The sequence below is a fragment of the Clostridium sp. AN503 genome (assembly GCF_040719375.1).
Lineage (GTDB): Bacteria > Bacillota > Clostridia > Lachnospirales > Lachnospiraceae > Brotaphodocola.
The window spans coordinates 2,306,222-2,362,352 of sequence record NZ_JBFDTP010000002.1; the positions used below are offsets into that span (position 1 = coordinate 2,306,222).

Sequence of the window (56,131 nt, forward strand, 5' to 3'; positions counted from 1 at the left end):
CCATACAGTTTACAGACCCTGGCCGGGTTAAAGTTTGCCGTATCCACGCTGACCTGCTCATCCGAAAAGAACAGGGCCAGGACCGCCAGGCAATCCTTGACCAGTTTCTTATTCTCCTCATTCACCACAAGGCCGATACTGTACAGCAGATGGACCCCGTTTCCGCTGAACCCCACAACCGGCTCCTCAAAGCCATTCTGTTTCATGAACGCGTACACCTCATTGCCCTTTTTCTTCGCAAGCATGATCTGATTATCGCTGGAGGAAGTCCCTGCTGCACGAACCGGGTCAATATCCACAAGCAGCCAGGTATATCCCTCTATGTCCGTATCTGTTGTTGTCGGGGACACGTTGTTCATGAAGCGGTTTCTCTGCTGTCTGGAATAGCACTCATCCTTGATTCCGTTCAGCGTGATATAAACATTACAGCTGTCATCCATGCGGATCCCCTTCATCGCATTGATGCAGGCCTCAACATCCCGGAAATACCCGCTCACGTTTTTCTTGCTGGAGGCAATAATGCGCACCTCAAACAGATCATTCTGCGGTTTCAGTATGGAGATAGCTTTCCTGATTTCATTTTCATCAAATCTCACTGCATGTTCCTCCCAAATTTCTTCTCGGGCTGATTCTGATTTCCATCATGATCAAGCCCACGTTTTGACTGGCTCTGTGTAAAGAGCGTCTCAAACTTTTCCCGGAACTTCTTTGTGCTCCGTATGTTAGTTTTCCAGAAACTATCGGATATGGCAAACTGGAGAGCTTGTCTTATCTCCTCCTCACGCAATCCATCCAGCCTTTTCATCTTCTCAATCTCCGCTGCCCACTTTATCTTCTTTTCCAGTGTGTCTGGCACCTTTGATTTCGGGTACGTCTCCAGGCACGATTCAATCAGCATTGCTACACACTGCATTTCAAAGCTATCAGGATCTGAGAAACCAGAAGGAAGAGGAGGCGTTGACCCACCAGGGGCAACGATATCTTTTTCTTCTTTCTCTAACTCTAACTCTTTCTCTTTCTCTAACTCTTTCTCTTGTCGGACAACGTCCACCACGGTGAGGACATTGTCCCCAGCCTGTCCTATTTTAGCCCTATAATTTCTCTTTTTTTCCGCCCATTTAGTCTCACATCCAGTCATATTTTCAACCTCAACCATGAAGATTGTTTTATCGTCCATGACCTCGATCATCCGCAGTTTTGTAAATACACCGACCGCCGCCCTTACAACGTCGATATTGGTATTTGTGACTGTGGATAACATGCTTTCGTCGTATGGAATGGCATCAGAAAAACGCAACATCCCATTATGTGAAACACTTTCAACCAGCAGTTTTAAATAAAACAGGATATAATCTTTTCCATTTGGCATTGCCTCTATAATCCGGATATCATGCCTTTTAAAAAAGTTCTTATCCAGTTTCAACCAGTAATATTTTTTCGCCTGCTCCGCCAAGTTTCTACGCCTCCATATTCGTATTTTCAGCCTGATGTTTAGTAGATTCTTTTCCCCTCCGCCAACAATTAAAGTCAGCGGAGGCAGTCCTTTGGCATTGTCGTGACACAATAAGCTCTGGACAAATACTATGTAATGCCGGACACGCCGGACGCATTACCCTTTTCCCTATGTTGTGGTCTTACATGCATACTTGCAGACAGCCTATATCACTGCTGTTTTCACCAATGCCACAAATGCTAAATTTCAGTTTACCAAATTAATGCCTGTCCACATCTACTACAAAAAACTTGTGAACCAGTAACAACAGATAAACATTCAGGACAATGATGAACCTTTGTACCTGCTTTAAAAATCACCCTACCAACGTCCACATCTTCCTCAAATATTTTGATTATGGTTTTTTGTGGAATCTGTTTTTTCAATGCCTCAACCGCCGTATGTCTTATCGCAAGACATTCCAGCACGTTGTCTATCTTCCCTTCCATATGGTATTTAGATTCCAACAATTCAACAGCTTCTTTTGGCGTTACCTCTTTCATTTTCTCCATTTCAACAATCTCCAAATCTTGTTTTTCCATCTTTATGAAAGGAGCCAGGATATCCTGTCACGGTGGCCACCGCTCCGGCCTCCTCTCTGGCTTTTATACCACTCTACATAACATCATCACAGTTAAGGAATAAAGCCCATTAACCACTAACCCAACAATTACCTGGATAACAAATTCTTTTACACTCATGCGATTGCCTCCTTTAATAATTCTCGAGCGCTCGCATATATTATCTCATTGTTGCTTTCCATTTGTACAATTTAAAAACCCAGCGGATAAGGTTTTTGATGTGATTATCAATAAAATGCTAATTTCCCTCAACTATTTTTTTAAAAAAGAAACTGTTAAATTTTCACTTTACAGTCATCTTACATCCCATAGAATTTATAGTACAGCCAGGCTGCCCACTGGTAATCATAGATCAGTGCCGTCACTATGGCCTCCCATGCATTTGTATAACCTCTGCTCTCAATGGCACGGCCCTGTCTGATCATCCTGTAAATGTCAGCCCGCGTCGTATATCTCACGCAGGCTCTCTGGCGCCCTGACCGGACCGCGATAATGACATGCCACTTTTTCTTCATCCTGCGCCCCCCGCACCGGTCCTGCTGCCCATCTGGAAGACCGCCGGCAGCCAGTGATCTGTCTTGTACGGGATAAACCGCTTTACTACAGGCAGCCGCAGGCCTTTGCCATCGATCAGGTATACCAGGGGATCTGCCGGTACCCGATGGATCAGGCCATCCCCGATCAGCTCCCCCAACAGGTCAAAAGCTTCCTGGCTCCATCCGGACCATAACACAACATGCTCATTCTGATCGGAACAGGCCATCAGATCTCCCTTATAGTCATAACCTTTCTGCTCAAATAGCCACTCCAGTTCCGCATAGCTGACGGAATCATTCCTGTTTATGTAATCCAGCACCGTCTGCTTTATCTCCTTTTTCTCCACATTTCCCTCCTTGTTGCGACGTCGCAACATTCCTCCGCACTTTCTCCAGCAGCTCCATCCGCTCCTGACGCTTCGCTTCCCAGTCCATCACCTGGAATGCGGCCCGCTCCGTGCTGCTTGTCCAGGTCTGTTGAAACCGGTCCACACCGCTCCCGGCCAAGACCATACCATAGATCTCTGTTTCATCCAAAAACGGCCGGATCTTACTGCAGTGCTTCGTCTTTCTCAACTCCCGCAGCGCTTTGGTATGGATCTGCCGGACTGCCTCCGGGCTTATGCCATTCTGCCGTCCGATTTCTGCCAGTGTCATGCCCTCCTGGTATCTCTGACGGATCACCTCAGCCTGGCGGTCCTGTAGGGCGTCCACACAGCCCCACAGAGCCGTTTTTAACTGATCACCCTGTATCTGTTCCACCAGCTTGTCTTCCAGGCTTTCCGGGCACGCTACGAGGTCTCCCATGGTGGTATCCTCACCGCCATCAATCCCCGTTACCGGAGCATCAAGACTTCCCAGCTGCGTCATAGAGGCATTTTCCTGTATCTCCCTGACCTGTTCCAGGGTAAGCCCCATAAGGGCCGCTGTCTCCCGTTCTGAGGGCTCCCTGCCATGCTCTAATTGAAAGGCATTGCAGAACTTTTTATATTTCTTGATCTTCTCATCCTGTCCCATAGGGATCCTCAGGACGCTGCCGCTTTGCTGGAGGTAGCGCCTCATCCGCTGCCGTATATGATATTCAGCGTATGTAAGAAACTTCGTCCCCTGCTCCGGGTCATAACCGGCAATCGCAGGATAAAGGGCCAGATACCCCTCCTGCTCCAGATCCTCCATCTCACCGCTTTCCCGGTACCGAAGCGCCATGGAATGGATGAACAGGCGCACCTGCTTATACAGTGCCTCCATGTTTTCTTCTACTTTCTCACCTGCCTTGATCTGAGAAACAAGCTGTTCGTTTGTCATAACCTCCTGCCTCCATTATCTGTCCTGCAGCGTTGATCCCCTGCCCCTGTCTGTGCTGAGATCAACTGTTTGCCCACTCAGTTCCGATAGCTGCTTTCTAAGTTCCGCAAGCTCTGTCATGGCTTCATCGTAGCTTTTCATCATCTTGTTATAGCGATCCTCGGGGATCATGATTACTTTTTGCATTCTGCTGTCTCCTTTCGGCCATCTTCCAAGCCTTTATAGTATGCCTGGTTCAATTTTGCGGCTATTGCATGTGCCCATTCTATGTCACCGTCATCATATTCACCCAGCGCCTTCAAACAACGTTCTACAAACTTATCTTCTTCAACCGGAAATCTCATTTTATAAAATCCTCCTTTTGCTTTTCTCGCCGGATTATGCTATCATCAAGATGGAATCCTTTATTTGATTTAGCGGCCTCTGGCTGCTCTGGCCCTGTAGGAAGTTCCAGCTTCCCATGGGGCCTGTTTTTAATAGTTCCCACCAATGCACCCGGTGTTTGTCTGGATCCCTGCCAGATAGTACGCTTTCAGCATCTCAACAGCTTGTTCCTCGGTGTATCCTTCCTGTGCCGCGATCACGATCAGCTCTGACTGGTAGCGCAGCCAGGAACGGAACTGTTCTTTGGGATCCGGTCTCTGGTATCCGTATGCCATGTTATTCACCTGCCTTTCTACCCACCTCATAACCCCAGTAGAATGCACTTTTCTGTATCTCCTCAATGTACTCATCCAGTGCTCTGCCAAGATTCCGATATGCAACTTTTAACTCCTCGTGTGCCATTGGTTGATCTTCCAGTGAATCCTCATAAACCTGCAATATTTTCTTATCCATAGCTTGACATTTTCTCCAATTTCCCTGTACAATACAGGTATGATTATTTATTAGTTACCTTGATTCCCTGGGAGTTGCCGCTCCTGGGGAATCGTCGTCTTTAAGATAGATATTCCCATCCTCATACTTCACAATCGCCGAATTACCACTGCTATCCACAATCAGTACATCCGTGTCACCAATCGGATTAACGGTCAGGCTTCCGGCATAGAAATTGACTTCCAACCATTTCTTGATGTTATACTGTGCAATCGTTCTTGCCCTGAATATCCTGTTCATCCTCCCTTCCTAAGCGTCCGGCTCCTGCCAGTTCCTTTGCTCACCAGCCGCAGTTCCTCCGGCGTTAGCCGGATGACCAGCCAGTTCCGTGCAATCAGCCCTGCCCTATCCATATGTATTTTCTGCTCCCTGGTCGGTCTCTTCGCCCTACTCTTTCCCATACCTTCACCACCTTCCATATAAATATAAAAGCGCTATTTCCGTTGCTATCCAACAAACGAAGCATAATGCAGTCGTTGCCTTCCAGAATCTTATATCATTCATCAGCAGGCTCCTCCTCTCCAGCTTCTTCCACTCCCGCCTCCGGGTACTTTATGATGAACTGCTCCAGGTCGCTGCCGCGTATCTTCTTCTGCCCCAGCAGTAAATATGGCAGCTTCTTGGTGTTAATCAGCTCATACACCTTACTCGGATTGACCTTCAAAACTTTCGCGGCCTCTTTTACTGTGTAAATTGGCTTGTAAGGCTCTACCATATGTTTTCCCCTCCTATAACTCTTTTTCGGTCATGATTCTTCCATCGAGAAAGACATACAAGCTTTTCACAGCAAAATCATCAGTTCCTTCAAGGTTAATGTTATTGCAGTACATATGATTAACCCCTATTTTTTTATCAGAGTCTGCACAATCATAAACATCGATATCATAATAGCCTTCCATTTTCAAGATTTCTTTTAAGTCCGCTTCAGTGACCTCACGTAACAAAGATTGTGACACTCCCCCTGAATGATCCACGGTTTTAATATGCTCCCCGTCAAAGCACAGGTCATCAAAATATATCGCTATGCTTCTCTCTTCATCTTCCAGCCACATAACGACATTCGAGTCTATATCATCCGATGTGATATCCCTGATGCTCATACCTATAAAATCCCTTAAGTCCTGCCCGCAGTAAACATTTGCTCCATGCTTCATTCCACGTTCATAATTCGTTTTTCTTACCGACTTATTAATTTCCATTCTCTGAATCCTCCATTCTGTTAATTCGTCCGATTTCCAGTTCCATATTGATGGGTGGCTGCCAATTGTTCAGGTATTTTAATGCCTCATCAAGTCGCTTCACCGGAGTGTTCTTGTATGAGTTCACGCTAAAAAAATCCTGGTAATCATGCCATAGCCTTGAGATGACCATCCCATACATTTTGGGTTGCTTATCATTCTCGTCTGCCGGCGGGTACTGGTATGTATATGCCCTGGCTTTCTTCCCTCCGACAGTATTCACAGCAACGGCTTTTGCCAGCGACTGAAGTTCCTGCTGCTGGCCATAGTCAATGGTCATGGTATTCTCCAGCTTGTCCACTCGGCTCTCTACACCTCCCAGACGCTCCCCCTGCTCATCCAGCATCCCCAGCTGGATTCTCATCATTTCCTCCGGAGACATTTTTGTTATCTGATAAGAACCAGTTCTTCGGATTGACGGCAGCACATCCGCAGCCAACCATTGTTGATATTTTAATGCCCGGTCATTCCCCGCCTTAAAGCCCAACATGTAAAATAGGCTTTCAGGAAGATACTCTTCTTTCGACCACTCGTGGGCGAAACCACACTCAGCACTAAAACTGTTCATTCTCTCCCACCTAACACTGGTATAAATCCGACCGTTCTTTGTTTCGGTCTTTGTCCAACCATATCCGATAGCCGTGTCTTCGGCATTAACAGAAATACTTCCATCTGAGTTCAGAATAGTTCTTACCTTAAAGCCTAATTCTTCGTTTGCGAAAACCTTAACCTCGTTCATACATCCTCCTTACGCTGTTCGTGTTTCTGAACTTTTTTGTTAAAAAAATACTCCGGAATCAATTCTTTAGGCATATCAAGAAGATCTACCGCCCTTGCAATCTCGTCTTGGGTAAACTCGAGCTTATTATTTAGCCTTTTGCTTAATGAAACCCGCCCAATGCCAAGTGCTTTCGCAAAATTATCTTGCGTTCCAAACTTGTATTTAATTAATCGAATTAGTTCTAAATATTCAAACGCCACTCCCTATCCACCTCCTTTGTTCGTGTTTCTGAACCCAAGTATACTCTAGCTGCCACTATTTGTCAATCCTATTTTCTGAACTTTTTTGTTGCTTTTTCTGAACTTCCATGTTATAGTTAATATACGGAGGTAAAAATCATGGCAACAATTTCTGAAAGAATAAAAGAAGCATTGGAAATACGACAATTAAAGCAAGCAGACCTAGTTGAAAAAACAAAAATAGGAAAATCTTCTATCAGCACGTATATTTCAGGGGCGTATGAGCCCAAACAAAAAAACATATACCTGCTTGCAAAAGCTTTGGATGTAAATGAAGCTTGGCTTATGGGGTATGATGTCCCAATGGAACGTAAAGCATCTCCTAATTCCGAACAGGCATTTATGGCCTATCTTAATAGTTTAGGATATCGCATATACAGAGATGACCCGGAACACAAACCGTTTATGTCAACAGATGAACTTACATGTAGACTTAAGTATAACACACTAGATACTTTAAAATTACGCATAGATAGTTATGCTAAAGCAATTGTAGATTCGGAATTATTATCTTTAAAAGAAGACGAAATCAAACAGCAACGTCTCGAAAAGGAGCGCTTACTACAGTCTTTGCAAGATAAAAACAATAAATTGCCAGAATCAGAAATAGAAGATTCTGCGAACCAAACTTCTTGTACAATTACTCCTATAAGTTATTTTAACGACGTAAATAAAGCAAAAGATTTTCTTAAATCACGCAAGTTATTAGCAGCATGGGAAATAGATAAGTTAACTGATGCAGACATAATTTCAATGGCTAATGTAATATGGACGGAAGGAAAATAATATAGTGTATGGAAATTTCACCCACAAGATATCAAAAAATCAAATCCACTATTGCTAATTGTAAAACACTTTTTAGAACAACTGATCCTTTTAAAATTTGTGAATTACTAGGCTTTAAAGTTTATTCCGTTAAGTTGGGGTCTAATTTACATGGATTTGCAGATGTGAAGCAGACTTTAGCTAGTTCAATAAATCAACGTAAGGAAAAACTATATACTGTTAAAGCAAATATTTATCTTTCGGATTCTTTGGACTCATACAGTAAAAAAATCGTTTGCGCTCACGAATTGGGACACGTTTTATTACAGTACAAAGAAGAATTAAATTTATTTGAAAGTACCAATGAAACAAAAGATATTAAAGAATACGAGGCTAATTTGTTTGCCATTGAGTTATTACCACAAATTTATAATAACTTTTCCATTGACTATCACGATTTAAACAAAGAAGAAATGCAGGCGTTTATGAACAAGAAAATATCTCATATTATTTATTCTTTATAGAATTAATAGATTGGATTAAATGCAAAACCGCCCCGGTGCTGGTAACACCAAAACGGTTTTCACATAGATTTCTCTTGCCGGACTGCTCCAGCATGATATAATCTGACTCACACCCAAATTATATCATCTTCAGAGCGTCCTGGCAAGAGGGCGTTCTTTTTATACCCTAAAACCAGTTGCGATATCGCAACTCACGAAATGAAAGGATGATACCATGGGACAACTCAGGACAAGAAAACGTGGATCTACCTGGCAGTACAGTTTTGAGGCAGCCAAAATTGATGGAAAACGCAAATCAATATCAAAGGGTGGATTTCGCACCAAAGCAGATGCCCTTGCCGCTGGAACCAAGGCTATGAACGAATATAACGAATCCGGCCAGGCCTTCACGCCTTCAGAAATCAGTATAGCAGATTACCTGGATTATTGGTTCGATAACTACTGCAAAATGAATTTGAAGTATAATACGCAGCTCGGTTATATTCAAATAATCGAAAAGCACCTGAAACCACAGTTTGGATCTTACAGGCTAAAAGCACTGACCGTCGCGTCCGTTCAGGAATACGTCAACAAACTTAAAATGCAAGGGCTTGCAAAAACTTCCGTGACCGGGATTATTTCTGTACTATCTACTGCCTACGAATATGCGATAGAACCGTTGGGGTACGTCCGGGATAATCCATGTTCCCGCGTCCGAATGCCCAAATTTGAGCGTCAGCCACGAGAGCGATGCGTCATATCGCCAGAGGAATTCCAGCAGATACTTACCAGATTTCCCGAAGAAAACATTTTTCATCTCCCTCTCATGATAGGATATTACACTGGCCTTAGGATCAGCGAGGCTTTCGCTCTTACTTGGGATGACATTGACCTCGAAAACCGGACAATTACAATAAATAAGACTGTCTTGAAACGCAACTATGGAGTAGATGTCCGAAGGGTCCTGGAACAGAAAGGAAAAAAAGAGGAAAAATCCTCCTGGTATTTTAGCACCACAAAAACAAAAAGTTCTGAACGCACCATAAAATTTGGCGATACACTATATCACGTCCTAAAGCGTGCTAAAACGAATCAAAAAAAGAATCGGCTCCTATATGGGGAATATTATACCGAGCACTATTTAAAATCAGAAAAAGACGAAAAAGGAAACACTATATATCGGATTATCCCCATAGAAAGATGTGTTCCGTGTGCATTCCAGCGCGTTGAAATGATATGCGTTCGGGAGAATGGTGAATACGTCAACCCTGATTCTTTCAAATACTGCAGCAGGGTAATTCACAATGAGCTAAAACTAGCATTTGACTACCATTCCCTCCGACACACCCATGCTACCTTGCTAATTGAGAACGGTGCCGACCTCAAAGACGTTCAGGCACGGCTTGGGCATTCCGATTTCAGAACCACCCTCCAGATATACACTCATGCAACCGAGGCAATGGCTACGAAGAGTGTAGAGATATTTGAAAAAGCGGCTTCCATTTGACAACCTCTCAAAATTTGGTTGTCAAATGGTTGTCACAGGCCACATTTTCATATCATGAAGCCACCACAATCCCTTATTTTATGCGGGTTAATGACACAATTGTTTCCACATTCGCCGTCCCAGGAAACATATCCACCGCGCACCCCTTCACCATCTCATACCCCCGCTCCTTAAGCACCGCTAAATCCCGCACCAGGCTGGTCGGCTTACAGGAAATATACACCATCCTGTCCACCCCAAAATCGATGATCTTATCGAGCGCCTTCGGATGGATCCCATCTCTCGGCGGATCGAGGATGATCAAGTCGGGCTTGTCCGTCACCTGGTCGATGACCTTCAACACATCCCCCGCGATGAATTCACAGTTGGAAAGCCCGTTCATGGCAGCGTTTTCTTTTGCCGCCTCCACGGCCTCCGCCACGATCTCCACGCCCACGACCTTGTCCGCTACCGGCGCTATGATCTGGGCGATGGTGCCGGTCCCGCTGTACAGGTCAAATACAACCTTATCCTTCGTTTCCCCCACATAGCTGCGGGCTGTCTCATAAAGCACCTCCGCCCCCAGCGAATTGGTCTGGAAGAAGGAAAACGGTGTGATCTGAAACTTCAGCCCCAAAAGCTCCTCATAAAAATAGCCTTTTCCGTAAAGAACCGTAGTCTCATCGCTCTGCACCACATCCGCCAGGCTGTCATTTCTGATATGCAGGATGCCGGCAAAAGCGCCGTCAAGGGGCAGCGCCAGCAGGCGCTCCTTAAAGCCTTCCAGAAGCTCCGTCTCCAGCATACCGCTTCCCAGCAGCTCCGTCTGCCCGGAGGTCACCAGAGCCACCAGGATCTCGCCCGTCTTTACAGCACGGCGCACCAGAAGGTGGCGCAGGTATCCCACATGCTGGAGTTTCTTATAATACCCAACCTGCTTCTCTGTGAAATACGTAAGGGCCGCAGTCAGGATCCGGCAGAAGTCCGGATGGACGATCCGGCAGTCCGGCGTGGTCACAATATCGTAAAAGCTGCCCCGTTTGTGCATTCCGAGGGCCAGGGGACCGTCCTTATATTCGTCCCCAAAGGAAAATTCCATCTTGTTGCGGTATCCGTCAAAGACCGGGCTGCCCTTGATCCCTTCAAACTCATAGTCCTCACAGACGCTGTCCAGCAGGTCTTTGACCTGCTTTTCTTTGATCTTCAGCTGTTCCTCATAGGGCAGGCTCTGGTACAGGCAACCGCCGCAGGTGCCAAAATGCGGACAGGCGGAACCGTCCTTCCGCTCCAATGGGGCGGATTCCAGCACCTCTAAAAGCCTTCCCTCGCATCTGCCGCCTCTCTTTTTATTTATGACAAACCGTACCTTCTGGCCCGGGATCGCATTCTTCATCACAACACGTTCGCCATCTATATGAAGAATCCCCTTATTGGGGAATTCTATATGCTCCACAACCGACTCAAAAATCTCTCCCTTTTTCACGTTCCTGTCCCTTTCTTCTCTCATGCAGTCTCTGTCTCTCATCATATGGCTTCAGGATATACAACGAAGCCATGACATAAAAATGGCGTGCCCCCATCTGCGAGACACGCCTGGTGTTTTAATTTGTAGTGGTTTCGTCCTCGTCCTCAAAGAAATCGTCGTCGAAATCGTCGTCGAAATCATCCTCGAAGTCCTCCAGGTAATCCGGAGTAAAGAAGCGGTAAACACCATATGCGATCGCCGCAATCGCTGCCACTGCGCCGATGATGGCGAGAATCCAGAGGATACAGGTTTTCTTCTTCTCCTCTTCCTCTTTTCTGTGTAAGAACTCGTTTAACTTGGTGGAGTTCATGATCTCTTCTACGCGATTTAAAGCATCCTTGCTCATAGTATCAAATCTGTTCATGTAGTCACGTCCTTTCTGTTGTTGTGGCAGAACCACATATATTACTTAGAGTATACCATTATTTCTTTGATTTTACTATCCTATTTTATTCAAAATTCAAAAAATTATCACACTTTTTGGAGTTTTGCAAAAGATGCGAACATCTTTTTTACACCGGATCTGTCAAAGTCTACCGTCACCTCAAAATCCTTGGCGCCGTCCTTCACGCTCTGTACGGTTCCTTCGCCAAACTTGACATGGCTGACCCGGTCACCCACACCATAATCCAGGGATGACGGTTTCTGCACGGTAAATGCCTTACCAAAGCCTGGATTGTGGCCTGTGCTCCCTGTTCCGGATTTCCCCTTGTCAAATGCATTAGATGACGGACCATGACCCGCAGCTCCATATCCTGCCGAACCATATCCCGCTGATCCAAAACCGCCCGAACCAAACCCCGCCGTGGGAGACGCATAGGAATTGGACTTCATCCCGAATTTGCTGACTCCGAGCTGCTTCTGGGACTGGTTCCAGGGAAGCTGTGCGTTGTCAAACTCATCCCGGCCTGCTTTCCGTCCCAGACGCGGCCCCAGCTTCTCCAGCTCGATCAGTTCCTCCGGTATCTCATCCACGAACCGGCTGACCTTGGAGTAACGGGTCTCCCCATTCACCATGCGCATACGCGCCGCCGTGATGACAAGTCGCTCTTTGGCCCGGGTGATCCCCACGTAGCAGAGCCGCCGCTCCTCCTCGATCTCCGTCCTGTCATCAGAGGTGATGGACATCATGCCTGGAAACAGCCCGTCCTCCAGGCCGCTCAAATAGACCACCGGGAACTCCAGCCCCTTGGCGCTGTGCAGCGTCATCAGGGTCACGCGGTTTTCCGAATCATCCATACGGTCCACATCCGCCACCAAAGCTACTTCCTCCAGAAATTCATTCAAATCCGGGTGCTCGCTCTCCTCACTGTAGCTGACCGCCTTGTTGATCAGCTCTTCGATATTTTCCAGGCGCGTCTGGGACTCGATCTCCCCTTCCGCCTCCAGCTCCTGCTTATAGCCGGTGTCCTCCAGGATTCCCTCGATCAGCTCTCTCAAGCTGCACTTCTCTTCCTCCAGCCTGCTGCGGAAGTCTTCAATCTGCTCTACAAAAACCGCAATCTTGCCTGCCGCCTTTCCCAGTCCCGGAACCGCCGCTGCCCTGACACAGGCATCATAAAAGCTGAAATCCTGCTCCGATGCCCATGCGGTGATCTTCCCGATGGATGCAGCGCCGATGCCGCGCTTGGGCACATTGATGATCCGCTGTACCGCCAGATCATCCTGACCGTTGGCAATGGTCTTCAAATAACTCAAAATGTCCTTGATCTCTTTTCGCTGATAGAAATTCACACCGCCTACCAGACGATATGGAACGTTGTGGGCGATACATTTTTCTTCCAGAAGGCGGGACTGGGCGTTGGTGCGGTACAGCACCGCATAATCCTGGAAATCCCTGCCGTCCGCCAGGATATCCCGCACGATCCCGTCCGCTTCCTCATAGGCCTGCTCATACTGCTTAAACACCACCGGGATACCCTCTCCATTGGCTGTCCAAAGGGTCTTGTCCTTCCTGCCCTGGTTGTTGCGGATCACTGCATTGGCCGCATCCAGGATATGGCTGGTGGAACGATAGTTCTGCTCCAGCTTGATGACCCGGGCACCGGGAAATTCACTTTCAAAATCCAGGATATTGCCAATATTGGCTCCACGGAATTTGTAGATGGACTGGTCGTCGTCTCCTACCACGCAGAGATTCTTGTATTTGCCCGCCAACAGGGAGATCAGCTGGAACTGGGCAGTATTGGTATCCTGGTACTCATCCACCATGATATATTTGAACCGCTCCTGATAATACTCGCGCACATCGCTGCTGGTCCGCAGAAGATCCACAGTCTTAAAGATCAGATCGTCGAAATCAAGAGCATTGTTCTTCTTTAGTTCCTGCTGATAATTCTGATAGATCTCCGCAACCTTGCGCTCCCGCCAGTCTCCCTGGGCGTTTACCATAAATTCATCCGGACTGATAAGCTCATTTTTCGCATTGGAGATCGCGGTGATCATAGCCCTGTCCTTAAACTGCTTCGGGTCTAAATCCATCTTTTTCAAGATCTGTTTCATCAGGGTTTTCTGGTCATCCGCATCATAAATGGTGAAATTGGTGCTGTAGCCCAGATGTTCTATAAAACGCCGGAGGATACGCACACAGGTGGAATGGAAGGTGCTGACCCAGACGCTTTCCGCCCCGAAGCTCACCAGACTGTCCACGCGCTCCCGCATCTCCCCTGCCGCCTTGTTGGTAAAGGTGATCGCCATGATATTCCACGGGTTTACCTCTTTTTCTTCTATCAGGTATGCAATCCGGTGAGTCAGCACGCGGGTTTTCCCGGACCCTGCGCCCGCCAGGATCAGAAGCGGTCCCTCCGTGTGGAAAACCGCCTCCTGCTGCATCGGATTCAATGTATCATAAGCTGCCATAAATATGTAGGATTCCTTTCTTCTGCACTTAGATGTATGCACTCACACGCAGCTCCCCAAAACCTCGCTAACCGTGTATAGTACGTTATAGTATAGCACAAAAACAGGACCGCCGCAAACCTTTCCGCCTGCGCCGGTCCTGTATGATCCTGTATGCTGTTTTATGATAACTGTTCAGAGATCCGCCGTTTACTCTGCGAATGCAACCGCCTCGATCTCAACCAGCGCACCCTTCGGGATCGCTGCCACCTCAAATGCGGCTCTTGCCGGGCAGTCGCCTTCAAAGAAGGTTGCATATACCTCGTTCATCGCTGCAAAGTCACCAATGTTCTTTAAAAGTACGGTGGTCTTAACCACATCTGCCATGGTCAGGCCGTCGCTGGCCAGAATGTTCTTTATGTTGGTCAGGGACTGTCTGGTCTGCGCTGCGATGTCATCCCCTGCAAATGCTCCGGTAGCCGGGTCGATGGGAAGCTGGCCGGATACGAATACCAGTTTGTCCACACGGACTGCCTGGGAATACGGACCGATCGCCGCCGGCGCTTCTTTTGTAGCTAATACTTTTTTCATATGAATATCCTCCTGTCATCTAAGTGTTCCTAGTATACCGTGGTCACTAAGTATTCCCAGTATACCTTCTTTTTCAGCATAATTCAACAGGAGCAAAAAAATTTATTTTATCACGCGATCTGCGCCGCACCGCCTTCTGTCTGCAGCATTTCCTTTAAATCATCCAGGGACATGTTCTGTCCTTCCAGCAGTTCGTTGACCTCTTTGAATTTTTCCAGCAGGATCTGGTTCTCAAGCTGCTCCTTTTTCTCCCGCATCGTTTCAAGACAGCTTTCGTACTGTTCTATGGTAGCGCTCACTTCCAAAAGCTCCTCCTGATATTTTTCAAGCGGCGTCTTTCTTGCCCTTCTTGCCATAATTAATACCCTCCTTTGATGTTTACAGGTTGTTCCATTGATAGAAGTATATGTATCATATGGCTTATTTATTCAAAAAATCACTTTAGTGCTTGTCATCTAGTTTTTATTACTATATAATGGGGTCAGAGGTGACAATATGAAAAGTAATGACGAAAGATTAGCCGATATTCTAAAACGGCTGGACAACTTATCCTATATCAAGCTGGAGAAGATTCCGGAGATTGACTTATACATGGACCAGGTGACTTCTTTTATGGAGGACCATTTAAAAAAGGCCAAACGGAGCCCTGAGGACAAGGCCCTGACCAAGACCATGATCAACAACTACGCCAAGAACAACCTGCTTCCTCCGCCAGTCAGGAAAAAATATACCAAAGAGCATATCCTGCTTCTGCTCTTTATCTATTATTATAAAAACCTGCTGTCCTTCAACGACATTGAGCAGCTGTTCCGCCCGATCACCGCAAAGCATTTCAGCGGCGGGGCCAATCCGCCGCTCGCCGACATTTACCAGGAGGTATTCTCTTTAGAAGATGACCAGATGGAACGCCTCAAGGAAGATGTGAAGAACAAGTTTGAGGCTTCCCGCACTACCTTTCAGGATGCGGAGGAGGCAGACCGCGAATACCTTCAGCTGTTCGCCTTTATCAGCGAACTGTCCTTTGATGTCTATTTAAAAAAACAGATGATCGAGATGATGATCGACCAGCTCCGGACAGAAGAAGAGCCCGGGCCAACCGGAAAGAAAAAGCGGTGAGCTTATGCCTCACCGCTTTCATTTTGTCCTGCCAGTCTGGTAAACACCATGTCATATCCGTCGTTTCCATAGTTAAGTGAACGGTTTACACGGCTGATCGTCGCCGTAGATGCGCCAGTCTTTTCCGCAATCTCCAAGTAAGTCTTCTTCTCCCTGAGCATCTTCGCCACCTCGTAGCGCTGAGACAGAGATAACAGTTCATTGACTGTACACACATCTTCAAAAAATGTGTAGCACTCCTCGGGTGTTTTCAGTGTAAGAATCGCCTGAAACAGATGATCCACCGCCTCTGTCTTAATCTTTTTGTTCATAAACCGTTTTCCCTTCTTCCAATTCATTTGGTCCGGCTCACACGCACAAACCCATCGTGTCTAGTTTAGCACACTAAACTCGTAAAGTCCATACCTCTACAGTAAAAACTTTTCCACCACATGGGCCACACCCTCGTCATTATTGGAATAGGTCACATAGTCCGCGGCGTTGCGCACAGGCAGCACCGCATTCTCCATAGCGACCCCGAGGCCTGCAAAACGGATCATGGAAAGATCATTGTAACCATCTCCGCAGGCGATCATCTCCTCCCGCTCCATGCCAAGAACAGTCAGGAGCTGCTCCAAACACTGCGCCTTGTCAATCCCTCTTGGAAGGATCTCCAGGAAAAACGGCTCAGAACGGTACACGCTGAAATTCTTGCCCAGCGCCGCCTTCACCCGCGCCTCTACCATGGCGAGATAATCCCCGTCGTCCATCATAAGGAATTTGGGCACTGCAAAATCCACGTATTCCGCCATGTTGTCCACCTTTTTGATCTTCAGATGGTTGATCTGTGATTCCAGCTTCGCATAAGGACAGTCCGGGTTGTTGGTGAGGATCATGGCGTCCTGATAGGTCATGATGTCAACCCGCTCCTCCATCGCCAGCTCTACGATCTTCCGGTTGGACTCCACCGGCAGTTTTTTCTGAAAGACCACCTCCCGCGTACAGCAGTCTGTAATGACGCCGCCGTTGAAAGAAAGGATGTATCCGCCATGCCTGTCCAGCTCCAGCTCTTCCGCCAGGGGCATGACCCCGTAGGTAGGCCTTCCTGAGGCCAGCACCACTTTCTTTCCCCGCCGCTGTGCCTCCATCAGCACGCGCCTGGTGTGATCCGTGATCACCTTATCCCGGTTTGTCAATGTTCCATCCAGATCCAGTACTATCATTTTGTAATTCATACGACATTCTTCTCCCCTGATATTCTATTGCTATCATAGCATGGTTTCCCATGTTTGTCATGGCATTCCTTGAAAAAATACCTTCGGAAACTGTCCCCTGCCAGGCACTTTTTTTCAGAAATGCAATAAGATGTATTATTAAGATTCTATCAGGAGGATATTCATGAAGAAAACATATAAACGTCTCATCACCGGGCTGCTTGGCCTTTCGCTGCTTGGCACTGCGGCGCTCGGCATGACCGGCTGTAATTCGCCGGGGGCTGAAAGCGGCCTTACTCCGGTGACCTTAAACGAGGTAGCCCACTCCATATTCTACGCCCCCCAGTACGCCGCGATCGAGCTGGGGTATTTTGAGGAGGAAGGCCTTGAGTTAACCCTGGTCAACGGCGCCGGAGCCGACAAGGTCATGACCGCCCTGGTCTCAGGCGATGCGGACATCGGCTTTATGGGCTCAGAAGCCAGCATTTACACATATGCACAGGGCGCTGAGGACTATGCGGTAAACTTTGCACAGCTCACACAGCGCGCAGGCAATTTCCTGGTAGGCCGTCAGCCCGACAGTTCATTTTCATGGGATAAACTGCGGGGCACCAAGGTTCTTGGCGGAAGAGCAGGCGGCCGACCTAAGCATGATGTAACATTTGAGAACATTAGGGAGATTTATGAGTGGACAAGCCGAAAAGCCTTAGATTTAGCGGTTTTCAAGTATGATGAAAAGATTATATCTGCTTCATAGCATTGATTGAATATATTTAGTTTGCTTAAAGAGGACAGGCCAGCCCTGTCCTTTTTACTATCCCAAAAGGAAGGAGGCGAAAATTATCGCAAGGAAATAACCCTTTAACCGGGCCTGACCATAATGGTTGGGCCTTTTTTCATGCAACGAAAAGGAGGTAATGCACACATGGCTGATGAAAAGCCTAAAACTTTACAGGAACAGTCCTCTCCCACCGGCCCGCCTGTCAGTCAGGAGGTCAAGGACACGGCTCCGGCTGTAGCTCAACCGGGTGAGGAAAAGGACAAGACGGATGAAACGAAAGCGGTTGAAGTGAAGGAAACAGAAGCCGCTGGCTCTAAAAAGCTAGGCGATATTGTAAAGGAAGTCAAAGAGGCCCAGCAGAAACAGACCGAGGCCAGCCCTACCGCTCCCGGCAAAAAACAGTCCGCTTCTATTACTAAAATAACTGATTTGCCAAAAACCGGGCAAAAGAAAGCCGAGAAACCGGAGCCCACAAAAAGGACTGCCGCTCCCAAAAAGGAGACAAAGGAAAAGCCCGTAAAACCGGGAAAATCAAAAAGTACAGCTCCGGTTTCCAAAGGAGCTCCCGGAGCCAGCGCCCCGGCGCAGGCGGCACCCACGCCCCCGGAGCCGCCAAAGGAGGCACCCCGCCGGGGAGAGGAACAGATTGTCTATCTGAAGCTGAATGAGCTCCACGCCTTCAAAAACCACCCCTTCGGTGTGCGTGACGATGAAGAAATGCGGGCCATGGTTTCCAGCGTCAAGGACAAGGGCGTGACACAGCCCGCTATCGTCCGGCCCTTGGAGGGCGGCGGCTATGAGATTGTATCCGGCCACCGCCGCCAGAAGGCCAGCGAACTGGCAGGCTACACGGACATGCCCTGTATTGTCCGTAACCTGACCGATGATGAAGCCATCACGCAGATGGTGGAGGACAACTTAAACCAGCGTGAGGAAATCCTTCCCAGTGAAAAGGCAAAGGCCCTGAAAATGCAGTTGGAGGCCATCAAACATCAGGGAACCCGAACTTCGGGCCATGTTGACCCGAAGGAGGCCGGGAAACGCTCCAATGAGATTGTGGCAGAGCGCAACAAGATGGCGGTCAAACAGGTTCAGCGGTTTATCCGGCTCAATGAGCTGGTTCCCGATTTAATGAAGCTGGTGGACGATAAGAAAATCGGCTTCACGACTGCCGTGGAACTCTCCTATATCAATAAGAAAAACCAGAACTATATCGCTGTCTCCATTGACAGCCAGCAGGCTTCCCCCACACAGGCACAGGCCAAACGCATGAGGGAGCTTGACGAAAAGAAATTGCTCAATGGTGACGTGATTGACGGAATCATGATGGAGGATAAGAAGGAGGTAGACAAAGTGATTTTAACAGGTGCAGAGCTGGGGAAATATTTTGGCGCGGAAGCCACCCCGAGGGAAATGAAAGACCAGATCATCAAACTGCTGGACGATTGGAAGGGACAGCAGAAGGAACAGGTCAAGCCGGAGAAAAAGGCTGACAAGGAGAAATAAGCAGGGCTTCGGGCCAGTGTGACCCGAGACTAAGACCGTGGGCGCAGCCCCACACCCCGAAGCTCGAAGGATATATAATTCCCCGTCGCCGTTTGTTGGATAGCATAGCCGGGAAAATCTGTCAAGGGCCTGCCGCCGTAGGCGGTGCTTCGCACCCTTGACAGATTTCTCTCGGTTATGCTTTAAGGCGGTCAAGCGACGGGGATATAAATTCCTTTGAGCCGTTCCCCTTCCCACGGGAAGGGGCGGAGGAGTTGGGCTCTATCCTGCTGCTACTCTTTTATAGAAGAAACGGAGGTAAAAACAGTGAAACGACCTTTAGCTTATATTACTGCGGCATGGAACGGGGAGCCGGATATTGACGCCGCCCTTGCCGTCCAATACTGCCGGATTACTTACGAAGCGGGATTCTCACCTATCTGCCCGCTGTTGTATCTGCCGCTGTTTATCAATGACGCTATCCCCGAGGAACATAAGGACGGGATTGACATGCGCCGGGATATGCTTCGGCGGGCCCGGGTGCTCGTTGTCTGCGGCGGTGCTGTGGACGAAGATGTGAAGAATGATATTGCCGTGGCCCAGCGGCTGAACATTACGGCAACCACCCTGGACGGGATTGTGACGGTCAACCAGCAGGGCCGGAACGCTGATGATGTTTGAAGCCTATCTGACGAATGTGGCCTTATATGCTATCAGAGGCGTTGAGGTCGGGGAATATTTAAAATTTCCTGCTACCACGGAGGAAATACAGTCGCTTCTTTCCCGGATAGAAATAGACGGTAAGAAATATTCAGAAATCTTCATCACAAACTTTGAGAGTGACGTGCTGGGGCTGTACGATTACCTTGATGAATATGAGGATATTGACGAGCTGAACCATCTGGCGCATGTTCTGGAGGAAGTACGGGATAAGGGCGAACTGGAAAAGTATGAAGCCGCCCTTGTTTTGGGAAAACATACGGCAAGCGTGAAAAATTTAATCAATCTCGCTCAAAATCTTGATATTTACAATTTTCAGCCGGGTATAGAGACTTGGGAGGCTTTAGGCTGTTATTATGCAGACGAACTCATGGCAATCAATATCCCTTCCGATATACGGGCCTATTTTGACTATGAGGCATACGGACGCGATATCGCCATCAACGAAGGCGGCTGTTTTGCGCCGGGCGGTTATGTGTCCGCCGCCCCCCTTGGATTCACCGAGTATTACCACGGGACAGAGGATATCCCCGCAGAGCACCGTGTATTTGCCTATCCGAACGAGACGCCACATTCCATTCTGGAAACCTTGAAACAGTTAAAAGAAGCCCCGCCTGCCCCGAAAAAGGAAAAGACGGGGCCTTCCCATGAGGAACGGTAAGACTTCGGGCCAGCATGGCCCGAAGCCGTAAAGGAGGTGCAGATAACATCAACTACTATCCAATCAACGAGACAGCGGCCCGCCGCGCCAAAGAGATGAACAGCTTTTATGATTATCAGGAGGGGAGCGCAACCACAGAATACCGCAACCTCGTAGATAAGGCCGCGGCTGTGGCAGAGAAGCAGAAAGCAAGGGTTGACCCCATGTTCCATGAAAAAATCGACCACCTGCTTGACACCTATTCCCGAAAACTGGCAGAAAACATGAACCAGCAGTTTGCGATTGACGCGCGGGTTCCGTCCGTCATGATAGCGGGGCCTGCCAACTTCCCCATCAGGCAGAAGGAAAACCAGAACCGGGCCCGCGACAGCAACATGGAGGAATGGCGGCATATTCAGAGCCTCCTTGATAAAATCCGCAGTACCGGCATGGGCGGAATCAGTGCGGACGACCCGGAGGCCGTCCCGAAGCTGAAAGAGAAGCTGGAAGGACTGGAACGCTCCCAACTGATTATGAAGGAAGTCAATGTCTATTACCGCAAACACGGAACGCTTGACGGCTGTGCCCTTCTCTCCCCTGACCAGATAGAAAAGCTAAAAGCGGATATGGCCCGGTGCAGTTGGCTGAGAAAACCCTTTGACCTTACGAACACCAGCGCGGAAATCCGCAGGGTAAAGGAACGAATCGAAGATTTAAGCAAACGGGCCGAAACGGAATTTTTCGGCTGGGAGTTTGAGGGCGGCCATGTTGAGATGAACCGGCAGAAAAACCGTCTGCAAATCTTTTTTGACGGAAAACCAGACGCCGATACCCGCACGGAGCTCAAAGGGAACGGATTCCGGTGGGCCCCCAGCGTGGGCGCATGGCAGCGACAGCTTACCGATAACGCGATCTGGGCCGCCGACCGTCTGGCTTGTATCCAGCCGCTTTCCGGTGAACGTCCTTCCCAGCTTCAAAAAAAGGCACGGGAAAAGCCGTCTATCCTGAAAACCATGCAGGAATATCCAAAGGAGCCGGGACAGGAAAAACCGTCCATGCCTACGAAGGAGGCCGAACGGTAGGCTTCGGGCCATACTGGCCCGAGGTTACGAAGGGAGTGATTGATTATCAGTAAGACCAGACAAAAGCGGCTGGCAGAGCAGAAGGAAGTGAAGGAACTGCTGGCCGTGCTGAAGGAAAACAATTTTTCCAGCGCAAAGGATCTCATGGCCGCCATCGGCCATGTATCGGACTTGGAGGAACAGCTTTCCAGTGCGGTTCAGGAACTTACCTCCATGCGGCAGGAATTGCAGGAAATGAAGCAATCGCCGTTAAAGTCCGCCCTGCAAAGGTCGGTTCAGACCTTGGAGGCGAAGGTTTCCCAGTTAAGGGAGCAGATTGACGTTCTGAGAGAAAACATCATAGAGGGCTGTAAACAGGCCCTTGCCGATTTTAAACAGCGAGGAACGGCGGCCCTGGACGGCATGGCCCGTTTCTTCCATCTGCGGGAAGGTCTGGAAGGGGTAAAGGAAACCATTCAGGCGGGGATTGCCACAGACGAAAAGGCCCTTGCGAAAATCGAAGCCGTTTCAGCCCAATACCACGAGGCAGGCAAGCACTTAAAAAATGTGGGCCGGGCCCTGATGGGGAAGGAGGCTGTATCAGAGGCAAAAGGCCCGGGCAAACTGGCAAAAACAGTAGCAGCACCCTACCGGGCGGAACGCGCCTGCCTGCTCTCCATGCGTAATAGCGTAGAAAAAGCCCTCGCCCGGATAGAACGGCTGGAACAGGCCGCAGAAAAAAAGCCGTCCATCTTAGACACCATGCGGACGCAGAATGAAAAGGTACGGGCGGAACCGGTAAAGGAGGCTCCGCCCTCCAAACATGCCGAGCGGTAGACCTCGGGCCACATTGGCCCAAGGTTTTCCGTCTCCCGCAAAGGTAAGAGGCCCCCCGGAGTTTATGGGAGCCTGGCAGGAAGGAGGTATTATGCAGGACGAAGTAAACCAAAAAACGGTTGCCCTCTCAATCCGGGCAACAAAGCTCACAGGCCGGGTGCTGGCCTTGGCTCTACGGAAGTTTTTAGAGGAAGGGAAAAAGCGCCACCAGAAGGCACTGACCCCGCAGGGCCGCCAAAGCGTGAAAAAGCTGATGAACCATTACGGGGCCAAAAACTCCATGCCCCTTGTTGGAGCGCCCCGGCAGTTTGACCGCATAGCAAAGGAATTTCATGTAGACTATGCGTTCCATAAGGTCAGCCCCGGCCACTACCTGCTGTTCTTCAAAGCAGGGCAGGCGGACGCCATGACCGCGGCGTTCCAGAAATACAGTGACAAGGTGCTGAACAAGGGGAAGGACAGAGCTTCTATCCTCGGCCAGCTACGGAACCTTTCAGAGCATATCAAATCCCGGCCAAAGGAGCGCCAGAAAACCAGAGAGGCGGTGAAGGAAGAACGGTGAGCGACAAAATCCGAAAATATGTACTTCCCAACCTCCCCTACCTTTTTGTGTTCTGGTTCTTTTCAAAGGTGGGTACGGCTTACCGCATGGCCGCCGGGGCCGATTTCGGCACAAAGCTCGTAGGCATGATGAAAACCTTTCCCATGGCCTTTGAAAACTACCTTCCAGGCCTTGGCGGGCCTGACCTTCTGGTGGGCCTTACCGGGGCCGTGGGAATGTACCTGCTTGTGCAGTCTAAAATCAGGAAGGGGAAGAAGTTCCGCCGTGAGGAAGAATATGGATCGGCCCGCTGGGGAACGGCAAAGGATATCAAGCCCTTTGTAGACCCGGTATTTAAAAACAACGTCATTCTCACGGGCACGGAGTTCCTGACACTGAACACCCGGCCCAAAATCCCGGCCAACGCCCGGAACCTAAACGCCTGTGTAATCGGCTCGTCCGGCTCTGGAAAAACAAGGTTCTGGCTTACCCCGCAGCTCCTTCAGGCTCATTCGTCTTATGTGGTCGTAGACCCCAAAGGCGGCACCCTCGAACAATGCGGGCGGTTCCTGCAACGGCAGGGCTACCGGCTCCGGGTATTCAACACCATAGGTTTTTCCAAATCCATGCACTACAACCCGCTGGCCTACATCAAGACGGAAAGTGATGTGCTGAAATTCGTGACCGCCCTGATTGCCAACACCAAAGGGGACGGCAAGGACGGGGACGAGTTCTGGACAAAAGCGGAAACCCTTCTTTACTGTGCCCTGATTGCCTATATCGTCTTTGAGGGGCCGGAGGAAGAACGGAATATGAATACCCTTGTGGAAATGATTAACAGCATGGAAGTCCGGGAAGATGACGAGAGCTTTAAAAATGCCGTTGACTACATGTTTGACGGGCTGGAAAAGAGGAACCCCAACCACTTTGCCGTGAGGCAGTATAAAAAATATAAGTTAGCCAGCGGCAAGACCGCAAAAAGCATATTGATTAGCTGTGGAGCACGTCTCGCGCCCTTCGATATTGGGGAGCTTCGGGAGATTATGAGCTATGACGAGCTGGGCCTTGATACGCTGGGAGACGAAAAGACAGCCCTGTTTTTCCTGATATCCGACACGAATACCACCTACAACTTCCTCGTTGCCCTTGCCTTCTCCACCATGTTCAACATGCTCTGTGAGCGGGCCGACAACAAGTACGGCGGGCGGCTCCCCCATCATGTACGGGTGCTGTGGGACGAGGCGGCTAACACAGGGCAGGTGCCGGGGCTGGAAAAAATCGTGGCCGTCATTCGTTCCCGGGAGATCAGCCTGACGCTGTTCTATCAGGCCATGAGCCAGTGCAAGGCGCTTTATAAGGACAACGCCGAGACAATCATGGGGAATATGGATTCCATCGTGTTCCTTGGAGGCCGTGAAGCCTCCACCCTGAAAGACATTTCCGAAAACTGGCTGGGAAAAGCCACCATCTCCATGCAGACAGAAAGCCGCACCCGGGGGCAGTCCGAAAGCTATGGGCAGAACATGCAGCGTCTGGGCCGGGAGCTTCTCACCACAAGCGAAATCACCACTATGCCCGGAAATATGTGTATCTGCCAGCTCCGGGGCCTCCCGCCTTTTTACAGCCCAAAGTACGATTTAAAAAAGCACCCCAATTATCACCAGACAGCCGAGTACGACAAAAAGAAAAACGCCTTCCGCTTGGAAACCCTGTTCCGCCACCGGCCATTGAGACTAAAGCCGGAGGACGAATACACGGTTTACGAGATAGAGGAAACAGACGCAGAAGAAGAAGCTGACATTCTCAACTTTGACGACATGGACAGTGACGACTTTGCGTGACCTCGGGCCACATTGGCCCGAAGCGCCGCCGTTATGGGCGGCTATTTTATTACCCGAAAACCGATTCAATCTAAGAAAATGGAGGAAACTACATGGAATTTTTCAACTCTGCTATCGACATTTTAAAGGTTCTCGTTATTGCCCTTGGGGCCGGGCTTGCGGTGTGGGGAGTCATCAACCTGTTAGAAGGGTACGGCTCGGACAACCCGGCGGCAAAATCACAGGGAATCAAGCAGCTCATGGCCGGAGGCGGTGTTGTGCTGATTGGCACACAGCTTATCCCCCTCTTATCCGGCCTGTTCTAAAGCGTTCCCAATTAAAGGAGTGATATATGGATACTATCATCAATGCAATCGTGGAATGGCTCAAGGGTGTGCTTGTAGATGGTATCATGGGAAATCTGGACGGCCTTTTCAATAACGTGAATGAGCAGGTCGGAGGGATTGCCTCGCAGGTTGGGACAACCCCGGCGGATTTTAACGCCGGGGTCTTTTCCATGATACGGCAGATATCTGAAACGGTCGTTCTGCCAATCGCCGGGATTATCCTCACGTTCGTCATGACCTATGAGCTCATTCAGATGCTCATAGACCGGAACAACCTCCATGACATAGACACATGGATGTTCTTCAAGTGGATATTTAAAACCTTCGTGGCCGTGACGATCCTGACGAACACCTTCAATATCGTGCTGGCTGTCTTTGACGTGAGCCAGCATGTGATACAACAGTCGGCGGGGCTTATCCAGAGCGGCACGGAAATCACGCCGGACATTATGGACAGCCTGCGCACAGACTTGGAGGCGATGGAACTGGGCCCGCTGTTCGGGCTGTTCCTCCAGTCCTTCCTCGTCCAGTTCACCATGACCGCCCTGAATATCGTGATATTTGTCATTGTCTATGGCCGCATGATTGAGATATACCTGCTGACCAGCCTTGCCCCTATCCCCTTCTCCACCATGGCGAACCGGGAAACCGGGCACATGGGACAGAACTATTTCCGGTCGCTGTGTGCGGTCGGCTTTCAGGGGCTCCTGATTATGGTATGCGTGGCAATCTATGCCGTGCTGATTCAGAGTATCGCAACGGACGGCGACCCGATGGGAGCCATCTGGCGCTGTGTCGGCTATACGGTGCTCCTGTGCTTTTCCCTGTTTAAGACCGGGAGCCTGTCAAAATCCATCTTCGGCACCGGTTAAACCGGCAGAAGGACTTCGGGCCACCCTGGCCCGAGGCGGGAAGGAGGACATATGCCGAGACGCTACAAGCTGGGGGCGGACGGGCAGGCCCACCCGTCCTACTTTGGAAAGCTCCCCGAGGAATTTACAAAAGAGGATACCCTGCGTTTCCTCGCAGACACGGATATACAGTTATACAGGCTTTTGACGGCGGACACTCGTGCCGCGCTCCGGGCAGAAGGCTATGAATATAAGGACGGGGGCCTCGCCCCCATTTCAGGAAAGGAGACAGTTATGCAGGAACAGACAGGCGGCGCACCCGCCGCTACACAGGAACCCATGAAGCTGGACGTGAGCGTGAGGCTCATTGACCCCGTAAAAAATCTGATTGGCTTTGCCAGCGTAAAATTCAACGACTGTTTCGTGGTGGAGAATTTCAAGATACTGCAAGGCGAAAAAGGGATTTATGCGGGTATGCCCAGCCAGCCGGACAGGAACGGGGGCTACCGTGACGTAGCAAAACCCATCACGAAAGAGTTCCGCAGCCAGCTTAACGAGGCGGTCGTGGAAGCCTACACGGCGGAGCTCGACCATTTGCAGGCAAGGTTAGCCGCCGCAAGGGGAGGTCAGGAACGGCCTTCCATCAAGGAACAGCTCACCGCCGGGACAAAACAGGCGGAACAAGTGCAGGCGGAGAAGCCCGCAAAGACAAAGGCCAGCCGCGGGCAGGACAGATAACCTCGGGCCATAGTGACCCGAAGTGAAGGAAGGAGGCGTATACCTGTGAAACACAGAAAACAAGCCTATGACGCCACCTGCTACTACGATGGAAAACTGTTGGGCCGCTGTACCGTGGCCGACAGTGAAGCCTATTCCCTTCTGATGAAGGAGTGCGGCGGGGAGGCCGTCCGTGTCCTGCGGGAATATCCCTACCTGTCCCCGGAGCTGAAAGCCATTCTGGAAAAGGCGGCGCTTATGCAGGCCGACCGCCAGAGGACAGGCGGCATGTTCCATGAGCCGGAAAGCTCCCCGTGGGGCAAGGTTCAGACCTGCGACACGCTCTGCCCCGGGGTGTTCCTCGTGAGCACGGCCAGCCATGGCGGGACAATGGTGGCAAAGGAAGTGGCCGCCGTCCTGTCCCCTGCGGCTAAAAAATGCGGTTTCCAGAGGAACGGCTACATCTGTTTTGAGGAGGACGCACAGGAAAGCGTGGTACTGCGGGAGCTCCTTGATAAAAAGCTGTGGAAAATCCCTGACCGTATCAAGGATAAGGAAAAATTCGAGGAAAATATCAACCAGTCCATCAGACAGTATAACCCCGACTACTGGCGGGCAAGGCAGACCGGACGAGCGACCGCCGTGGAAGGGAAACGGCCCCTGCCCGCAAAGGAGGCGGCCAGATAGCTTCGGGCCACGGTGGCCCGAAGTGCCAAAGGAGGTGAACAGCCCGTGGCATATGTACCCGTACCAAAAGACCTAAACAAAATCAAGACGAAGCTGGCCTTAAACCTAACGAAGCGCCAGCTTATCTGTTTCTCCCTCGCGGCGGCGGTGGGGATTCCGTCCTACCTGTTCAGCCGTGGAACCATCGGAAACAGCCCGGCCCTTTTCCTGATGATTGGCCTCATGCTCCCATTCTTCTTTTTCGCCATGTATGAGCGTGACGGCCTGCCGCTTGAAAAGGTGTTAAAGAATATCCTGCGCACTCGGTTCCTTTATCCGAGGGTGCGTCCCTATCAGACAGAAAATTTTTATGCTCTTTTGAGTGGTTTTAAGAAGGAGGCGAAGCCGATTGCAGAACCAGAAAAAAAGAAAAAGTCCCGCAGGAAAAAAGCCTGACCGGAAGGGCGGCCTGTTTCCCGGCGGAAAGCGGAAGGTTCCCGCAACCGCCCAGCAGACACTTCCCTACCGGGAAATGTACCGGGACGGCGTGTGCCGGGTGGCCGACCATTATTACACGAAAACCATAGAATACGAGGATATCAACTACCAGCTCGCACAGGCCGAGGATCAGGCGGCCATTTTTGACAGGTGGAGCGCCTGTTTAAATTACTTTGACAGCACCCTTCCCTTCCAGCTCTCATTTATCAACCACCGGAGCCGCCCGGAAAGCCGCTACAGCGTCAACATTTCCATGCAGGAGGACGAATATAACGGGGTGCGGCAGGAATACGTGGAAATGCTTGAAAACCAGATAGCCAAAAGCAACAACGGTATCGTGCGGACGAAACTGCTGACCTTCGGCGTGAACGTGGACGATTTATCCACGGCCCGGGCGAGGCTGGAACGGGTGGAGGCCGATATCATGAACAATTTCAAGAAGCTGGGTGTAAAATCCGCCGCCCTCTCCGGGCTGGAACGTCTGGAACTGCTCCACGGCCAGCTCCACCCGGGCGGGAATGACCCCTTCCGTTTTTCATGGGACATGATACCGAAAACCGGGCTTTCCACAAAGGACTTTATCGCGCCCACCAGCTTTGACTTCCGGTTCAGCCGTCTATTCCGGGTAGGCACCACATGGGGAGCCTCCTCCTACTTGCAGATTTTGGCTTCGGAGCTTTCCGACAAATTGCTGGCGGAGCTGTTAGAGCTGGACGCAGAAATGACCATCACCCTCCATGTGCAGACGGTCGATCAGGCCGCCGCCGTGAAAGCCGTCAAGGCCAAAGTCTCCGATATCGACAAGATGAAGGTGGAGGAACAGAAAAAGGCGGTGCGCTCCGGCTACGACATGGACATTCTGCCGCCCGACCTTGTGACCTACAGCCAGGACGCAAAGACCCTTCTGGAAGATTTACAGAGCCGGAATGAAAGAATGTTCCTTTTGACCTTCCTTGTGGTGAACATGGCGCCCACCCGGCGGGAGCTGGACAACGACCTGTTCACAGTGTCGGGAATCGTGCAGAAATACAACTGCGCCCTGAAACGGCTGGACTTCCAGCAGGAACAGGCGTTCCTTTCCAGCCTCCCCCTCGGCCACAACGCCATTGAGATACAGAGGGGCCTGACCACCAGCAGCACCGCCATTTTCGTCCCCTTCATGACCCAGGAACTCCGCATGGACGGGGAGGCGGTCTATTACGGCCTGAACGCCCTTTCCCACAACGTCATCATGGCGAACCGGAAGAAACTGAAAAATCCAAACGGCCTGTTCCTCGGCGTGCCCGGTTCCGGGAAATCCTTTGCCGCAAAACGGGAGCTTGTGAACGTGTTCCTCGCCACCCGCGACCGGATTATCGTGGTAGACCCCATGGGCGAATATTCCCCGCTAATCCGGCGGCTGGGCGGTCAGGTGATTGAGATTGCGCCGGACAGCCCGCACCACATCAACCCCATGGACATAGATTTGAGCTTTGACGAGGAAAACCCCATGGCCTTAAAGGCCGACTTTATCCTGTCGCTGATGGAGCTCATTGTCGGCGGCAAGGACGGCCTACAGCCCATTGACCGGACGGTGATTGACCGCTGTGTGCGCTTCATGTACCGGGAGCATATCCAGCACCCGGAAAAGGAACAGATGCCGACCTTGCAGGATTTATACGAACTGCTCTGCAAACAGCCGGAGGCGGAGGCTTCCCGTCTGGCAACCTCCCTTGAAATCTACGTGTCGGGCTCCTTAAACGTATTCAACCATGAAACAAACGTGGACTTGAACCGCCGCCTTGTGTGCCTCGATTTAAAGAAGCTGGGGGCGGGACTGCGCACGATTGCCATGCTCATCATGCAGGATTTAGTGAACTCACAGGTTTCCCTAAACTTCATGAACGGGCTTTCCACATGGTGCTACTTTGACGAATTTCACGTACTGCTCCGGGACGCCCTGACGGCCAGCTACTGCGTCGCCATCTGGAAAATGCTGCGGAAGAAAGGCTGCGTCCCGTCAGCTTTGACCCAGAATGTGAAGGATTTTCTGGCAAGCCCGGAGATTGAGAATATTTTTGAGAACTCGGATTTTCTCGTACTGCTTGCACAGGCACAGGGCGACCGGCAGATCATCGCAAAACAGCTCGGTATCAGCCCGCACCAGCTTTCCTATGTGACCCACACCAATTCCGGTGAGGGCCTTTTGTTTTTCGGGAACGTCACAATCCCCTTCGTAGACCACTTCCCGCAGAATACGGAGCTCTATGCAATCATGACAACCCGCCCGGAGGATAAGAAGAATGAGCCAAAACAGGAATGAAACCACTTCGGGCCAGCATGGCCCGAAGCTCACGGTACGGGAAATCCCCAAAGAGCAGGCCATCAGCTTTATCCGCCGCTACCATTATTCCAAAATCATGCCCCGGCTGAATAAGCACTATCTGGGCTTTTACACTGGAAACCGGCTTGCAGGCGTGGTGGCGCTGGGCTGGGGAACCCAGCCGCTCCAAAGCATACGCAAGATGTTCCCCCGCCACAGGCTCCAATCCGGCGACTATCTGGAAATCGGGAAGATGTGCTTTCTCCCTGAAATGAACGGGAACCAGTATTTTGGGAGCCGGGTGCTCTCCCAGCTTGTAAAATGGCTGAAAAGCAATACGGACTGCCTGTTCCTCTACACGCTGGCGGACGGCATTATGGGAAAATGCGGCTATGTATATCAGGCCGCGAACTTCCGGTACATCGGGAGCTTTCCCACCAGCGTCTACCGCTGTACGGCCACCGGGGAAAAAATCCACCCGCGGAGCGCAAGGCTCTTACTGGAAGAAAACGCCGCCCTTGACGGAGTGGAAAGACGGTTCTGGCTGACCCATGGCTACTGTGAATACAAGGGAATTGAAAAAATCAACGGCCTCATGTTCCGTTACCTCTACCCGCTGAATCGGGAGGCGGAAAGAATCCTGAACGCCTACCCGGAGTACCGGGGGCTCCCAAACCCGAAGGATAAGGATTTGAGATTTACCATGCGCACCGCCCCGGGGGTATATACTCCAATCCCGCCGCCGGTATTTAACCGTGATGTATGCCAGTTCAACACACAGAAATGTTGAGGCTGGCTTTTTTATGTCCCGGGAAAGGAGGAATGACCTATGGGAAAGGAACCAAAGAAAGGCAGGCCCAAACAGCCGCCGCCAGATACCTTCACCTCGGGCCAACATGGCCCGAAGCAGGAAACCAGCCCGCCGCCGGATTCCGCCCCTTCCGGCCGCCTGCGTTTTGATGAAGGGGACACGCCGCCGCAGGACGGGGCCACCTCGGGCCAGCATGGCCCGAAGCCCTCCGGGAAGTTCCGGCAGGATACGGAGCGGGCCCGCCCCTCCGACCATATGCGGCGGGAGGAAAATGCGGACGGCGGCGGAGGGCAGAACCCCCATGACAAAGAGGCCGGGCCTGACCGGGCCGGCAAAAAACGTGCTGACGGCAACGAACGCTCTGACGGCAGGAAACCGGACAAGACGGAGAAGGCACAGGAAAAAGCGGATAAGGCCGGACGGAAACTGGAATCGGCCCGGGAAAAGCTGGCCGCGCAGAAGCCGCCCAAACAGCCGGGACTGGCAAAGAAGGCTGTCCGGGGTGTACGGGCGGAGGTATGGTTTTACACCCACAACAAGATACACGAGATTGAGCATGAGAACGTAGGTGTGGAAGGAGCCCATAAATCCGAGCTTGTGGCGGAGGCCGGAACCCGTAAGCTCGTCCGGTTTGCCAGACGCCGCTACCGTGAGTACCCGGCCCGCCGGGTGGCGAAATGGGAACGGAAGGAGCTGGCGGCACGGGCCAATCTGGATTTTCAGAAGATGGCAAAGGAACACCCGGAGCTTGCCAGCAATCCGCTCTCCCGCATGGCACAGAAATGGAAACTGAAACGCCAGTATGCCAGACAGGCAAGACAGGCCGCAAAGCAGGGGGCGCGGGGGGCGAAGAAAACAGCCGCCACAGCCGGAACCATCACGAAACGGGCGGTTCAGGCGGCGGCCCGCCACCCGGTATTTATCCTGATTATCGTGGTGCTGTTCCTGCTGTTTTATATCCTGTCGGCGTTTTCCTCCCTTATCCCCATGCTGGGGAGCGGCCTTGCAAACGCCATATCCGGCACCTCCTATGCCTCCGCTGACAGCGACCTTTTAGGGGCGGACGAGGATTATACCGCTCTGGAAAATGACCTGAAACAAAAGATTGCCAATATCGAGCGCACCCACAGCGGCTATGACGAATACCGCTACAACGTGGACGAAATCGGCCACAACCCCTATGAGCTGGCCTCCTACCTGTCGGCCAAATACCACAGCTATACCCGGTCAGGGATACAGGGCGAGCTTGGGGAGGTCTTTGAAGCACAGTACGAGCTGACGCTGACCGAGGAAGTGGAAATCCGCTACCGCACGGAAACCAGCACGGACGCGGACGGCAACGAGACGAGCGAGGAAGTCCCTTATGAATACTATATCCTCCATGTGACCTTAAAAAACCGTACCCTCCCCGCCGTGGTGAATACCCGGCTTACCATGGAGCAGAAGGAGATTTACTCCGTCATGCAGGAATTAAAGGGCAACAAGCCCCACCTGTGGGAAGGCATTTACACAGGTGGCGGCACAGGGACGGAACCCGGCTACCAGATACCCGGGGAGGCCCTGTCCGACCCGTCCTTTGCGGCCCTGATTGGGGAGGCGGAGAAATACCTGGGCTATCCCTATGTATGGGGAGGTTCCAGCCCGTCCACCTCCTTTGACTGCTCCGGCTTCGTCTGCTGGGTATTTACCAACAGCGGCGTCCATAACCTGCCCCGCACCACGGCGCAGGGCATTTACAACCAGTGCGCCCGTGTCTCCCCCGCTGACGCAAAGCCCGGGGATATCATCTTTTTCACTGGCACCTATGACAGCGGCGTGCCAGTCTCCCACGTAGGCATTTATGCAGGCAACAATATGATGATCCACTGTGGGAACCCAATCCAATACGCCAGTATCAGCACGTCCTACTGGACGCAGCATTTCTACGCATTTGGCCGTTTATCAGGAAATTGACCGTCACGAACAGAAAGGAGATTCGCATGAACAGACTTGAAAAAATCGAGAAGGATTTGGAGAAAGCCCGGGAGAAGGCCGCCGAGTGCCAGGCCAAAGTCCGGGAACTGGAAAAGCAGAAACAGGAGGAAGAAAACAGCCAGATCGTGCAGGCGGTTCGCTCCATGAAGCTGACCCCTGCCGAGCTTTTGGCTTTCCTAAATAACCCGAAGGACACCCCTGCCGCTTCGGGCCAGACTGGCCCGAAGTCCGCTGACATAAAAGAAAAGGAGGACGAAGCCCATGAAGAAGCCTAACCTTCACCGATTGGCGGCGCTGGCCGCCTGCCTGCTGTGCGGTACTTATTTTACAATCCCCGCCTACGCCCAGAGCAGCGAACCGCAGGCCGATACCACACTGGCTGAAACCACACCGGCCGAAACCGTGGCCCCGGAGGAACCGGCAGAGCCCAACCCCTTCACCCCGGACGGAACCGGAACCGTGGTGGATAAGGCCACCGACAAGGACGGGAAGGAATTTTACACCATCACCACCCCGGACGAGAATATCTTCTTTCTGGTGATTGATAACCAGAAGTCCAGCGAAAATGTCTATTTCCTGAACGCCGTCACGGAAACAGACCTCCTTCCCCTTGCGGAAAAAGACGGCGAAAGAACGGCTGTGGAGCCGGAAACCACACCCGCGCCGAAAACGGAGCCGGAAACGCCCACGGAGGAACCGGAACAGCCGGAGCCCGCGCCCAAAGAGGATAAGGCAGACAACGGCCTGTTCTCCCTCCTTCTGGTCGCGGCGGTAGTCCTGGCTGGCGGCGGGGTCGGATATTACTTCAAAATCTATAAGCCCAAACATCAGGCCCCGGACTTGGAGGACGATTACTGCGAGTATGAGGAAGAAGCCGGGGAACCGGAGGAATCCGAAGAAGATGATACCCCGCCGTGGGACGAGGAAGAACCGGACGCAGACGGGGAGGAACAGGAGGGCCGGGAATGAATTTCACAGACAGCCCTTTTGAACAGATGATGAAGGAGGCTCCCCGTCCGGGCAGGGGAAGTTCCGGCCCCTGCGCCGGGTGCCGTTATGCCAAAGAGTGCAAAAACCAGAAAGGACGCTGCCGGAAGAAGTTCCGTGCCCTGCTCGTGGAGCCGCAGGCTTCGGGCCAACATGGCCCGAAGTCCTGATGGCCCGGGAGCTGACCCGTGACGAGAGGAAGAAAATCCGGGGGCTTGTCACGGGCATGTGCGTCAGCTATGACAGCGAAACCGGCCTGTGCCTCCCGCTGGACTGTCCCTGCTATATGCTGAATAAATGGTGGACAGGCGCTTACTGCCGCTACTTCCGGCGCTCCGTCCTGCCCCTCAATCCGGCGTTGGAAACCGCCTTATCGGAGGAAGGGCCCGCCCCCGGGCTCCGGCCCTGCACGGTCTGCGGCAGGCCCTTTTTGCCGATGGGGCGGCAAGCCTACTGCTCCGAAGCCTGCAAGGCCGAGGGGAACCGCAAAAAGAGCCGGGAACGTATGCGGAAAATGAGGAGGAAAACGGAGGACCCCTGTTACGTTTTGCCCTCCGGGAAAACCTGATTTTGCAGGATTTCTAAGAGGCCGAACCGGGGCCGTGATAATCTGATGCCTCCGTCCCCGGTTTTGCCGTTTATTTCGTAACATCATCAGACTTCGGGCCATGCTGGCCCGAGGCCGGAAAGGAGAATCTGCATGGAAGATTTAAAAGGATATCAAATCCAGAAGGAAGCCGTCTTTGAGAATGGCCGTGGCTTTGCGCTGGCCCATAACCCGGAGGCGCAGTCCCCCTTCATAATCTGGCATTTCACGGTTATGCCGGAAGGGGAACGCAATTATTATGGCTATACAGCCTGCCGTAGTATCCTGCCGCCGGAAAAAGAATTTGAGAGGTTCCTGTCCGCCTACGACTATGTTTACAAGGTGCCGCAACTGCCGGAGGGCAAAAGGCCGATGGTAACGGATTATTACCGGTATTACACCCGCTATCCCCTTGACACTAACACCTTCCCAAAATCAAAGGAGCTGGGGCTGTTGGAGATTGCCCCTTACGATAACCGGACGATGGTGGAAGGCAATTCCATACGGACGTGGGGAGAACTGATTTATACAAGGCCGCTGCCGGAAAAGCTGGTGGCTGATTATGAGCTCAAACCCTCCCGCCTGAATCCTGACGTAAGAAGGAAAATGGAGGAACAGACGCAGGCGCTTGGCAAATGGGAGGACAGCCGCCATTTCGGCGATAAGCGGCGGCTGACGTGGTTCCACCCGGATTTTGGGACTTATATCCTGAAACAGCCCCTTTCCCCGGAACAGCTTTCCGAACGGATTGAGGCCATGGAGGAATTGGAGGCAGAGCGGAAAGAAAAACGGTCGATCACCGCCCAGCTCCGCAAAGAGGCGAAACAGGAAAAGGAAAACAGGGAACCGCCCGCGAAAAAGGGCGGCCACTCCCACGAGGACAGATAGGAGGACGAACCATGCACGAAAAAGACAATTACCTAAAAAATTCAGAGCTTTCCACAGAGCAGAACTGCAACATGATTGACGGGATTCCCAATAATACGCCGCTCCCTCCGGCTCCCCCGGAACCAGACAGAAAGCCGCTGGATAAAGTAAAGGAGCCGCCCTCCCGCAAGCGGAGCCGGGAACGTGAGGACAGATGAAAGGCCGCAGGCGTGATATCCACCTTCATGTGATGGTGACAGCGGAGGAACTGGCAAGAATAAGAGAACGCATGGACGAGGCCGGTATTACCAACGCCGGGGCCTATGTGCGCAAGATGGCCTTAAACGGCTATATCCTCCATGTTGACCTCTCCCCCGTAAAAGAGCTGGTTTCCCTTCAGCGGCGGTGCGCCAACAATCTCAATCAGGTGGCCGTCCACGCCAACATGTACGGCGTATACCCGGAGGAAATCGCCGGGCTCCAGCGTGATTATGAAACGCTGTGGGGGCAGGTTTCCGATGTACTCAAAGAGCTTTCCGAGCTGGTGGCAAAGTAACAGACGGGGCGGCGGCCAAAATGGTTATGGCCTGCCGCCCTGTCTTTTTTTGAGCTTCGAGCCAATATGTCTCGAAGATATAGTCAAAATCACGTATATATGATAAAATACAAATATTATGTAGAATCGTGTTCGTTAAAATTGAGAACCAAATTATCAGAGATTGTTTGTATAAATATCGTATGCAGGAGGATACAAAAGTGAATAATTTAAGAGGCTCGGAATGGCATAAGTGGGATTTACATATTCATACAGCTTCATCATATGATAGTCCTTATCGGGGGGATGATGCTGATGAATTACTTTGTGCTACATTGCATGATAACAATATTAGTGCTGTAGCTATTACAGATCACTTTATAATTGATGCTGATAGAATTTCCCATTTAAGGTCTTTGGCTCCCGATATCGTATTTTTTCCGGGAGTAGAACTAAGAACTGATAAGGGCGCAGACAATCTTCACCTAATAATTGTATTCTCTAATGAAATAGATTTATCAACGCTATCAATGGATTTTGAAGTTATTATGTTAAGAACTAATGCAAAATCAAATAGTTCACCAGAAAAAATCTATTGGACATTTGAAGATATAGTAAGTTTTGCGAAATCACATGACGGACTTATTACAATTCATGCGGGAAAAAAGACAAATGGTATTGACAAGGAAATTTCTAATGCTCTTCCAGTAAAAGAGGCAATAAAGGCAGATATTGCAGAAAATATTGATTTCTTTGAAATCGGTAAGAAAACAGATATTAATGATTATTATAAATGGGTATTTAAGGAAGTCGAAGAAAAACCTTTAATTATATGCTCGGATTGCCACGACCCGAGAAAATATACATCTAAAGAGAACTTATGGATTAAAGCTAATCTTACATTTGAAGGTTTAAAGCAATGCCGCTATCAACCTACGGAACGCGTTTATATTGGTAGTATTCCACCAGCATTAGATAGAGCGAACAAAAATGGAAAGTCTAATATACAACGAATTTCTGTCCATAAAAATGAGAATCCTAAAAATGTAGATATAAATTGGTTTGATTTTGAATTGCCACTAAATTCAGGTCTTGTAGCAATAATCGGAAACAAGGGAAGTGGTAAAAGTGCATTATCAGATATAATTGGCCATTTATGTAAATGTAATACTATGGAAAATGCTTCGTTTTTAAATGAAACCCGTTTTCGTAAACCACCGAAGAATTTTGCAGAAGATTACATTGCTACTATACATTGGGGAGATTCTCACGTTGAATCTATATCTTTATCAGAAAGTAACTACAATACAACCATTGAAGATGCCCAATATCTCCCTCAAAAATATATTGAGGAAGTCTGTAATGATATAGGTAATGAATTCCAACGAGAAATTGATCGAGTGATTTTTTCTTACGTAGACCGTACTGAGCGTGGCACAGCAACCAATTTAGAAGAATTAGTTTTTAATAAGTCAAAAGCTATTTCTTTGTCCACGCAAAAATTAAACATTGAAATTAATGATATCAATGATACCTTGATTAAACTTGAAGAGAAGAAAACTTCCCAATATAGGATACATATAAGTGACAGCCTAAAAAAATTAAAAGATACTTTAGAACGACATGAGAATGCTAAACCACAAGAAATAAAAAAGCCCGAACCTAAGGAAGGTAAATCAGATTATCAAGATAAATTAAAAGCTTTAAATAGTTCTATTGAGAGTTTAGAAACAAAAATTGAAGAGTATCGTAATAATTTAACGCAAACAAACATTGTAATAGATGAAGCAAACCAACTTATTGCCAAACTGGATTTATTAGAATCTAATGTAAAAGAAACAGAGTTATTATTGAAAGATTTTATAAAAAAGTATTCATTAGATGTTGACGAAAGCAGCATTACGTTGGTTACGCCTAAGGAAACTATACAACAGTATATTCTTAAATTAAGTAATGATAAGATTGTATTTCAAAAATCACTTAATGGTTCTGATACAGAAGATGGTCTTTTAGATAAACTCGAAAAAGAAAGAGAAAAGAAAAGTTCGCTTATATCCACAACGGATAGCGAAGAAAAGCAATATCAAAAATATTTATCTGATCTTGATGAGTGGGAAAAACAGCGCAAATTAATTATTGGCACAAAAACTACAGAAGATACATTAACATATTTTCAAAATGAAGCCGACTATATTGAAAACGAGTTAGATACAATTTATGAAGGTACAAAAAGTAGACGAGATGAAAAAATCAGAGAATTATATCTACAAAAAAGTAATCTTGTTTCAGTGTATCACGAAATATATGCGCCAGTAGAAGTTGAAATTAAAAAGCTGTTAGGAGAATTAGAAGAAAGCATAGAATTTGCCGCAGAAATTCAACTGGAGCAAAGTGATTTTGCTGAAACCGCTTTATCCTTAATAAATCAAAAATATGCTGGCCTTTTTAAGGGAAAAAGTGAAGCATATAATAAAATGAATCAGTTGCTTAGAAGGACTGAATTTGATAACGTGGATAGCGTTATAGATTTTATTCACGATGTTCTGGTTGTAGTGGATGAAGATTTAGATAATTCAACAAAAAAAGTTCCTGATAAAAAAGCATTATATAATTTGTTATGTTGCTTGGATTATATCGGAGTTTCCTTTAAATTAAAAATGGGAGAAAGAGATTTGGAGGAGTTATCTCCTGGCGAAAGGGGCATTGTTTTACTTGTCTTTTATCTGGCATTAAGTCAAAATAATATTCCAATAATAATTGACCAGCCAGAGGATAACTTAGATAACCAGTCTGTTTATAGTAAATTAGTTCCTTGTATATGTGAAGCTAAGAAAAAACGACAAGTTATTATAGTTTCTCACAATCCAAATATAGCAATAGCATGTGATGCAGAGCAAATTGTATATTGCCATATGGATAAAAATACACATACAATTACCTATGAAGCTGGTGCTATAGAGAATTCAATAGTAAAAGGTCATGTCGTTGATGTTTTGGAAGGTACTATGCCTGCATTTAATTTACGTCAAAAGAAATATACACAGAAATAAACAGATTTTTAGGGAGAGCTACTTATGCTCTCTCTTTTCTATTCTTCGGGCCAGGATTCGCTAATCATTCGCAACATTCCTGTCCCGGAGCTCCTATGGTAAAATAGAGGTAGAAAGAATAAAAGGAGGCGTTATAAATGAGATTACTGCTAAAGCTGTTTGCCGCTCCCGTCATGCTGGCGCTGACAATCCTTGCGGCTATGTTGATGTTCCTGTTTGATATCTGTTCGTTTCTCCTGACGGCGGCTTCTGTCATAATAGCGCTTTTGGGTATCGGGCTTTTCTTTACGCCCACCCCGCACGGCGGATTCATCTTCCTGTTTCTGGCCTTCCTGCTTTCCCCCTATGGATTGCAGGCGGTTGCCGGGCTTCTGATTGAGGCGGTGGACGGGCTGGGCAGTTCTCTCCGCCAGTTCCTCGTAAGCTGATACTGCTTAGGGCCACACTGGCCCGAGGCCAATGACGGCGGCTCGCAAGGGCCGCTGTTCTGTTTGGGAAGGAGGGATTCATCTGGCTACCACCACTCTTTTGAAGCGTCACGCCAATGAAGGTGAAACCATAGCCGAGGCAATCCGTGACTGTCTCGACTATGGGAAAAATCCTGAAAAGACGGAGAATGGAAAATACGTTTCCTCATACGAGTGTGACCCGGCCACAGTGGCCGCCGAGTTCCTTTTGACAAAGGCCAGCTATAAGGCCATCACAGGCCGGGAGCAGAAAAAGGAGGACGATATCCTGTGCTATCAGATACGCCAGTCCTTCCTCCCCGGGGAGATTACGCCAAAGGAGGCGAACCGTATCGGGTATGAACTGGCTATGCGCTGGACAAAAGGCCACCATGCCTTTATCGTCACTACCCATACAGACAAGAAACACATTCACTGTCACATTTATTACAATTCAACAACCCTCGACTGCACCCGGAAATTCCGTAATTTCTGGGGCTCGTCCTTTGCCCTGCGCAGGCTCTCCGACCGGCTGTGTCTGGAAAATGGGCTGTCCATTGTGGAGAATCCGAAGCCCCGGAGCAAAGGGGATTATAAGAACTACGGCGAATGGCTCCAGAACAGGGAGAGGCCGCTTAACTTTCAGGATAAACTGCGGCTGGCAATCGACACGGCGCTGGCAAAGCGCCCCGGTGATCTGGCGGCCTTCCTCTCCCTCATGGAACAGGCTGGCTATGAAATCAAGAAGGTCAGGGGCGGCGGCTTATCTTTCCGGCTGGCCGGACAGGGGCAGGAACGGTTTACCCGCCTGCGGGCCTCCACGCTGGGGGAAGGGTATGATTTAAAAGACATACTGGCCGTCATAGACGGGAGCCGGGAACACCCCGGCCAAAGCCACCGCAAGGTCAATCTGCTGGTGGATATTCAGGCGAAGCTGGCCGAGGGAAAAGGGCCAGGATATGAGCGCTGGGCTAAAGTATTCAACTTAAAACAGATGGCCGCCGCCCTCGCCTATTTGCAGGATAACGGCCTGACGGAATACGGGGAATTGGAGAAAAAGGCCGCCGAAACAACAGACCGTTTCCATGTCCTCTCTGACCGGATAAAGCAGACAGAGAACGCCATGAACACCAACCGGGAACTGAAAGCGGCTACGGTACAGTACGCCCGCACACGGCCTGTCTTTGAGAAATACAAAGCGGCAAAATACAACCGGAAATTCCTTGCGGAGCATGAGGCGGACATTGAGCTTTACCGGGCGGCACAGGCTGACTTGAAGCGTCTGCTTGACGGGGCAAAGCTCCCGAAGATGGACGTACTAAAGGAGGAAGGCCGGAGGCTGGCGGAGCAGAAACGGAAGCTCTATGCGGAGTATCAGAGAATACGGCGGGATATGCAGGAAGTCAACACGGCGAAAGCAAACATTGATTATCTGCTGGGCTATGCCGGGCAGGATAAAAAGAAAGAACAGGAGCGATAGAGACGGTGAAAATAAGGAGCAAAGCGACGCTGCCACTTCGGGCCAGCATGGCCCGAGGTTCCGGGTTTGGGGCGGGCCCCAACAAGCCTCCTCCGTGCCATTTGTGGCCACGGAGGAATTGCTTGCCATTTAGTGACACCCCGAAAAATGGCACAAAAAAACAGAGGCTCTTACTCCTGAACCTCCGTTTCCCTTGCTTTTTTCAGCCCTTCGGCTGTGGCCTCCATGACAACAAGCTCCTTCTCATTCATCGCATTGAGCATAACATCAATGTGCTTACGGCAACTTTCCCCGCTCCGCTGATTTTCCTTGTAGAAAAACTGGTCTACGGAAATATCAAACATGGTAACGAGCTTGAAGAACAGATTAAAACTGGGGTGTTGCCCCTTGTTCTCAATATTCATAATCGTGCGGTCAGTTTTTCCAACCAATTCCGCAACATAGGCTTGCGTCCAGCCCCGTTCCTCACGGGCCTTTTTGAGAGCCAGCCCTAAGCCATGAAAGTCAAACTTTCTCTCGTCTTGGTACATATTTTATCACCCTATGTCATTGTACATTTCAGGTGATAGTATTGGAATGTAATAGAATTTTATGCGAAGTAGTATTTTATTTCATGTTCCTTAAAGTGCTTAATCTTGACAAAAAGCTACAAATGATTGATAATGAATTTACTCACTGAAATTATATAAATATTATGGAGGGAAGAAATGTCATATCAAAAAAAACAAACAGGTTCCGCAGATAATAAAGCCTGTCGTCCTAAAGCCAAGAATAGTCCACGCCGTGTTAGAGTAACAAAAGAGCCCGAAGAACGCCGACTGGAAATCATCGAAACTGCATTAGAGCTTTTTTCGGAAAAGGGGTATGAAGATACGACAATTCAAGATATTGTCGAAAGAATGAATGTGTCTCCGGGCCTATGCTATAAATACTTTCGTTCAAAAACTGAAATTTTTGCAGCTACATCAGAATACTATGCTATGAAAGCAGTAGAACAAATCAAGGTTCCTACATCTGAGGACACCCCTGCGATAGAGAAACTTTCACTATTTATTCAACGTATATTTGAATATGTTATGAAGCATAAAGAATTTGAAGCAAACTATCATGAAGAAACAGAGATACGAGCCAGCAGATTAGATCATGTGGCTGAACAGATGGTTGATATTATGTGTCCTATTGTTGAGCAGGGGGTTAGAGAAGGTGTTTTTAATTGTGGAGATGTTCCGAACACCACAAAATTCTTAGTGTTTGGTTTAATACACACTTTTCATGCTGAAATACCTGACGAAAACGCTGGGGATTATATTGTAACATTTCATAGTTTTATGAAAGATATTTTTTCGAGTGTATTGAAAATTTCAGAGTGGAACAATGAATAAAGAGTATATGTAAATTGAGCTATATGCGATTTGGTTTGCAAATAGCTCAATTTTTTTCTTATACGAACGAGTATATTCACTCACACTATTGACATTTAAGGCACTTTGCTTTATTATATCAGTGAATGAATTTACTCAAAGAGAGGTGGCATATGGTTATATTACATAAATCAGGCGAAAATTATTTGAAAACTATTTACCTGCTTCATCAAAAATATGGAATAGTACGTGAATGTGATATTGCCGAAAGCATGGGGTTTTCTAAAGCAAGCGTTTGTCATATGATAAAAAGGCTTTCAGAGCAGGGTTATCTAACGGTTAAGAAAAATGATGTTCAATTAAGCCCCGCTGGTACAGAAATGGCTGAGATAATATATCGGAGATTTCTAATAATTCGTTACTTTTTGATAAATGTGCTGGAGATTGATAGGGCCATTGCAGAAAATGAAGCCTGTGAGATTGAACATATCATTAGCGAAGATACAGTGTCAGCGCTAAGTAACTTACTTATCAAGAAAGGAGTGACTTCTTATGATTTACTTACTAGCCAAACTGTTCATAAAAGATTACAATAACTTTTCTTCTCCAAATGTAAAACAAGCATATGCAAAATTATGTAGTGTCTTAGGAATTGTGATAAACACTATTCTGTTTCTGATAAAACTCCTTTGCGGTTCCATTAGTGGTTCAACAGCGATTGTGGCTGATGGTTTTAATAACCTTGCAGATGTAGCAACTTCGATTGCTACTTATCTGGGCTTTATATTAGCGTGTATTGGAGCTGGAAATCATCACCCATTCGGCCATGGACGTTATGAATGGCTTATGAGCATATTTTCAAGTCTTGCAGTAATGGGAATGGGCATTACTCTGGCAAATAACTCAATACAGGTTATCCACAATCCGAAGACGGTAGAATTTGGCCTTTTAACTTGTATAATTCTTATTTGTTCTATCTTAGCTAAGTTCTATATGTTTTTATACAATAATCGAATTTCTAAAAGAGTTAATTCGATGGCTATGAAAGCTACTGCGACAGACAGTATTAGCGATATGGTTTCCACTACTGCCATTTTGTTTTCATTAACATTTCAAACGTTGACTGGGCTAGCGATTGATGGTTGGTGTGGCCTTCTCGTATCAGCGTTTATAATTTTTTCGGGTTTCAAGTCAACAGCAGAAACTATGGAAAGATTTTTAGGACAGTCTCCTGATAAAGCGACTATTGATATGATTTTATCATTTATAAAGAAATATCCAGAAATACACAGCATTAGTAATTTAGTAATTCATGATTATGGATTAGGACATTTTGTAATTTCAATGCACATTGAAGGAACCGATAAAAATTCTCTTTTGGAGCTTGATTATATAGCACATGAAATTGCCTATCATCTGTATTATGAATTAAATTGCGATTCTGCCATTCAAGTTGATATTTTAGATGTTTCCGAGGAAACAACAGCAATCATCACAACAACAGTCAACAAGGTTCTATCCGCGATGGAGCCGCCTGCTACTCTTAATGACTTTAGGGTTGTTTATGCAAAAGATTTTTTAGATATATCGCTCATAATTGGCGTTTCCAGACGCCAGCAAAAAAGCAGCAGGAAATCCGGCAAGCTCTTGAAAGAGCCCTTTCCTGTGCAAATACAAAATATAGGGTTGTAACCCATCTTGTAATTGCACCTATGCCGAAAAATATAAAATTCAAAGGAGAACGAAAATGAACAGTGAAGAACGTGTCACAATGTTGCGGGAGGCCCCAATTCCGCAAGTATTATTAAAAATGGGGTTGCCAACAATGGTTGGAATGTTAGTAACAGGAATTTATAGTCTTGTTGATGCCTATTTTGTAGGAGCCCTTGGGACAAGCCAAATGGGTGCTGTTTCCATTACTTTCCCATTAGGACAAGCGATTGTTGGATTAGCTGTCCTTTTTGGAGGCGGCGCGGCTTCTTATTTATCAAGGTTATTAGGTGCTAATGATAGGAAACAGGCAAACCATGTAGCCTCTACTGCGTTATATTCAGGGTTAATTGTGGCGGCGATTGCAATAGCTGGTATCGTCATATTTATTAAGCCTCTTCTATATGCCCTTGGTGCAACAAATACTATTTATCCCTATGCACGGGAATACGGATTGATTTATGTAATCAGCTCTATTTTTAATATTTTTAATGTAACCATGAACAATATATCCTCTAGTGAAGGAGCCGCAAAAGTATCTATGACTGCAATGCTCATGGGTGCTGGTTTGAATGTGATTTTTGATCCTATATTTATATATGGATTACATATGGGGATTGCTGGGGCGGCGATTGCAACAGGTCTAGCACAGGGAATTACTACCCTCATGTATTTAACCTATATTTTAAGAAGAAAAAGTGTTTTTAGTTTTGCATTAAAGGATTTTCAATTTGATATTAAAATCTACAAAGAAATATTTAAGGTTGGTATCCCAACGTTAGCATTTCAGTTAGCAACTAGCATTGCAATGGGATTTACGAATGGAGCCGCAAAAGCATATGGCGATTCTGCTATTGCGGCAATGGGAATTGTAAGTAGAGTTATAACAATGGGAATGTATGCGGTGTCTGGATTTGCAAAAGGCTTTATGCCAATAGCCGGGTATAATTATGGGGCCAATCAATTTGAGCGGGTACAAAAAGCCACCAAAACAGGTTTATTATGGACGAGTGCCTTTTGTGTTGTATTTGCAATACTAATGTTAATATTTGCTCCTTATATAGTATCGGCGTTTACGGCAGATGATATGCAGGTGATTGAAATAGGATCATTTGCATTGAGAATAAACAGCATTATGTTTATCGGAATGGGAGTGGACGCTATTTACTCTATGCTTTCACTTGCCCTTGGAAAATCCACAGGCGGATGGTTACTTAGTATCGGACGCCAAGGGATATTCTTCATTCCTGTCATTATGCTTTTACCCTCATTTTGTGGTTTGAATGGTGTGATTTTTGCACAACCTATCGCTGATTTATTAACATTGATTTGCATGATTGTCCTTGCAACTAAAATCAATGCTGAAATTAAAAATAGTAAAGCGCAGTTAGCAACCTCTTAATAAGTCTTTTTATTTTTTAAACTTCTCTCCTTTGCGGCAAATAAAAAAAACCGCTTAAAGGGTAGATATCTTTTTGCGCACTAAATTTATATCCTACGGCGGTTTGAGAAAACCGCCGTATTTTTTGCGTTAATTTCTAAAAGCGGCGGTATCTTAGGAGGTATCGCCGTGCCAATTCTTATTTTTTACTGTTCACATGAGATACACCAGTTAAAAAAAGCATAGTCCCACCTCCGGGGTATTCCGGTTATATATATGAAATTTCTCATGACATAACCAATAATTTTATTTCATGCGCCTGTATAGCTTTTTGCTGTGCGGGCGCTTTTGCGTTATTATCGACAAACCTCGGGCCAACATGGCCCGAAGCGCCGCCCCGGTGCCGCTCTCCACCGCCTCTATTTCGGTTGCTCATTCACTCAACACCGAAATGGAGGAAATTATGACTACTATAAATCTCCGGGACTATTACCCGTTTTATACCCACGACTGTTTTATTGATGTGCCTGACGAAGTGGCGGAACTGTTCAAAGAATTTGACCGCAAGGAGGCCGCCTATCGTCTGCGTACATATCGCCATAAAGCCTACTACTCTCTTGACCGGAATGACGGCATTGAGCATGAGGCGCTTTTCGTTTCCCTCTCACCCCATGAACTGTATGAGCGCAAGATTTCCATGCAGGAGCTTCATGCCGCCATATCCAGCCTGCCGGACAAACAGGCGAAGCGTGTCTATGCCCATTTCATTCTTGGCATGAGCCAGACAGAGATTGCCAAAGCCGAAGGTGTCAGCAAAATGGCGGTAAGCTATTCCATTGAACGCGCTTTAAAGTCCATGGAAAAATTTTTGAAAAATTCTCTGGATTGACTTTACAGAAACGCGATTTTTGAAATGGCTTATGAGAGGCAAACAGCCTCGGGCCAACATGGCCCGAAGAAAAATACGCCTTGACTGCAATTTGAAAGCTGAATAAAAAGATACCCGGATACGAAGGGTTGATGTATCCAGTGACAGGCCCGCCATGACCTCCATTGTCAGAGAATGGGGAGAGCGAAAAGGCTCATGCCGCAGGCAGGCCGTGGCTGGTCTGCCGGATAAAACACAAAGACCTTGCTACTTGCGTTTAGTCACCGTCCGAGCGTGAAGCGGCCTTGCAAGCCGTGAGCCGTCGCAGGCCATGAGAACGCCTTGCCATCAGAATGGGGAGAGTTGAAATACTATGGGGTGGACATGCCTACACCCGTCCGGGAATCTGATAAGTAACATCATATCATGGGGAGCCACCCGGCCTTACTGTCTTGTGACAGGCCAAATCTTCCGGTGCGGCTCCCCTATTTTTCAAGAAGGAGTTTTTCAATGGGAAGAACATTTGAGGAAATTCAGGCTATGGCAGCAGACCCATGGAGTAATGACGCCTGCCGAGGCTATGTTATCTGGGCTATGGAAAACTGCGGATTTAAGCCAAAGGAAATAAAGCAGGTTGTGGCCGAGTTGTACACGGTATTTGATTTCAAGACCATTGAAGAAGCGGCCAGACATTATTATGAAAGTTCTTATTAACTTCGGGACAACTTGACCCGAAGTTTTAATTTTGCCCATTTCAAATTTCATCTATAGGATAAGCCTCAAACCGCATATGATGTAGCAAGCATACATAGAGGTGATTGTTATAAAAAGAGGAAAAGAAATCTGTTACTTACTTCAAAAAGCTGACACTGACAGTAATGAAATTGCTGAAAAAAAAGAACATCTGATAAAGCAGGGGTATCTTGTTGTCACCATTATCGAGGGGACGGAGCACATGGAGAAAGGGTTGCGGGAGGTTGTGAAGAACCATTTCCACTAATCATTCGCAACATTGTGTTATTCCCCCTATATAGTACAATATAGGTATAACGATAAGGAGGACAATATTATGATCTCAAAATTAACAGATACCCCTGAAATTATAGATGGCTATGTTCGGCTTTCCAGAGACGATAATAAGCGGAACTACTCGTCTATTGAAAACCAGAAAAAGATTATCCAACAATATGCAGAAGAAAATAACATGATAATCCGCCACATCTATGAAGATGACGGAATTTCCGGCTATTCATTCAACCGGCCCGATTTTCAGAAAATGATGGCTAGTCTTGATACCATTAACATCATTGTTGCAAAAGACTTATCCCGTATTGGCAGACACAATGCAAAGGTACTGCTCTTTCTTGAAGAAATGGAGGAAATGGGAAAACGTGTTATCCTGATTGACGATAACTACGATTCTTTTTACTCTGATGATGATATCATCGGTATCAAAACATGGGATAATGAACGTCATGTAAAAAATACAAGCCGTAAGGTAAAGCGAATCAAGCGCATGGAGCAGGAAAGCGGAACGCTTGTCAGCCAGACACCATTTGGCTATACCAGACACCCTCTCAATAAACAGATGATTTTGATTGATGAAGAAGCCGCCGCTATCCTTAATCTGGAAAAGGAAATTTATCTGGACGGCAACGGAATCCGAAAAACGGCGGAAATACTTTCAGAACGTGGTGTCCCCACTCCCAGTATGATAGATAAGGAACGTCATGAATCGTTAGGACTTGTCTATAATAAGCAGGTAGCCTATCAGTGGAGTTTCGGAATGGTAAAGGACACATTATTCAACGACTATAATAATGGCATTCTTAGAACCCACAAGCGGGAACGTGTTACCATAAATGGAAAAGACAAAAAAGTTCCTAAAGAGAATCAGTATGTATTTCCCAATCACCACCCCAAAATCTTTGATGATGATACCATGAAACTGTTAAATGAAGTCAAGGACAGCCGCCATCACAGCCAGTACAGAGGGCAGAGAGCCCATGTAAACCTTTTCTCCGGATGTCTGTACTGTAAAGACTGCGGCTGGAAATTAACGGCGATTAACCGCCCTAACCGTGGGAAATATTATATCTGTGGCACCTACAATAAAAAGGGAAAACAGTTTTGCCAACACGCCCATCTTGTAACAGAAGAAACCCTGATGGACGCTCTTGTAAAATATCTGGTTCTCTGCCGTGACAGTCTGGCAGATATTATCCAGAATTTTGACTTGTCAAAGTTAAAGGTGGAAACCTACACTCCCACTGACAGCAAACAGCGCTTAGAGGCCGAACTTGAAAAAGTCAAGGAAGAACTAAAGGTTCTCATAACGCAAAAGGTAAAGGAGATTACCGCCAATCCTTCCATGAATGAAATTATCACTGAAACCTATGCGGCCCTTCAAAGTGATAAAATGGAGCGCATTTCCGCTATTGAAAAAACATTGCAGGATTTAACAAAGGAGCCGCATATCCCCTCCACCACAATCAAGCCCAGCTTACAGACAGCGCTGGACATTCTGAACGAGGTCCTTGAAAAGAAAGAACTAAGCAGAAAAGATATTGAGGTTCTGGCCCGGAAAATCATAGTGGATAAGGACGGTAACGTAGATATTTACCTGAAACACGGCCTTGGTAATCTGGCCGCCTATGATTTTAAGGCGGACAAAGAAAACCTGAAACTGACTATGCTGATTGAATCTATCCGGCTTCTGGAAAAGGACGAAACGGGCTTCACCTCGGTAAAATTCCTTGCCGACAGCCTGAAAGAGATGGGCTATCCCATGCACAAGAAGAAGTTTGTGACTTACATGGAGCACCTACTTGATTTAGGGCTGGTTGAGAAAACAGGAATCTACCATTATCCCTATAGAATCGTGGCTTCTCGACAGCAACTGCGCAATGTGGAAAAAATGTTCATCGTGGTAGGGCAGACTGGCGGTATGCCTCAGATGGTTTTTGAGTATATCTTAAAGAAAAACGGGATCGATCCGAAGACCGATCTGACCATCGACCAGAGCATCAATTTTGGTCTGACTGCCGCGGCATTTACCAGCAACGACGCGGATTACACCGTTGAATTCGAACCGTTCGCCACCGGTCTGGAGCTGGAAAAAGGCGGCTATGTGGTGGCGTCGCTGGGCACTGACTCCGGTTATGTCCCCTACACCGCCTACAGCGCAAAAAAGAGCTACATGGCTGCTCACCCGGATGTGATCCAGAAGTTTACCAATGCCATCCAGAAAGGCATGGATTATGTGAATTCCCACTCGGCAGAGGAGATCGCCAAGGTCATCCAGCCGCAGTTCAAGGAAACGCCTCTTGAAAACATCACGATCATCGTGGACCGTTATAAGTCCCAGGACACCTGGAAAGATGACCTGGTCTTTGAAAAAGACAGCTTTGAGCTGCTCCAGAATATCCTGGAGGAGGCGGGCGAGCTGCAAAACCGGGTCCCCTACGAAGATCTGGTGACCACAGAATTTGCTGTGAAAGCCCGTCCGTAACACATTCCTGTCCCACAACAACCATCGATCCCAGACCTCACGCAGGCCACTTTAAAAAAAGAATCCGGCATGGCCCCACAGCCATACCGGATTCCATGTTTTGTTTATCTTTTCTGATCCAGATAGGTCATCAGTGTCTCCAGCGCTCCGTCCACTCCAACCCTGCCGGTATTAAGGCAAATATCATAATGCTCCATCTTGCCCCACTCCATATGGCAGTAGAACCGGCGGTAATCCCGGCGGCGCTTGTCCATCTGCTCGATATGCTTCTTCGCCTGCTCCGGCGACAGACCTTCCTTCGCCCGGATCCGGTGGATCCTCGAATCCAGGTCTGAATAGACAAAAACCCTTACGGAATCCAGCAGGATCGCATCTGCACACCGGCCCACCACGACACAGGGGCCTTCCTTCGCCAGATTGCGGATCGTCCGGCTGTATGCGTCAAATACCTTCCTGGCCATATCCATCTGATAGGTCGGCGCAATATTGCGCGCCGTGTAACCATCCAGATCCGGTTCCGCTTCATCGTATGCTTCCAGGAGTGATACCTCAATGTTCTCCTTTTCAGCGATCAGGTTGATCAGTTCCTTGTCATAAAACGGGATTCCCAACTTCTTCGCCAGTTTTTCACCCAGTTCCCGACCCCCGCTGCCGTACTGGCGGCTGATCGTTATCACACAACTCATAAACCCGCCTCCTTTGCCTTGGTTGAAATGCTGTTCCACGTCCTGTTTTCTTCTTTTATTGTACCATAAAGGCGGATGGTATGTAAATGTTTAACTACTTGAGTTTCCGCATTTTGCAGCGGCGGCGGGAGGCAGTAACTCAAGTTAACTACACTGACACCGCATATTTGATCACATGGTCCTGTTTATTTTCAAACACCTCATACGCCTCCATAATATGGGCAAGATCAGTCCGGTGCGTGATCATACAACGGGTATCCAGCTTCCCGCGTTCGATCAGCTTCATGATCTCCCTGCACTTGGAAGCGTCCACGCCCCCTGTCTTGAATATCAGGTTCTTGCCGTACATATCCGGCAGCGGCAGGCTCTGAGGCTCCTCATACATGGCCACCACGCAGACCACGGCATTCGGGCGGGCAATCTCCCATGCAAGCTGGAAGGTATCCTTTCCCCCCGCCGCCTCCAGGACCGCATCGGCGCCCCGGCCTTCGGTCAGCCGGCGCACCTCTTCTCTGACACTGCAGTCTAATGGGTTGAGGATCACATCCGCCACGCCCAGGCGCTTCACCAGCTCCAGCCGCTCCCCGTCCACATCCACGGCTATGACACATCCCGGTCCATACAGCCTGGCGCACAGCATTGCACAGATCCCGGTGGGCCCCGCCCCCAGGACCGCTACCGTATCGGCGGGATGGATCTCTGCCAGCTCTGCGCTCCAGTATCCGGTAGAAAGAAGATCCCCCGTAAAAAGCGCCGCCTCATCCGGCACCGAATCCGGTATCTTCGTCAGGCCGTTGTCCGCAAACGGTACTCGGACATATTCCGCCTGTCCGCCGTCAATCCGGCAGCCCAGCGCCCAGCCCCCGTCTGCATCAGTACAGTTGTTTACAAAACCCCGTTTGCAGAAAAAACATTCTCCGCAGAACGTCTCCACATTGACTGCAACCCGGTCGCCCGGCCGGACGCTTTTTACGCCGCTTCCAGTCTCTCTAACGATCCCCACAAACTCATGTCCCAGGATTGTTCCCGGAACCGCCCGCGGCACCGCGCCATGCTTGATATGGATATCACTGCTGCAGATAGACGCCAGCGTCACCTTTACAATGGCGTCTCCCGGCAAAAGGATCTGCGGCACAGGGCGCTCCTCCAGCGCCAGATCCCCCGTTCCACGATATACGACTGCTTTCATTGTCTCCTGTCCCATCCTTCATTCCTCCCGCCTGTCCAACCGATCGGTCATTCCGATCAGCGTTTTCATCTCTCAGCGCTTTGTTCCCTCAGCACGTTCTTCTCTCAGCGTTTGGGGCGGTAGATGATCTCATTGACCGTATACACCGTCACAAACGCATCCCGGTCCGTTTTCAGCACATAGTTCATCAGCAGGGCATACTCCGTCTTGTCCACGATCGTGATGATCTCACGGCGCGGCTGGTTGTCATACGCCCCGATGGCCTCATAGATGGTCGCGCCGCTCTTTAAGTTATGCAGGATAAAATCCCGGATCTCCTCTTCCTTTTTAGAGATGATGCAGACCCGCTTTTTGATATTAAACCCGAAGATGAAATGATCCAGGACCAGTCCGTTTATATAGGTCCCCAGAATACTCAGCACCACCGTCTTACTGTCATAAGCCAGTGCTGCAGAGAGCGCCACGCACATCCCTGCCAAAGACATGGCCTTCCCCAGCTCCATCCTCAGATACTTGTTTAAGAACTTTGCCACGATATCAAGGCCGCCGGAGGATGCATTCTGGTTGAACAGAACGGCAAGGCCGACGCTCACCAGGAAAATATAGCAGAGGGTATCCAAAAACGGGTCTCCCGTCATGGAAAGGTTGTCCGGAAACAGGATCTCCAGCACACCGAGGAATACCGGCAAAAGCAAGGACGTATAAACGGTCTTCGCGCCGAATTCTCTTCCGATAAAAAGAAATCCAAGGACCAGAAGGACCATATTCAGCACAAAGGTGATGACAGAGATCTTCATGGGAATAAAGTTCCCCAGCACGATCGCAAGGCCGGAGATACTGCCCACCGGAACATGGCTCGGGATCAGGAAGAAAAAGACAGCCGCCGCTACTACAGCCGTCCCGGCTGTGATCAGTAAAAACTCTTTTATGGATTCCTTTGTTTTCATTTTATTCCTCCAGCACTCATACCTTCGCATTGGACAGCCAGTCCACGCGGAAATAATAGATCGCCATGCCAACCGCGCAGATCACCCAGGTCACCGGCCAGCCCGCCATCACTGCCAGCAGGCTGTGAGTCATGGGCAGTACGATGGCAAGATAGATCTGCCTAAGGACCACAAAGCATATCAGCATAAAATACATCGGCACCTGGGATTTCCCCGCTCCCCGGAGCGCTCCGCCCAGCATGTGGATGATCGGCAGCACCCAGTAAGCGTAGGAAAACAGCCGCAGCATCATGCCGCCATTGGCGATCACAGCCGTGTCATTGGTGAAGATCCCGATCAGCTGGCCGCCCGCAAAGCACATGGCAAGACATCCCAGGAGGATGATCGAGGTGTTCATAAGCCATGCGGCAAACACACCTTTTTTCACGCGGTGGAACTCCTTTGCCCCGATATTCTGTCCCACAAAAGTGATAGTCGTCATGCTGAAGCTCTGGATCGTAAGCTGCAGAAATCCATCCACACGGATAGCAGCCGAATATCCCGCGATCGCCGCCGTACCAAATTTATTGATATAAGACTGGACGATCACATTGGAGAAGGAAGTAATGCTCTGCTGCAGGGCTGTCGGAAATCCGATCGCAATGATCCGCCCGATCATATGCTTATGGAACCGGATCTTTTTAAGCTCCACCCGGTAATCCTCCCGGGTATGCATCAGCTTATACATCACCATGGCAGAGCTGACCGCCTGTGCGATCACAGTTGCGACCGCCACCCCCGCCACGCCCATGTGGAAACCACATACGAATAAAAAGTCCAGCACAATGTTGACCAGGCACGCCGCCACCAGGTAATACAGAGGGTCCCTGGAATTCCCCACTGCCCGCAGGATCCCGGCTCCGATATTGTAAAACAGGGAAAATGTGATTCCGCCGAAATATATGGTCAAATACAGAGTGGAATGAGGCAGAACCTCCTCAGGTATCCCAATCGCCCGCAGCAGCGGCCTGGTAAACGCCATTCCCGCCACTGTAAAAATAACGCTTAAAAGCGCTGTCAGCGCCAGGGCGCTGTGGATGGCATCACTCATATCCTGCGTCCGTTTCCCGCCAAAATACTGGGATATCACCACGCCTGCACCTGCCGACAGGCCCATAAAGAAGCCGACCAGCATGTTGATGACCGATCCCGACGCCCCAACCGCCGCCAGCGCGCCTGTATTCACATAGTTTCCCACCACGTAGGAATCCACCGTATTATAAAGCTGCTGGAACAGATTTCCGATCAAAAGCGGGATGGAAAACAGCAGGATGGATGTGAAAATATTCCCCCGGATCAGATCCGTTCGGGGGTTATAGCCTTTTTCGACATCCACCGCCGTGCCTTCATTCTGTGATTCATCCGTATCCTGAATACCCATAGTTCTTCTCCTCAGTTAAAATGATATATCTTATCATACATGATTTTTCTGCGATTATCTACCTGTGTTTTTATTTTCCCTGAGAATTGCTTTATCAGAACTGTTTTTCCGCATTTCACGCCGCCGGCACATGCATCATCCACGCCCGTTTCAGCTTGCCAAAGTAATCCTTATATCCTGCTTTACGTACACTTCCATCCGTCAGGATATCCACCTCACCCAGCGCTTTGCCGTTCAGCTCATACCGCAGCACACCGGCCCGGTCGCCCGGCTCCACAGGGGCTTCTAAGGCTTCCAGAAGCATCAGCTTCTTTTCGATTGCCGTGAAGTCCTCGCCATTTAAACTTAAGTAAGAAAAACCGCCGCTGTATTTTAAGGGCACTGTGTCCTCCACGCCGTCCACCACATCCATCTGCGGAAGCTGAGGCATTTCCGTGTCCTCATAAAGCCTGCAGTTGGCGTAGCCGTAGTTTAAGAGAGTCTGTGCGTCCGCAAACCGCGCCTTGAAATCAGGTGCCGCCATGACAGAAGCGATCAGTCTCACCCCGTCTTTTTCCGCTGTGGCAGACAGGCAGTATTTCGCGATGGAGGTGGAACCGGTCTTTAACCCGGTCACTTTAAAATTGGTCGCCATCTTTAACAGTTTGTTGGTGTTAGACAGCCCAAATTCCTTGGTACCCTGTTTGGTCACGTGGGTAATGTTCTCCATCCAGATGGTGGAATAGTTATGGATCTGGGGATACTTCGTGATCAGCTCCCTGGACATAATGGCAATATCCCTTGCAGTGGTCAGATGTTCCGGGGATTCCGTCAGTCCGCAGCAGTCCACAAAATGGGTGTTCGTCATACCAAGGCCCGCTGCCCGCTCATTCATCATGCGGACAAACTCATCCTCTGTTCCGCCTATGTACTCCGCCATGGCAACGGAAGCATCATTTCCCGAAGCAATGACAATACATTTGATCAGGGTCTCCACGTTCTGGATCTCCCCCTCCTCCAAAAACACCTGGGAACCGCCCATGGATTTGGCGTGAGCGCTGGTGACCACCTCATCTGTCATCTTGATCTTCCCCGAATCAATCGCATCAAAGATCAGGATCAGCGTCATGATCTTTGTAATACTGGCTGGGCTGCGCTTCTCATCTGCATTCTTCTCGTAGATCACCTGTCCGGTGGACGCCTCCATAAGGAGTGCGCTGGGGGCTGCGATCTCCGGTCCCGCGGCAGCCTCTGTGGGGACCGTTTCTGAGTCCATCACCGGATCAGCCGGCTCCGTCCCGCTCCCGGAGTCTGTCACAGCCCCAGAAGCAGTTCCGGAGACCGCCATGGCTCCGCCTGTATGTTCTGTCCCATTCACCCCCAGAAGGCCCGTCGGATTCACCTGCGGAACCGTGGGAAGCGTCGTCTGTACCATCAGCCCGGCACACAGTGCAAACAGAATTGTTTTCATACTATCCCTCAATTCATTCTTCTATATATCAGTATATAGCTATTTTCCAAAATCTATGTTATGATATATACCAACTATGGATTTTCTGATCATCCATCGTCTAAAAAATACATACCAGAATTGAAACGAGGTTTTAAATATGAATCGATTTGAGTACAGCCGGCGCTATAGAAGAAGAAGGAGACGCCATATGGCCGGCAGGATCGCTGCGGTCGCAGGCTGCATCGCACTTGTGGGCATCTGCGGGGCAGGAGCCGTGTTTTTAGGAAAGAAACTGAAGAACAATGCCGGGAAGGATGTGGATTCGTCCATTGTCATCACCCTGGATTCCCAACAGGCGTCCGCGTCCACATTTGCCGACGGCCAGGGGCCAACCTGTGTGGATGACCCGGAGGGAGGCATCCTCATTGATTCCCCAACTGCCACTCTGCTTAACCAGGCGGAGGCTCTTGCCACAGGCTATGATTATGACGGAGCGATCGCACTGCTGCAGTCTGACCCTCAGCTTGCCTCAGATCCCGCCATCACGAATGCCATTGCG

Annotated in this window: 66 protein-coding genes and 1 pseudogene (2 of these 67 cut by a window edge); 38 read left to right on the forward strand and 29 right to left on the reverse strand. The window is 48.9% G+C overall.

Translation table 11 applies throughout. From position 1 onward, the window contains the following. The 16 genes from AB1I67_RS18065 to AB1I67_RS18140 all read right to left on the reverse strand — a co-directional run. Positions 1-596 carry the 5' end (the start) of a DnaB-like helicase C-terminal domain-containing protein gene (locus tag AB1I67_RS18065; protein WP_367031425.1) on the reverse strand. Its footprint begins 1,450 nt before the window's first position, so the window shows 596 of its 2,046 coding nt (coding positions 1-596); its start codon is at positions 594-596; its stop codon lies beyond the left edge, outside the window. Then, positions 593-1,453 carry a phage replisome organizer N-terminal domain-containing protein gene (locus AB1I67_RS18070; protein WP_367031427.1) on the reverse strand — a complete coding sequence of 287 codons (861 nt, stop codon included), beginning with the start codon at positions 1,451-1,453 and terminating at the stop codon, positions 593-595. Before AB1I67_RS18070 ends, AB1I67_RS18065 begins: the two co-directional genes overlap by 4 nt. A gap of 251 nt (positions 1,454-1,704) precedes the next feature. Next, positions 1,705-2,004, reverse strand: a complete 300-nt coding sequence (locus tag AB1I67_RS18075) for a hypothetical protein (RefSeq protein WP_367031428.1) — start codon at positions 2,002-2,004, stop codon at positions 1,705-1,707. Between the two features lie 368 nt (positions 2,005-2,372). Beyond that, positions 2,373-2,588, reverse strand: coding sequence for a hypothetical protein (locus AB1I67_RS18080; RefSeq protein ID WP_367031429.1), 216 nt, complete (start codon positions 2,586-2,588; stop codon positions 2,373-2,375). Next, on the reverse strand, positions 2,585-2,956 hold the full coding sequence (locus tag AB1I67_RS18085) for a hypothetical protein (protein ID WP_367031431.1): 372 nt from the start codon (positions 2,954-2,956) through the stop codon (positions 2,585-2,587). The genes AB1I67_RS18080 and AB1I67_RS18085 overlap by 4 nt, the downstream gene beginning before the upstream one ends. Then, positions 2,904-3,914: a sigma-70 family RNA polymerase sigma factor gene (locus tag AB1I67_RS18090; protein ID WP_367031432.1), complete on the reverse strand. Its 1,011-nt coding sequence runs from the start codon at positions 3,912-3,914 to the stop codon at positions 2,904-2,906. The genes AB1I67_RS18085 and AB1I67_RS18090 overlap by 53 nt, the downstream gene beginning before the upstream one ends. A 15-nt stretch (positions 3,915-3,929) precedes the next feature. Further along, positions 3,930-4,100 (reverse strand): hypothetical protein, encoded by a 171-nt coding sequence (locus AB1I67_RS18095; protein WP_367031434.1) that lies wholly within the window; start codon positions 4,098-4,100, stop codon positions 3,930-3,932. Beyond that, entirely contained in the window at positions 4,088-4,258 is a 171-nt protein-coding gene (locus AB1I67_RS18100) for a hypothetical protein (protein WP_367031436.1), read from the reverse strand. The genes AB1I67_RS18095 and AB1I67_RS18100 overlap by 13 nt, the downstream gene beginning before the upstream one ends. Before the next feature lie 129 nt (positions 4,259-4,387). Then, positions 4,388-4,573, reverse strand: a complete 186-nt coding sequence (locus AB1I67_RS18105; RefSeq protein WP_367031438.1) for a hypothetical protein — start codon at positions 4,571-4,573, stop codon at positions 4,388-4,390. Position 4,574: 1 nt separating this feature from the next. Continuing rightward, positions 4,575-4,751: a hypothetical protein gene (locus AB1I67_RS18110; RefSeq protein ID WP_367031440.1), complete on the reverse strand. Its 177-nt coding sequence runs from the start codon at positions 4,749-4,751 to the stop codon at positions 4,575-4,577. 54 nt (positions 4,752-4,805) lie between these two features. Then, positions 4,806-5,030 carry a hypothetical protein gene (locus AB1I67_RS18115; protein WP_367031441.1) on the reverse strand — a complete coding sequence of 75 codons (225 nt, stop codon included), beginning with the start codon at positions 5,028-5,030 and terminating at the stop codon, positions 4,806-4,808. Next, entirely contained in the window at positions 5,027-5,191 is a 165-nt protein-coding gene (locus AB1I67_RS18120) for a hypothetical protein (protein ID WP_367031443.1), read from the reverse strand. The genes AB1I67_RS18115 and AB1I67_RS18120 overlap by 4 nt, the downstream gene beginning before the upstream one ends. Positions 5,192-5,286: 95 nt before the next feature. After that, positions 5,287-5,505, reverse strand: a complete 219-nt coding sequence (locus AB1I67_RS18125) for a helix-turn-helix domain-containing protein (protein ID WP_367031444.1) — start codon at positions 5,503-5,505, stop codon at positions 5,287-5,289. Between the two features lie 13 nt (positions 5,506-5,518). After that, complete coding sequence (locus AB1I67_RS18130) at positions 5,519-5,989, reverse strand: hypothetical protein (RefSeq protein ID WP_367031446.1); 471 nt, start codon at positions 5,987-5,989, stop codon at positions 5,519-5,521. Further along, positions 5,979-6,767, reverse strand: a complete 789-nt coding sequence (locus AB1I67_RS18135) for an ORF6C domain-containing protein (RefSeq protein WP_367031448.1) — start codon at positions 6,765-6,767, stop codon at positions 5,979-5,981. The genes AB1I67_RS18130 and AB1I67_RS18135 overlap by 11 nt, the downstream gene beginning before the upstream one ends. Continuing rightward, a complete protein-coding gene (locus tag AB1I67_RS18140; protein WP_367031449.1) occupies positions 6,764-7,009 on the reverse strand; it encodes a DUF739 family protein in 246 nt (81 codons plus the stop codon). Before AB1I67_RS18140 ends, AB1I67_RS18135 begins: the two co-directional genes overlap by 4 nt. Before the next feature lie 138 nt (positions 7,010-7,147). Here AB1I67_RS18140 and AB1I67_RS18145 point away from each other — a divergent pair, with 138 nt between their 5' ends. The 3 genes from AB1I67_RS18145 to AB1I67_RS18155 all read left to right on the forward strand — a co-directional run bounded on the left by AB1I67_RS18145 (position 7,148) and on the right by AB1I67_RS18155 (position 9,823). Next, positions 7,148-7,834, forward strand: coding sequence for a helix-turn-helix domain-containing protein (locus AB1I67_RS18145; RefSeq protein ID WP_367031450.1), 687 nt, complete (start codon positions 7,148-7,150; stop codon positions 7,832-7,834). A gap of 8 nt (positions 7,835-7,842) precedes the next feature. Next, positions 7,843-8,337 (forward strand): ImmA/IrrE family metallo-endopeptidase, encoded by a 495-nt coding sequence (locus AB1I67_RS18150; RefSeq protein ID WP_367031451.1) that lies wholly within the window; start codon positions 7,843-7,845, stop codon positions 8,335-8,337. Positions 8,338-8,551: 214 nt separating this feature from the next. Further along, positions 8,552-9,823, forward strand: coding sequence for a site-specific integrase (locus AB1I67_RS18155; RefSeq protein ID WP_367031452.1), 1,272 nt, complete (start codon positions 8,552-8,554; stop codon positions 9,821-9,823). A gap of 73 nt (positions 9,824-9,896) precedes the next feature. Here AB1I67_RS18155 and rlmD read toward each other — a convergent pair whose 3' ends face one another. The 5 genes from rlmD to AB1I67_RS18180 all read right to left on the reverse strand — a co-directional run bounded on the left by rlmD (position 9,897) and on the right by AB1I67_RS18180 (position 15,112). Next, a complete protein-coding gene (rlmD, locus tag AB1I67_RS18160; RefSeq protein ID WP_367031453.1) occupies positions 9,897-11,309 on the reverse strand; it encodes a 23S rRNA (uracil(1939)-C(5))-methyltransferase RlmD in 1,413 nt (470 codons plus the stop codon). 94 nt (positions 11,310-11,403) lie between these two features. Further along, a complete protein-coding gene (locus tag AB1I67_RS18165) occupies positions 11,404-11,691 on the reverse strand; it encodes a DUF4366 domain-containing protein (RefSeq protein WP_367031455.1) in 288 nt (95 codons plus the stop codon). 107 nt (positions 11,692-11,798) lie between these two features. Beyond that, positions 11,799-14,186 carry a DNA helicase PcrA gene (pcrA, locus tag AB1I67_RS18170; protein ID WP_367031457.1) on the reverse strand — a complete coding sequence of 796 codons (2,388 nt, stop codon included), beginning with the start codon at positions 14,184-14,186 and terminating at the stop codon, positions 11,799-11,801. A gap of 189 nt (positions 14,187-14,375) precedes the next feature. After that, positions 14,376-14,756, reverse strand: a complete 381-nt coding sequence (locus tag AB1I67_RS18175; protein WP_367031459.1) for a RidA family protein — start codon at positions 14,754-14,756, stop codon at positions 14,376-14,378. A 110-nt stretch (positions 14,757-14,866) separates the two neighbouring features. Then, positions 14,867-15,112 carry a hypothetical protein gene (locus tag AB1I67_RS18180; RefSeq protein ID WP_367031461.1) on the reverse strand — a complete coding sequence of 82 codons (246 nt, stop codon included), beginning with the start codon at positions 15,110-15,112 and terminating at the stop codon, positions 14,867-14,869. 139 nt (positions 15,113-15,251) lie between these two features. Here AB1I67_RS18180 and AB1I67_RS18185 point away from each other — a divergent pair, with 139 nt between their 5' ends. Continuing rightward, positions 15,252-15,872, forward strand: a complete 621-nt coding sequence (locus tag AB1I67_RS18185) for a DUF1836 domain-containing protein (RefSeq protein WP_367031462.1) — start codon at positions 15,252-15,254, stop codon at positions 15,870-15,872. A gap of 2 nt (positions 15,873-15,874) precedes the next feature. Here AB1I67_RS18185 and AB1I67_RS18190 read toward each other — a convergent pair whose 3' ends face one another. Then, positions 15,875-16,183: a YerC/YecD family TrpR-related protein gene (locus AB1I67_RS18190; protein ID WP_367031464.1), complete on the reverse strand. Its 309-nt coding sequence runs from the start codon at positions 16,181-16,183 to the stop codon at positions 15,875-15,877. 96 nt (positions 16,184-16,279) lie between these two features. Next, a complete protein-coding gene (locus tag AB1I67_RS18195; RefSeq protein WP_367031466.1) occupies positions 16,280-17,086 on the reverse strand; it encodes a Cof-type HAD-IIB family hydrolase in 807 nt (268 codons plus the stop codon). Positions 17,087-17,321: 235 nt separating this feature from the next. Here AB1I67_RS18195 and AB1I67_RS18200 point away from each other — a divergent pair. From AB1I67_RS18200 to AB1I67_RS18325, 26 genes and pseudogenes are all read left to right on the forward strand, one after another. After that, positions 17,322-17,738, forward strand: a pseudogene (locus tag AB1I67_RS18200) (ABC transporter substrate-binding protein); the annotation flags it as partial. A 252-nt stretch (positions 17,739-17,990) separates the two neighbouring features. Then, a complete protein-coding gene (locus AB1I67_RS18205; protein ID WP_367031468.1) occupies positions 17,991-19,352 on the forward strand; it encodes a ParB/RepB/Spo0J family partition protein in 1,362 nt (453 codons plus the stop codon). 306 nt (positions 19,353-19,658) lie between these two features. After that, a complete protein-coding gene (locus AB1I67_RS18210; RefSeq protein WP_009299172.1) occupies positions 19,659-20,012 on the forward strand; it encodes a hypothetical protein in 354 nt (117 codons plus the stop codon). Continuing rightward, positions 20,005-20,712 (forward strand): antirestriction protein ArdA, encoded by a 708-nt coding sequence (locus AB1I67_RS18215; protein ID WP_367032647.1) that lies wholly within the window; start codon positions 20,005-20,007, stop codon positions 20,710-20,712. Before AB1I67_RS18210 ends, AB1I67_RS18215 begins: the two co-directional genes overlap by 8 nt. Positions 20,713-20,726: 14 nt before the next feature. Beyond that, a complete protein-coding gene (locus tag AB1I67_RS18220) occupies positions 20,727-21,773 on the forward strand; it encodes a hypothetical protein (RefSeq protein ID WP_367031470.1) in 1,047 nt (348 codons plus the stop codon). Between the two features lie 39 nt (positions 21,774-21,812). Beyond that, complete coding sequence (locus tag AB1I67_RS18225) at positions 21,813-22,589, forward strand: DUF6674 family protein (protein ID WP_367031472.1); 777 nt, start codon at positions 21,813-21,815, stop codon at positions 22,587-22,589. A 91-nt stretch (positions 22,590-22,680) separates the two neighbouring features. Then, positions 22,681-23,151, forward strand: coding sequence for a PcfB family protein (locus AB1I67_RS18230; protein ID WP_367031473.1), 471 nt, complete (start codon positions 22,681-22,683; stop codon positions 23,149-23,151). Continuing rightward, the gene (locus AB1I67_RS18235; RefSeq protein ID WP_367031474.1) at positions 23,148-24,971 is read left to right on the forward strand and encodes a VirD4-like conjugal transfer protein, CD1115 family; all 1,824 of its coding nucleotides are present in this window, start codon (positions 23,148-23,150) and stop codon (positions 24,969-24,971) included. Before AB1I67_RS18230 ends, AB1I67_RS18235 begins: the two co-directional genes overlap by 4 nt. 92 nt (positions 24,972-25,063) lie before the next feature. Next, positions 25,064-25,276, forward strand: coding sequence for a Maff2 family mobile element protein (locus AB1I67_RS18240; protein WP_002571582.1), 213 nt, complete (start codon positions 25,064-25,066; stop codon positions 25,274-25,276). A gap of 26 nt (positions 25,277-25,302) precedes the next feature. Beyond that, positions 25,303-26,169: a VirB6/TrbL-like conjugal transfer protein, CD1112 family gene (locus AB1I67_RS18245; RefSeq protein ID WP_367031475.1), complete on the forward strand. Its 867-nt coding sequence runs from the start codon at positions 25,303-25,305 to the stop codon at positions 26,167-26,169. A gap of 51 nt (positions 26,170-26,220) precedes the next feature. Further along, positions 26,221-26,886, forward strand: a complete 666-nt coding sequence (locus AB1I67_RS18250; RefSeq protein ID WP_367031476.1) for a septation protein SpoVG family protein — start codon at positions 26,221-26,223, stop codon at positions 26,884-26,886. Between the two features lie 45 nt (positions 26,887-26,931). Further along, complete coding sequence (locus tag AB1I67_RS18255; protein WP_367031477.1) at positions 26,932-27,552, forward strand: hypothetical protein; 621 nt, start codon at positions 26,932-26,934, stop codon at positions 27,550-27,552. 45 nt (positions 27,553-27,597) lie between these two features. After that, positions 27,598-27,987, forward strand: a complete 390-nt coding sequence (locus AB1I67_RS18260; protein WP_367031479.1) for a PrgI family protein — start codon at positions 27,598-27,600, stop codon at positions 27,985-27,987. Between the two features lie 13 nt (positions 27,988-28,000). After that, positions 28,001-30,331 carry a VirB4-like conjugal transfer ATPase, CD1110 family gene (locus AB1I67_RS18265; protein ID WP_367032649.1) on the forward strand — a complete coding sequence of 777 codons (2,331 nt, stop codon included), beginning with the start codon at positions 28,001-28,003 and terminating at the stop codon, positions 30,329-30,331. Next, positions 30,312-31,121, forward strand: coding sequence for a hypothetical protein (locus tag AB1I67_RS18270; RefSeq protein WP_367031481.1), 810 nt, complete (start codon positions 30,312-30,314; stop codon positions 31,119-31,121). The genes AB1I67_RS18265 and AB1I67_RS18270 overlap by 20 nt, the downstream gene beginning before the upstream one ends. Before the next feature lie 39 nt (positions 31,122-31,160). Next, a complete protein-coding gene (locus AB1I67_RS18275) occupies positions 31,161-33,095 on the forward strand; it encodes a CD1108 family mobile element protein (protein ID WP_367031483.1) in 1,935 nt (644 codons plus the stop codon). 26 nt (positions 33,096-33,121) lie between these two features. Next, positions 33,122-33,391: a DUF4315 family protein gene (locus AB1I67_RS18280; protein WP_367031484.1), complete on the forward strand. Its 270-nt coding sequence runs from the start codon at positions 33,122-33,124 to the stop codon at positions 33,389-33,391. Further along, the gene (locus AB1I67_RS18285; RefSeq protein WP_367031485.1) at positions 33,378-34,085 is read left to right on the forward strand and encodes a CD1107 family mobile element protein; all 708 of its coding nucleotides are present in this window, start codon (positions 33,378-33,380) and stop codon (positions 34,083-34,085) included. Before AB1I67_RS18280 ends, AB1I67_RS18285 begins: the two co-directional genes overlap by 14 nt. Beyond that, on the forward strand, positions 34,082-34,273 hold the full coding sequence (locus tag AB1I67_RS18290) for a hypothetical protein (RefSeq protein ID WP_021639921.1): 192 nt from the start codon (positions 34,082-34,084) through the stop codon (positions 34,271-34,273). Before AB1I67_RS18285 ends, AB1I67_RS18290 begins: the two co-directional genes overlap by 4 nt. Continuing rightward, on the forward strand, positions 34,270-34,671 hold the full coding sequence (locus AB1I67_RS18295) for a cysteine-rich VLP protein (protein ID WP_367032650.1): 402 nt from the start codon (positions 34,270-34,272) through the stop codon (positions 34,669-34,671). The genes AB1I67_RS18290 and AB1I67_RS18295 overlap by 4 nt, the downstream gene beginning before the upstream one ends. 132 nt (positions 34,672-34,803) lie before the next feature. After that, positions 34,804-35,577: a hypothetical protein gene (locus AB1I67_RS18300; protein ID WP_367031487.1), complete on the forward strand. Its 774-nt coding sequence runs from the start codon at positions 34,804-34,806 to the stop codon at positions 35,575-35,577. Between the two features lie 11 nt (positions 35,578-35,588). After that, on the forward strand, positions 35,589-35,774 hold the full coding sequence (locus AB1I67_RS18305; RefSeq protein ID WP_367031488.1) for a DUF4316 domain-containing protein: 186 nt from the start codon (positions 35,589-35,591) through the stop codon (positions 35,772-35,774). After that, positions 35,771-36,112: a plasmid mobilization relaxosome protein MobC gene (gene mobC, locus AB1I67_RS18310; protein ID WP_009296709.1), complete on the forward strand. Its 342-nt coding sequence runs from the start codon at positions 35,771-35,773 to the stop codon at positions 36,110-36,112. Before AB1I67_RS18305 ends, mobC begins: the two co-directional genes overlap by 4 nt. 200 nt (positions 36,113-36,312) lie before the next feature. Then, positions 36,313-39,141: a TrlF family AAA-like ATPase gene (locus AB1I67_RS18315; RefSeq protein ID WP_367031490.1), complete on the forward strand. Its 2,829-nt coding sequence runs from the start codon at positions 36,313-36,315 to the stop codon at positions 39,139-39,141. 137 nt (positions 39,142-39,278) lie between these two features. Next, positions 39,279-39,569 carry a CD1845 family protein gene (locus tag AB1I67_RS18320; RefSeq protein WP_367031492.1) on the forward strand — a complete coding sequence of 97 codons (291 nt, stop codon included), beginning with the start codon at positions 39,279-39,281 and terminating at the stop codon, positions 39,567-39,569. A gap of 82 nt (positions 39,570-39,651) precedes the next feature. Continuing rightward, complete coding sequence (locus tag AB1I67_RS18325) at positions 39,652-41,067, forward strand: relaxase/mobilization nuclease domain-containing protein (protein WP_367032651.1); 1,416 nt, start codon at positions 39,652-39,654, stop codon at positions 41,065-41,067. A 170-nt stretch (positions 41,068-41,237) separates the two neighbouring features. On the opposite strand, the gene AB1I67_RS18330 is transcribed toward AB1I67_RS18325, so the two are convergent. Next, the gene (locus tag AB1I67_RS18330) at positions 41,238-41,597 is read right to left on the reverse strand and encodes a helix-turn-helix transcriptional regulator (RefSeq protein ID WP_021639913.1); all 360 of its coding nucleotides are present in this window, start codon (positions 41,595-41,597) and stop codon (positions 41,238-41,240) included. Positions 41,598-41,774: 177 nt separating this feature from the next. On the opposite strand from AB1I67_RS18330, the gene AB1I67_RS18335 reads away from it, so the two are divergent. The 7 genes from AB1I67_RS18335 (at position 41,775) to AB1I67_RS18365 (ending at position 49,898) form a co-directional block, all read left to right on the forward strand. Further along, entirely contained in the window at positions 41,775-42,449 is a 675-nt protein-coding gene (locus AB1I67_RS18335; protein WP_367031494.1) for a TetR/AcrR family transcriptional regulator, read from the forward strand. 152 nt (positions 42,450-42,601) lie between these two features. Then, entirely contained in the window at positions 42,602-43,024 is a 423-nt protein-coding gene (locus AB1I67_RS18340) for a metal-dependent transcriptional regulator (protein ID WP_367031496.1), read from the forward strand. Further along, complete coding sequence (locus tag AB1I67_RS18345; protein WP_367031497.1) at positions 42,981-44,120, forward strand: cation diffusion facilitator family transporter; 1,140 nt, start codon at positions 42,981-42,983, stop codon at positions 44,118-44,120. Before AB1I67_RS18340 ends, AB1I67_RS18345 begins: the two co-directional genes overlap by 44 nt. A 55-nt stretch (positions 44,121-44,175) precedes the next feature. After that, a complete protein-coding gene (locus AB1I67_RS18350) occupies positions 44,176-45,540 on the forward strand; it encodes an MATE family efflux transporter (RefSeq protein WP_367031499.1) in 1,365 nt (454 codons plus the stop codon). A gap of 442 nt (positions 45,541-45,982) precedes the next feature. Next, entirely contained in the window at positions 45,983-46,408 is a 426-nt protein-coding gene (locus AB1I67_RS18355) for a sigma-70 family RNA polymerase sigma factor (protein ID WP_367031500.1), read from the forward strand. A gap of 489 nt (positions 46,409-46,897) precedes the next feature. Continuing rightward, positions 46,898-47,101 carry a hypothetical protein gene (locus AB1I67_RS18360; protein WP_367031501.1) on the forward strand — a complete coding sequence of 68 codons (204 nt, stop codon included), beginning with the start codon at positions 46,898-46,900 and terminating at the stop codon, positions 47,099-47,101. Positions 47,102-47,456: 355 nt separating this feature from the next. Beyond that, complete coding sequence (locus AB1I67_RS18365; RefSeq protein WP_367031502.1) at positions 47,457-49,898, forward strand: recombinase family protein; 2,442 nt, start codon at positions 47,457-47,459, stop codon at positions 49,896-49,898. Between the two features lie 104 nt (positions 49,899-50,002). Here the strand turns inward: AB1I67_RS18365 and AB1I67_RS18370 are convergent, their stop codons facing one another. From AB1I67_RS18370 to AB1I67_RS18390, 5 genes are all read right to left on the reverse strand, one after another. Next, positions 50,003-50,584 (reverse strand): cytidylate kinase-like family protein, encoded by a 582-nt coding sequence (locus tag AB1I67_RS18370; protein ID WP_367031504.1) that lies wholly within the window; start codon positions 50,582-50,584, stop codon positions 50,003-50,005. 148 nt (positions 50,585-50,732) lie between these two features. Further along, positions 50,733-51,788: an alcohol dehydrogenase gene (locus AB1I67_RS18375; protein ID WP_367031505.1), complete on the reverse strand. Its 1,056-nt coding sequence runs from the start codon at positions 51,786-51,788 to the stop codon at positions 50,733-50,735. An 89-nt stretch (positions 51,789-51,877) separates the two neighbouring features. Next, the gene (locus AB1I67_RS18380; RefSeq protein WP_367031506.1) at positions 51,878-52,720 is read right to left on the reverse strand and encodes a YitT family protein; all 843 of its coding nucleotides are present in this window, start codon (positions 52,718-52,720) and stop codon (positions 51,878-51,880) included. A 16-nt stretch (positions 52,721-52,736) separates the two neighbouring features. Further along, positions 52,737-54,140 (reverse strand): MATE family efflux transporter, encoded by a 1,404-nt coding sequence (locus AB1I67_RS18385; protein ID WP_367031507.1) that lies wholly within the window; start codon positions 54,138-54,140, stop codon positions 52,737-52,739. Positions 54,141-54,255: 115 nt separating this feature from the next. Continuing rightward, the gene (locus AB1I67_RS18390) at positions 54,256-55,395 is read right to left on the reverse strand and encodes a D-alanyl-D-alanine carboxypeptidase family protein (RefSeq protein ID WP_367032653.1); all 1,140 of its coding nucleotides are present in this window, start codon (positions 55,393-55,395) and stop codon (positions 54,256-54,258) included. Positions 55,396-55,729: 334 nt separating this feature from the next. Between AB1I67_RS18390 and AB1I67_RS18395 the strand changes: the two genes are divergently transcribed. Beyond that, positions 55,730-56,131: the 5' portion of a polysaccharide deacetylase gene (locus tag AB1I67_RS18395; RefSeq protein WP_367031509.1), read on the forward strand. 1,050 nt of this gene lie beyond the right edge of the window; only the first 402 of its 1,452 coding nucleotides appear in the window; it begins with the start codon at positions 55,730-55,732; the stop codon falls past the right edge of the window.

Coding starts and splice junctions, on each gene's coding strand:
- AB1I67_RS18320 (WP_367031492.1), top strand. CDS start 39,279: ATGAGATTACTGCTAAAGCTGTTTGCCGCTCCCGTCATGCTGGCGCTG.
- AB1I67_RS18350 (WP_367031499.1), top strand. CDS start 44,176: ATGAACAGTGAAGAACGTGTCACAATGTTGCGGGAGGCCCCAATTCCG.
- AB1I67_RS18165 (WP_367031455.1), bottom strand. CDS start 11,691: ATGAACAGATTTGATACTATGAGCAAGGATGCTTTAAATCGCGTAGAA.
- AB1I67_RS18245 (WP_367031475.1), top strand. CDS start 25,303: ATGGATACTATCATCAATGCAATCGTGGAATGGCTCAAGGGTGTGCTT.
- AB1I67_RS18390 (WP_367032653.1), bottom strand. CDS start 55,395: ATGGACTCAGAAACGGTCCCCACAGAGGCTGCCGCGGGACCGGAGATC.
- AB1I67_RS18305 (WP_367031488.1), top strand. CDS start 35,589: ATGCACGAAAAAGACAATTACCTAAAAAATTCAGAGCTTTCCACAGAG.
- AB1I67_RS18090 (WP_367031432.1), bottom strand. CDS start 3,914: ATGACAAACGAACAGCTTGTTTCTCAGATCAAGGCAGGTGAGAAAGTA.
- AB1I67_RS18150 (WP_367031451.1), top strand. CDS start 7,843: ATGGAAATTTCACCCACAAGATATCAAAAAATCAAATCCACTATTGCT.
- AB1I67_RS18185 (WP_367031462.1), top strand. CDS start 15,252: ATGAAAAGTAATGACGAAAGATTAGCCGATATTCTAAAACGGCTGGAC.
- AB1I67_RS18130 (WP_367031446.1), bottom strand. CDS start 5,989: ATGGAAATTAATAAGTCGGTAAGAAAAACGAATTATGAACGTGGAATG.
- AB1I67_RS18100 (WP_367031436.1), bottom strand. CDS start 4,258: ATGAGATTTCCGGTTGAAGAAGATAAGTTTGTAGAACGTTGTTTGAAG.
- AB1I67_RS18300 (WP_367031487.1), top strand. CDS start 34,804: ATGGAAGATTTAAAAGGATATCAAATCCAGAAGGAAGCCGTCTTTGAG.
- AB1I67_RS18195 (WP_367031466.1), bottom strand. CDS start 17,086: ATGAATTACAAAATGATAGTACTGGATCTGGATGGAACATTGACAAAC.
- AB1I67_RS18205 (WP_367031468.1), top strand. CDS start 17,991: ATGGCTGATGAAAAGCCTAAAACTTTACAGGAACAGTCCTCTCCCACC.
- AB1I67_RS18370 (WP_367031504.1), bottom strand. CDS start 50,584: ATGAGTTGTGTGATAACGATCAGCCGCCAGTACGGCAGCGGGGGTCGG.
- AB1I67_RS18375 (WP_367031505.1), bottom strand. CDS start 51,788: ATGGGACAGGAGACAATGAAAGCAGTCGTATATCGTGGAACGGGGGAT.
- AB1I67_RS18110 (WP_367031440.1), bottom strand. CDS start 4,751: ATGGATAAGAAAATATTGCAGGTTTATGAGGATTCACTGGAAGATCAA.
- AB1I67_RS18340 (WP_367031496.1), top strand. CDS start 42,602: ATGGTTATATTACATAAATCAGGCGAAAATTATTTGAAAACTATTTAC.
- AB1I67_RS18125 (WP_367031444.1), bottom strand. CDS start 5,505: ATGGTAGAGCCTTACAAGCCAATTTACACAGTAAAAGAGGCCGCGAAA.
- AB1I67_RS18190 (WP_367031464.1), bottom strand. CDS start 16,183: ATGAACAAAAAGATTAAGACAGAGGCGGTGGATCATCTGTTTCAGGCG.
- AB1I67_RS18285 (WP_367031485.1), top strand. CDS start 33,378: ATGAAGAAGCCTAACCTTCACCGATTGGCGGCGCTGGCCGCCTGCCTG.
- AB1I67_RS18095 (WP_367031434.1), bottom strand. CDS start 4,100: ATGCAAAAAGTAATCATGATCCCCGAGGATCGCTATAACAAGATGATG.
- AB1I67_RS18380 (WP_367031506.1), bottom strand. CDS start 52,720: ATGAAAACAAAGGAATCCATAAAAGAGTTTTTACTGATCACAGCCGGG.
- AB1I67_RS18135 (WP_367031448.1), bottom strand. CDS start 6,767: ATGAACGAGGTTAAGGTTTTCGCAAACGAAGAATTAGGCTTTAAGGTA.
- AB1I67_RS18120 (WP_367031443.1), bottom strand. CDS start 5,191: ATGGGAAAGAGTAGGGCGAAGAGACCGACCAGGGAGCAGAAAATACAT.
- AB1I67_RS18215 (WP_367032647.1), top strand. CDS start 20,005: ATGTTTGAAGCCTATCTGACGAATGTGGCCTTATATGCTATCAGAGGC.
- AB1I67_RS18145 (WP_367031450.1), top strand. CDS start 7,148: ATGGCAACAATTTCTGAAAGAATAAAAGAAGCATTGGAAATACGACAA.
- AB1I67_RS18365 (WP_367031502.1), top strand. CDS start 47,457: ATGATCTCAAAATTAACAGATACCCCTGAAATTATAGATGGCTATGTT.
- AB1I67_RS18240 (WP_002571582.1), top strand. CDS start 25,064: ATGGAATTTTTCAACTCTGCTATCGACATTTTAAAGGTTCTCGTTATT.
- AB1I67_RS18155 (WP_367031452.1), top strand. CDS start 8,552: ATGGGACAACTCAGGACAAGAAAACGTGGATCTACCTGGCAGTACAGT.
- rlmD (WP_367031453.1), bottom strand. CDS start 11,309: ATGAGAGAAGAAAGGGACAGGAACGTGAAAAAGGGAGAGATTTTTGAG.
- AB1I67_RS18105 (WP_367031438.1), bottom strand. CDS start 4,573: ATGGCATACGGATACCAGAGACCGGATCCCAAAGAACAGTTCCGTTCC.
- AB1I67_RS18290 (WP_021639921.1), top strand. CDS start 34,082: ATGAATTTCACAGACAGCCCTTTTGAACAGATGATGAAGGAGGCTCCC.
- AB1I67_RS18250 (WP_367031476.1), top strand. CDS start 26,221: ATGCCGAGACGCTACAAGCTGGGGGCGGACGGGCAGGCCCACCCGTCC.
- AB1I67_RS18330 (WP_021639913.1), bottom strand. CDS start 41,597: ATGTACCAAGACGAGAGAAAGTTTGACTTTCATGGCTTAGGGCTGGCT.
- AB1I67_RS18220 (WP_367031470.1), top strand. CDS start 20,727: ATGGCCCGAAGCCGTAAAGGAGGTGCAGATAACATCAACTACTATCCA.
- AB1I67_RS18345 (WP_367031497.1), top strand. CDS start 42,981: ATGATTTACTTACTAGCCAAACTGTTCATAAAAGATTACAATAACTTT.
- pcrA (WP_367031457.1), bottom strand. CDS start 14,186: ATGGCAGCTTATGATACATTGAATCCGATGCAGCAGGAGGCGGTTTTC.
- AB1I67_RS18080 (WP_367031429.1), bottom strand. CDS start 2,588: ATGAAGAAAAAGTGGCATGTCATTATCGCGGTCCGGTCAGGGCGCCAG.
- AB1I67_RS18175 (WP_367031459.1), bottom strand. CDS start 14,756: ATGAAAAAAGTATTAGCTACAAAAGAAGCGCCGGCGGCGATCGGTCCG.
- AB1I67_RS18115 (WP_367031441.1), bottom strand. CDS start 5,030: ATGAACAGGATATTCAGGGCAAGAACGATTGCACAGTATAACATCAAG.
- AB1I67_RS18385 (WP_367031507.1), bottom strand. CDS start 54,140: ATGGGTATTCAGGATACGGATGAATCACAGAATGAAGGCACGGCGGTG.
- AB1I67_RS18270 (WP_367031481.1), top strand. CDS start 30,312: ATGAGCCAAAACAGGAATGAAACCACTTCGGGCCAGCATGGCCCGAAG.
- AB1I67_RS18275 (WP_367031483.1), top strand. CDS start 31,161: ATGGGAAAGGAACCAAAGAAAGGCAGGCCCAAACAGCCGCCGCCAGAT.
- AB1I67_RS18360 (WP_367031501.1), top strand. CDS start 46,898: ATGGGAAGAACATTTGAGGAAATTCAGGCTATGGCAGCAGACCCATGG.
- AB1I67_RS18335 (WP_367031494.1), top strand. CDS start 41,775: ATGTCATATCAAAAAAAACAAACAGGTTCCGCAGATAATAAAGCCTGT.
- AB1I67_RS18075 (WP_367031428.1), bottom strand. CDS start 2,004: ATGGAGAAAATGAAAGAGGTAACGCCAAAAGAAGCTGTTGAATTGTTG.
- AB1I67_RS18180 (WP_367031461.1), bottom strand. CDS start 15,112: ATGGCAAGAAGGGCAAGAAAGACGCCGCTTGAAAAATATCAGGAGGAG.
- AB1I67_RS18230 (WP_367031473.1), top strand. CDS start 22,681: ATGCAGGACGAAGTAAACCAAAAAACGGTTGCCCTCTCAATCCGGGCA.
- mobC (WP_009296709.1), top strand. CDS start 35,771: ATGAAAGGCCGCAGGCGTGATATCCACCTTCATGTGATGGTGACAGCG.
- AB1I67_RS18280 (WP_367031484.1), top strand. CDS start 33,122: ATGAACAGACTTGAAAAAATCGAGAAGGATTTGGAGAAAGCCCGGGAG.
- AB1I67_RS18355 (WP_367031500.1), top strand. CDS start 45,983: ATGACTACTATAAATCTCCGGGACTATTACCCGTTTTATACCCACGAC.